We start from the raw sequence: 45,965 nt of genomic DNA, 5'->3' as shown, positions 1-45,965 counted from the left end.
CACCAACTAAATTTAAAGTGGTATTAAGAACTTGCAATGCCGCCCGTTTTTGATCCTCGTTACCACGCGGGGTATTATGGTAAGTGGTCAAAGCCGCCAAGGCAGCATCATCCATGGCATCCATGGCATCAATAGTACCTTTTATGTCATGAGCATTCTGAAGTGAAGTACGCTTTTCTTCTACCGCCCTATCGATTAAATTAGCCTCTGCATCATGAAGATTCGCTTGTTGGCCGAAATCAACTCCACCAACTAAATTTAAAGTGGTATTAAGAACTTGCAATGCCGCCCGTTTTTGATCCTCGTTACCACGCGGGGCATTATAGTAAGTGGTCAAAGCCGCTAAGGCAGCATCATCCATGGCATCCATGGCATCAATAGTACCTTTTATGTCATGAGCATTGTTCAAAGAAGCAATTTTGTCTCTTGCACGCTGTTGAAGCGCAATGGCCTCGCGATCATCAATCCAACTTGTATCCCCGTATCCTAGACCGACTCGAACTTTGGCATATAGTTCTAAATCCTGTCTTTGTTTTTTTATTGCAAGTTTTGATAATTTATCACGAATATTGTTATATACACTAACCACAGTAACACTAGCCACAGTAGATGCTTTTGCATTAGCAATTTCCTTAAGATAACTTATATCACTGTAGTCTGCTCCATCAATTAGAGCTTCAAATTGACCCACATATGGACCTGGCATATTTATTCTCCCGTATACGAAGGGTTTCTGTGCTTATATTATAATAATAGCCCATGGCATTATTCATTAAACTTCACATCGTTATAAAATTTGTTCCCATTGCACCTATTTATCTCATTGCTATTTTTTAATGGAATTACCACCTTGTGACAACACTGGTCCTTCGATTTTTTTATTTTTATCATTCGGTGTTTTTATACCACTTAAGTTCTCTTTATAATCAGAAACGGTCTTCTTGCTTGTAGTATCCAATTCTTCTCTTTTTCTTTTGTCCATGATGCTCTTAAAATCCGCTACTTGCGCTGCAATATGGCTTTTGGCCGTACCTTTAAATACGCTCTCATAAACAGATTCCTTAGTAAAGCCTCTCCAATTTTTTTCGACACTGGGGTTCCATGCGGCGGTATTGCGGACGGAAAATTCTATTTTACTTTGAGAAAAATTAGGATGGTGTTCACCAAGTACAACTAATGCAGTCCATAAATATTGCAATTCCTCTTCTTTTCCTTTAACCCCTTTCAATGTAATTGGGGTTTTACCATCCCAACGTTCCAGCAAATTCATTGCTGCCTCGATTGCATCTTTGGCTTTGTAGTTTGGGTCTTCAGATAAATAAAATATCTTCACTTCTTGGGGATGACGTTTATAAACCTCTGATCCCTGCAGAAGCCCGGGAACAATTTTCCCCTCAGGATGAAAATCGACAGTAAAACGGCCTTTATCGGCTTCAATTTTGTTACCCGGATTATTTTCGTCGGGCTGGTAATGAACCATATCAGCGCATAGAACTTTGCCCTTTTCAGGGATTTCTTCTATTGAATAATTTGGATCTCGATTGGTACTTAAAGTAGTTCCTAACGTTGAGGTTGCCGCAGGATTTAATTGCCTAGCTAAAGTTGCCACTTGATCTTTTTCTATGGCTTTATACATAACATTTGATGACTTATGCTGTAATCTAACTTTACCACTGGAAAACTCATCAATTGTTGATAACAAACCTTTTTCGCCCGAAATTTTAGCTTTCGTCGTTTTATAAAAAGCTAACTGCTCAGCAACTGCAGTTTTCTCGGCTTCTAACTTTTCACGCATCTCGGTAAATTGTCGTCTAACTTCCAGACTCTTGATGTCATTGGGTGGTTGTGGCTCTTTTGTACTCTCAAGACATGCATCCAAATCGCGTAAATTAGTCTCTAAGTGCTCTATAATCTCATCACATTGCTCAGACAATTCTTTATATGTCTTTTTCATTGCCTGAGTTCTTTCTGATGTGTTCCCTTCGAGTGCCAAGTTGTATAAGCTTGCCTGCAATATCTTATTGTCAGGAATTTTCTCAAGCTTTGCTTTATGCTCTTCAATGGATGGCTTGCTTTTTTGTAGTTCAGTTAATTCCTGAGTTACTTCATTGATAATCTTTTGTTTATTTTCGTCGTTATCTTTGTCAAATAGATTCTTTCGTTTTTCAGCTTTTATTTCACGAAATACCGTTGGAGTAAGCGCTCTGCTTAATGATTCTTTCAGTGCTTTTGATTGCTCATCGTTTGGCTCTGGAATCAACTTATCAAGAAACTCATGGACATCTTTACTCGCAACAAAAAGGGCTTCCGCCTTCTTTACATCGTCCGCTGATGCCCAAGAACCAGGTCTGCCAACTTTTAAAAATAGTTCATCAAACCTTTTCCCAGCCGGTAATATTCTAGGTTCTTGTAGTCGTTCATAGACAATAACATTGTTCTTATGATGTGCTTGAATTTTATTGGCTACTTCATGAGGAGGAGCCAAAACATTTGAATCAGCAGCTGTTAAATTAAACGCTTGATAAAATTCATTCTTATTGGCAGGACTCCCACTTGCGACCCAAAGTGCTTCAACCAATGTTTTATAATGATCAGGATCCGAGAAATTAAGTGCTCTATGATCAAATAAAGCTTGATTTACTGCTGCAATTTTATCGGTAGGAATATCGAGGTTGACCAGTAACTTGGCTATAACAGGATTATGAACATTCTTAAAAGCGGCATTTCTTTCATTTTCCAGTACCAGAGCGCTAACATTGAGAGGTTGACCATGAGAATTAACAGTTCCCCAAAAAAACTTAATCTGTTCCGGAGTTCGCGCATTAATTACAAGATTTAAGTCATTACGCTTTTCCACTGAAAGGATTTCGACCTGCTTTTCCTCAGGCAATTGGCGAAACAAATCAATTAATGCTTTATGGGCTTCACGGCCATAACTGCTTTGGGTTTTATCGACCAAATCCTTAAAATCTTCGATACGCTGATCACGAGCAAATGATTTAAGCTGCTCTCGAATGACGCCCTTTATATCATTTAGGTGTTCTGGCTTAAGAAAATCTAATGAAAAGGAATCATTTCCATTATCTATAAACCCAGCCAATCGTTTTGGTAAATCTTTGATTTTAGCTTGATCAAGCCCTTTTAAATAACCTATGTTATGAGCGTTGGAAGGAATTTTTGACAACAACCCCTTGATCATAGACACTTTAAACAAAGTGAGATTATCTGTTCCTACCGCTTTATCGATAATCGCATCATGTCCTGGAATACCATTTTTTAATGCAGCTTTTAAATCGGCTTCATTATTGGCATTACAAATTGGAGCTCCTTTGGTGGTGCGGTCGCCTAGATTTAGGCCATCCTTTAATAATTTATCTTGCAAATATCGTGCACACAATTGTTGTTGTACTTTTGCGCCTAATACGGCTTTATCTTCTTTAAGTGTGTCATTTACCGCAAGGAATTCTGGCTGATTTAACAAGGTATTAAGGAACCCTTCCGGGCTGGCAATTCCTAACATTGGGGTTTTGCTTGATAGCCAGGTATAATCCAGTGTGCTAAGAATTCGGTTAAATTCTTCCAGGGCAGCAACTTTTTTTAAGGCATCACTACGTTCTTGAGCTTTATCAAACAGTTCATCGGGAAATTCTTGCTCCAAAGAAGTCAGCCCTTCTTCTGGAAAACCCAGTGCCTGTGCCGCCACTTTAAGGTCATTCCTGGCGCTGATTAAATCATCGAGTAATTTTGGATTCTGGAGGTCTGGTTTAGCGATTAATTGAAATAATAACTGTTTCGCTGCCTGTTGTTGAATTCGAATCACCGCTTCATCAGTCAAGATATCCCTGGAATCATTGGTACCTGGATGTCCTGGTGTAGCATGAGGTGCCGTTGCATGCCATCCTTGAGGCACAGGCATCTCAGGGACTACCTTTTTCGTCAAATAAGCCCTACACTCATCAGAATTATATTTTAAAATATTAATTAAAACTTCTTGATCGGTAACTGCACTCAGACCAAAGTGAATGCGTTGTTCTGTAGCCGCTTGTTTGATTTTTGCAAAACTATCAACCCGATCCGTTGAGTCTAAAAAAGTTTCATCATTTAGATAATCATCAGCATCGGCTCCCGCCAAAAACCTTGGATTTGTAGATTCCCAAGTATCAATTCCATCCGGCCTTATGCCAAACTCTCTTCCCCATAAAACCCGATGTTTTGTAACTGCTTTACGTAAATTTACCGGATCACTCAAATCAACTGAGATTAATTCATCTAGTGCATGGCGTGCTAAATCCCCTTTTGATAACAACGCAGGATTATTTATTGCAGCTAAAAGAGAGTCGTTCTTAGGCATAATCAAACCATTCAAACCATTATCTATATATTTTATGCTAAATTAATTAAATTATCCTTAAGTATCACATTAAATAATCACATCTTGCTTGAAGAAAGACTGTAAGATGGACTAACGTATAACATTAGTATAGCAAGATAAAGGGATTGAAATGATGAAAATTATACTTTGGGGACTATTATTTGCATTCATAAATTTTGCTTATGCTCAAGGTTGTGTGATTGGCGAAATTCCTTCACAACCCCGTTATGTCTGTTTTGATGGCAAAACATTACAGCTAGCAGAAGATGGCCATTATCGCTGGAATGCCAAAAGAGGTTGTTTTGTGAGCGCCGTTCCCTGCTGTGCCTACAAAGCCACTCATTACGCATTTTATCCCGACCCCACCAAAATTGGCGCCGCATATGCCCGTTGCCGCCACGATTACCCATTTCATCTGGGGGAAATGCAAACGCATTAATAATTCATTTTGTTCAAAATTCATGTCATTCCCGCGCAGGCGGGAATCTATTCTTCAACTAACACTGTACCTCATTAGAAATAGATTCCCGCCTACGCGGGAACGACATTGCGCACAAACAATTTGTCCATCTCACAAACCAAGCAAAAAATTAATTTGATCGATAGATTCCCGCCTACGCGGGAATGACATTGCGCACATACAATTTGTCCATCTCACAAACCAAGCAAAAAATTAATTTGATCGATAGATTCCCGCCTACGCGGGAATGACATTGCACACAAACAATTTGATCGATAGATTCCCGCCTGCGCGGAAATGACATTGCACATACAAAATTTGTCCTCTTATGAACTCAATCGACACAAAAAAAGATGATGATGCTTCAGTTATTATAAACCGGGATTACATCCCGAGATGGGGTTCTTGTAACTCGTATGTCGAGGAGGCTTCTGGTTGTGTCCCACAAGAAAAGAAGCAAAAAGAATTGGATTTTTTGGTTTCATGCTGCTCTAAAGCCCGGTTGATCAGAGTATTGATTTCCCATTGAGTAGAACTCCATCCATATAATCCCCTTAGCTGGCGAATAATCCATAATTTGCTGCGTAACTGGCGTATGTATTTCACCCCCGCCGATTCTTCTTCAGATGAGTAACCATTTATATCGTATCTTAATTGATGCAGTCTGTTCTCAAATTTAGGGTGTTCTTTATTCACTTTAATAAAGTGTTTAATGCACTCTAGAGCTAAATTCTTTTGAAATTTGAGACAAAACCGATGATCCTCACCTATATCTCTTAAAATTTGTTTAAAAGATCGATAACTCATATTGGGTCTTATTCCTTCCAAATAAGGATTTTTAAAAGCATATGCTTTAACTATAGATGGAAGGCCAGAATCCCTATATATCTTGGTTATTTGCGCCCCATTTTGTATTAAATGCTTGCTGATTAACATCCCATTGTTTTGTGCGTCAGATTCATCAATCGTTCCAGCTCGAACTCGTTCTGCCGCAATATCTAAAGGAGTTTTACCCGCTTTGTTTTTGACATTAATGAACTCACCAAACATGCTCAAAGTTTCTTCATAGCGATACTCACCCAGCTTAATTGCTGTATGTAAAGGGGTATCCCCTTCCTCAAATCCCCCCCCAGCTTTACATAGATTCTCATATTGATGAAACGATTCACGAACTTTGTGTACAAGCACCTCAGTTAGCAAATGTGGCGGAATGATTTCTTTCAATAAAGCCTCTGTTTGCCCCTTATCTAATTTGCATACATAATTTCGAAATTCTTTTATCGAAAACAATGCGGCACGCAAACGGGCAATCCTTGCTATGGTCGTTTGAGTCATTAAAGCGACTTCGGCGCGATCAGAAGCGCTTTCCATCTCCGCACAATCTTGTAATGTCTGCTTAATAAGCTCATTCGGAATTAATATATGTTTATAAAAAGATTTCCATTTGGCGTTGATAAACAGGGGATTATGACTTAGCAGAGAAAATGCATTGATATCAGCATAATTATGGTATTCCTTATTGTCAAAAGGATTAGCAATATAACCAAATTTTGTTGGCCAATAGGAATTAGAAGAATGGGTTAAACACGTTAGAGACTTAAGATCCTCAATTGTGATGTCAAACGCATGGGCACCGTGTATTAAGTGGAAAGGCCGGCGAGTATGAAACCCCATGATGCTATCTACGAACATCAAATCATGATCAATTTTAAAGAATACCACCTGAGGCTTACCATTGCGCTCTACCAGATAAAAACCATAATTTCCTTTATGCAAATCATCCTCTTCCAAAGTATAAGAAGTTGCGAGGATGCTGGCTAAAGATTCATAATCAATGGTTAAATTTCCATCTATCTCCGCTTCAACTAGGCGCGCAAAAAAACCCTGCGGCAATTTATCCAGAAAATAAATGGGTATTTGGATGGGATCATTGGGGCGAAAAGGAGAAGTGGTGCAACCTGTATTAGGATCATTTAATGTATAAAAGTCATGCTCTGAACGCTCCTTGTTTGCTATAACATAGCAAAGATGCTGAACGGCTAAACCAAGAATATTTTTTTCCTCATCTACCACCAGGTTGTTGGATGGCGTTAGATCAGATAATAAAAACAAGCGAGCCAACTGGCTAAACATCACTTCCAAACGAGAGAATTCCGCTCGATCGTATTTATTCTTTTTATAAATGATTTTATAGGGTGGTTTTTCCCGATTGGGAGGAGTATATACCGCTTTAAGATACGCCTCATGTCCCGATGCATGTGAAGCAGGCCCTAACGTAATGTCTCTAATCTGAAAAAATGCAGCCATGAACCATAGATCGGAATCAAATTGCTCTAAATTTTAACACGAAGAACAAAAAAATCAATTCTCATCGATTGTCAAATTATCATCTTGTGAATCAAAGTCTGCGCTGCTATTTAAACGAATTTGCAAACCAACATTATTTTTTGAGTCAGCATACTTAATTGCATTTTCCTTGGAAATCACCCCATTTCGATATAATTTTAATAAAGCCTGATCAAAAGTCTGCATGCCCTGTTCGGTGCTGCGCTCCATAGCCTCTTTAATGTCATCAATTTTTCCTTTCTCGATCAAATCAGAAACATAAGGTGTATTTAATAATAATTCTACAGCGGCCATACGTTGATTGTTCACACCGGGAATAAGACGCATTGAAATAATAGCTCGCAAATTAAGCGACAAGTCCATCAATACCTGTTTTCTTGCATCTTCAGGGAAAAAATTGATAATGCGATCCATTGCCTGATTTGCATTATTGGCATGGAGCGTCGAAATACATAAATGCCCTGTTTCTGCATAGGCAATAGCATGCTTCATCGCATTGCGCTCACGAATCTCGCCGATTAAAATCACATCAGGAGCTTCACGCATTGCATTGATTAAGGCATTATCATAGCTCATTGTATCGATACCCACTTCACGTTGATCCACTATGGATTTTTTATGCTGATGAATAAATTCGATGGGGTCTTCAATCGTTAAAATATGCCCACTTTGATTTTCATTGCGATAATCAATCATCGCCGCCAAAGTTGTTGATTTCCCCGATCCTGTAGCACCTACGACCAAAACCAGGCCACGTAACTCCATAACAATCGATTTTAAAATCAGCGGTAAATTTAATTGTTCAATTGAAGGAATCTTATTCTTGATATAACGCACCACCATAGAGATGTCTCCACGCTGGCGAAACAAATTAATTCTGAAACGCCCAACGGCGGCAATGGAGAGCGCCATATTCAGCTCCCAATTAGCCTCGAATTCTTTACGCTGATCATCATTCATCAGCGATAAAACAATTTCAGCCATTTGTTGGGATTTAAGTGGTACCTGGCCTACAGGAGAAATGACTCCTTCAATTTTAATATGGGGTGGCGCTCCTACACTAAAAAATAAGTCTGAAGCACCGCGGTCAACCATTAATTTAAAAAAAGGAGTTATGTCCATATATCATCCCACCATCGTCTGAATATAGCCTGGTTGAAAAAGGGTCCAGGCTACGACAAGACAAGTTTAAGAAATCACCAAATCACGTATCCTTCGAATTTCCAATTCATTCTGGCACGTCTTTAAAAAAATCGCCTTGGCATTTTTTGCTGCCTCACTCTCTAGGGGCATTAACTCAACCACTTCATAGAGACGCATCAAAAAATTCACACATTCTTCTTTAGTATATTCTATGGATTTCATTTTGGGAGAAAGACGTTTCTTTTTTATACTCTTATCCTCCAATTCACTTTTCAAATCAGGCTACATTTTTTCCAAAACTTCATGCAAATATTTAACAGGTTCGATTATCATTGAAGAGTTATTCTGTTTCGGCGCATTGGCAAACGGGACAATTGCTCGTTTAAAACCATGTTTTGCTGCTTCTTTCAAGCGCTCTTGCCCACTTTGGACCGGTCTAATTTCACCTGCTAGGCCTACTTCACCAAAGATAATGGTTTCCCTATCAAAAATTCGATTACGTAAACTGGATACTACTGCTGCTAATAAGGCCAAGTCGGACCCGGTTTCCGTCACCTTCACGCCACCCACTACATTAATGAAAATATCTTGATCGTACGTAGCAATTCCTCCATGTCGATGTAAAACAGCCAGTAAAATAGCCAAACGATTGGATTCAAGCCCAACCGTCACACGCTTGGATTGCTGCCCATGTGCTTCATCAACCAGAGCTTGTACTTCAACCAACATAGGGCGCGACCCTTCCCACGTAACCATCACGGCACTACCTGCAGTAGGCTCTGGCTGACGCGATAAAAAAATCGCTGAGGGATTAGCCACTTCTTTTAAACCTTTGTCCGTCATCGCAAACACACCGAGCTCATTGACTGCACCAAAACGGTTTTTAATGGCACGAATGACCCTAAACCGACTGTCACTTTGGCCTTCAAAATATAAAACACTGTCTACCATATGCTCTAAAACTCGTGGACCGGCTAAAGCACCCTCTTTCGTTACATGTCCAACCAGAAACACCGCGGTTTGCGTTAGCTTGGCAAAACGAACCAATTGTGCTGCCGATTCACGCACCTGGCTTACCCCTCCAGGAGCAGAACTAATCGTTTCTGTGAAAATAGTTTGAATGGAATCGATAACGATGACTTTAGGATTTTCTTTTTGTGCTTGCGCAATAATTGACTCAACCTGGGTCTCGGCTAAAAGTCGTAATCCCGCCAAAGGCAATCCCAGTCGTTTGGCACGCATAGCTACTTGTTGTAAGGATTCTTCACCAGTCACATACAAAACAGTTTCTTGCATGGAGAGATTGGCCAAGGTTTGCAATAACAAAGTCGATTTACCGATGCCCGGATCGCCGCCAATTAGGACTACAGAGCCATAAACCAATCCCCCACCAAGTACTCTGTTAAGTTCGGATAAACCACAATCCATACGCACTTCTTTATCCATAACCACATCTTCTACAGCTGTGATTACTGAGCGTTGATTCACCCAAGAACCGCTGCGCGAATTCCGACTCACCGGCATACCTTCTTCTGCGATCGAATTCCATGCCCCACACTGCGTGCACTGTCCAGCCCATTGCTTAAAAATTGCGGCACATTGACTGCATACAAATTGGGTTTTCGTTTTCATACTTATTCCATCAGATTCAGTTGCCGTTAATATACACGATTTAGTTTATCGAATCTTCATTAGGCATCTCCTGGAGGCAGCCGAGAGAAACCAGGGAATACAATTCAAATAAAATTAATTTACTTACATTGAATCCTGAGTACAACTTAGTATAATCAGTACATTTTGCACAATCAGGACAAAATCTATGAGCCAAGGTATGCATTTTGAGCAATCGATCACGGAACTAGAGGAAATTGTCAGGCAACTGGAAAAAGGCGAACTTTCTTTAGAAGACTCACTGAAACAATTTGAAAAAGGAATTAGCCTGGCCAGACGTTGTCAGGATGTGCTACAAAAGGCCGAACAGAAAATAGAAACATTAACCTCTGCAGAACCCAGCTCGGATGAACAATTAAGTGATAAGTAATTACATAAAACGGCACGAAGAATTTCTACAGCAAATAATCAATGACGCTTCTATACCTGCAACAATGATACGTTCTGCAATTAATTATTCTCTATTCCCTGGTGGAAAGAGAATCAGACCTGTTTTGGTTTATTTAACCGGGGACTTGCTCGATCTTGATTTAAAAATTCTCGATGTTATTGCTGCAGCGATTGAATTAACGCATTGCTATTCGTTAATTCATGATGATCTCCCTGCCATGGACAATGATGATCTGCGTCGTGGCAAACCGAGTTGTCATAAAGCTTTTGATGAGGCAACAGCGATTTTAGCCGGTGACGGCATGCAACCTTTGGCTATTGAAGTCTTATTAACTCATCTTTCTCCACTGATTCAACCCCAACAAGTCATTGCGGTTACTCTTGAGCTTGTTAAAGCCAGTGGCATTAGTGGGATGGTAAGTGGACAAAGCCTGGATTTGTCTGAATTAGCGAAATCGTCTACGAGCGAAAAACAACTCAGAGAAATTCACTATCTTAAAACCGGGCGACTTATTTTAGCGTGCATTGAAATGGTTCTGAATGCTCGTGCAACATCGGAAGCACATCAAGTCGCCTTACGGACTTATGCCAGTCATTTAGGCCTGGTTTTTCAAATGCAAGACGACTACCTGGATCATTATGCTCCTGCAGACTTGGGTAAAGGGCGCTCCTCTGACTTGGCAAACCAAAAAACTACGTTTGCAACTCTGTATTCCAAAAATAAATTGGAGGAGGAAATCAACTCGCATTATCAAATTGCCGTTGATGCACTAAAAATATTTGATCGCAAAGCACTTGCATTGATTGACTTAACCAGGAAATTACAAGAACGTAGTAAATTAGACAGATAACCTGGGTTGCTCTACGCCCCACCCAGGCTATAATTACAATCCAAAATCAATCCGTGGCCTAAATTGAAAGGAGACAGGTATGTCAACCGCAATCGTATGGTTTCGTCAGGACTTGCGCTGTCATGATAATCCAGCATTGTATGCAGCCTGTAAAAATCATCGCGAGATCATTCCTCTTTATATTTTAGAAGATCCCTGCGAATCAATCGGTAGATCGCAAGGTTGGTGGCTACATCATAGTCTCTCCAGTTTGCAAAAAGAATTAAAAAAACATGGCCTGGAGCTATGCCTAAGGAAAGGAAATGCTTTACTGATTTTAAAAAAACTCATGGAACATCATGCAATTACTGAAATTTATTGGAATCGATGTTATGAGCCAGCCAGTATTGCGCGTGACAAACACATTAAGAAAGAATTGACCACTCTGGGGATAAAAGTAAACTCATTTAACGGAAGTCTGCTAAATGAGCCTTGGACCATCAAGAATAAAAATGGCGAGTACTTTAAAGTATTTACCCCATTTTGGAAACAATGCTTAAAGCAAATTGAAATACCAAATACTCTTATTGTTGATAAATGGCCTGATAGTCCTGAGATTAATTCAGACAACATATTCAATTGGAACCTTTTACCTAAAAACCCTGATTGGGCAAAAGAATTCCATGCGTTTTGGGAGCCTGGTGAGCTCGGCGCCCTGAAAAAGCTGGATCTTTTTATTCAACATCATCTGCAAAATTATAAAAAATATCGTGACGAACCGAGTAAAACGGGCACATCGCGTCTGTCACCACATTTACATTTCGGCGAAATTAGTCCCTGGCAAGTATGGAGGGCAATTGATCAAGCCCAGTTTCAACAAGATTTTGACCTTGGCTCAGTCGAACGTTTTCTCGCAGAATTAGGATGGAGAGAATTCTCCTACCATTTACTTTATCACGCCCCTAGTTTGCCTCATGACAATTTTCGTCCAGAGTTCGATGCTTTTTTATGGCAAAATGATAATGAACAATTGAAACTCTGGCAAAAAGGGTTAACCGGTTTCCCCATTATTGATGCTGGAATGCGTGAATTGTGGCGAACTGGCTACATGCATAACCGAGTACGAATGATTGTTGCCTCATTCCTGGTCAAAGATTTATTAATCGATTGGCGAGAAGGAGCGAAATGGTTTTGGTATACACTCCTTGATGCCGACTTGGCAAATAATTCTGCCAGTTGGCAATGGGTAGCTGGCTCAGGAGCAGACGCCGCACCTTACTTTCGCATTTTTAATCCCATACTCCAAGGAGAAAAATTTGACCCCCAAGGTCAATACGTTAAAACATGGGTACCAGAATTAGCACAAGTTTCTAGTAAATGGGTTCACAAACCTTGGGAAGCGCCTCAAAATGAGTTACTCATTACCCTGGGTAAAGATTATCCTTTTCCCATAGTAGATCATAATCTAGCAAGGAAAAGAGCATTACAACTGTATCAAGAAATTAAGCGAAGATAAGTATTCAATAAAATACTAACTCTTGCGCCTCATGATCTGCGAAACAGGGATCATGGTTTCTATCCCAAGTTCTGTTTTTCTTTGCTCGCCTTTCCAGGCATGTCCATAAACTACTTCATAGGTCAACGGATATTTCCCGTTATCAGTTTGCAGGGTAGAATAATTTTGCTCAAATTGTCGCCAAGCCGTTTTCCCGGTTAAACCCTGGTTTCTTTGAGGATTAATATTTTTTACCCCTTGAGCTTTTAAAGCCTGTAATAACTTGGGCAGACTTTCATAATGCACCGCCAATAATTCCATATCGACTACTGGCTCCAAGAAATGCTCTGCCATCAGATAATCACCTACATCATGCATGTCAGCAAACTCATTAACATGAGCATGTTGATTTGCTCCGGACCAGGCGTATTTTAATTCTTTAAAGGTATCAGGACCCAAGGTAGTGAACATCAAGCATCCATTAGCTTTCATCACTCGATTCAATTCGCGAAAAACTTGCTGTAAAGGGCTACCCCAGTGAATCACTTGATTGGCAAAAATCAAGTCAAATGCGCCTGTAGCAAATGGCATATGCAACATATCTGCAGCCACTAAAGACCACTTGCGCCGCCAACCTTGTTTTTTTTGCGCCTGAATTAACATCAACGCTGCCAAATCCAAACCAACAACCTGGGCCTTTGGATATATTTTGGTCAATTCATAGGAAAAAAAACCTGGTCCACATCCAAGGTCAAGAATACGCTGTGGCTTCATATTCAAATACTGCAATCGCTCTAATAAGCGTACTCCAATTTCTTGTTGTACCTTAGCAGCACGTTCATATTCAGCGGCATGTTGATTAAATGCCTTGCTAATTTCGTAGATAACAGCCATTATAAAACCAGGAAAAATTAATGGATTCCAACGCTCGTGCGCCAGAAAATATGGAGTTTAACACAAAGTTTGCGCTTGTACTCAATATGCGCCTTATGCAATCAATTTCATCATTGCAAAATGGCAGTATGCAGCGCATGTATTGAGCTCATGACTCGCTTAGGCCCTGCTTGCCGCTACTGCGCTTATCCTTTACCCGATACGCATCTGCTAGTCTGTGGGCGCTGTATTAAAAAAACACCTCATTTCGATCGTGCAATCATTCATTACATCTTTGAAGAACCACTGCGCAGCCTTTTGCATCAATTTAAATACCATAATGGTCTTTATCTCGGTTCTTTTCTAAGTCACTTAATTCTAAATTCACTCAGTCATGAAACCAAACCTCAATGTTTAATCCCTGTTCCTATGCACCCGCAACGCATCAAGGCACGCGGATTTAACCATGCAGCAGCTTTAGTTCGTTTACTCGCCCGAAAACTACAGTTACCTTATGATTTAACCAGTTGTCAAAAGATCATTAATACAGAGCCCCAGGCAAGCCTTGATGGAGAACAAAGACAAAAAAATTTACGCCATGCGTTTAAAACTAAAAAACTTCCCTGGCATCATGTAGCAATTATTGATGATCTCTTAACTACTGGCAGCACGGCCAATGAGCTGGCACTCACTCTAAAAAAATCGGGAGTAAAACAGGTAGACGTATGGTGCTGTGCACGAACCGTGGGTAAATCATCACATTGAACATCAAAATTTAGATTCGCTGCAGATCATTCATCAATAAATGAACCAATAACACACAAAATATAATAAATACCAGTCGATGTAATAAAAGCTCCATTGGCACTGAGACCGCTTTGCCGCGGACTTTTTCAATTAGCGCATACAGTATAGAACCTCCATCCAAGCCAGGGATAGGAACTAGGTTAATCACTGCAACGGCCAGACTTAAAGTGGCTATAAAAAATAGAAAAACAGCCACTCCCTGGGTGAATGAGGCTACTGACGCGGCAAAAATACCCAGAGGTCCTAACAATACTGAAAAAGGGATTACTCCAGTAAGTAATTGTTTCAATATCATTAGAAAAAAATAAACCATATTGCCCATGTACTCATTCGTTTTATGTATTGCATCCATAAGAGATGAAGCGCGCAATGTATTTTTTGGCGCCGATAAATCAGGTTTAATACCCAATTGCGTCAATAAAGATGTTTTTACTCCACGAAACTGCTGATGGCTTAAGTCAAGCATTGTTTTTGACTCTTTACCATCAGCCCGAATAAGCGTAACCGGAATATTGTTTTTTCCCCATAGAATCACTAAACGCATCCCCACATCACTCCAGGTCGGAGTAGCAGAACCGTCAATCGATTTGAATTTATCGCCAGCAAGCATTCCTGATTGCGCGGCAGTACTGTTGGGGAGTACTTCTTTGATTTCTGGCAAAGTATATGTAAGACCTATGCTATACACTAAAACAAAAGCAAACCATGCTGTAATCAGATTTGCCGCAGCCCCAGCCAATAAAATAAGAATACGCTGCCAAATCGGTTTTTTATCAAAACATACGGCGTGCTGTTTCGGATGCACCGGACTGATTCGTGTATTTTCTAATTGGACGTAGCCCCCTAACGGAAAAAAAGCCCATACCCATTCACAACCACTTCGACTTTGCCAACGCAATAACGGCTTGCCAAAACCTATAGAAATTTTTTTGATTCGCACTGAAAAAATGCGTGCTACTAATGCATGCCCGCCCTCATGTATTCCAACAACCAAAATTAATGTAAGAATAATGGCGATAATTGCCAAAAGCATAAGCTACTCCTTCACCGAGGGCGTGTGTTATCAACGATTAATTCCAATACAGGCGTTCCTTTTCTACCATTGAGTTCATAACCTTGCCGATAAACTTCAAAAATACGATACGCCTGATTCGATTCGCTATCAACTAACTCAACATCATCTCCCTGTTCATCAATTAACGTGACTGTTAAATGAATTTCACGAAATCCAGCGATATGATATCGTTCTTTAAATAATTCTAATACACGTGCCAAACTTTTTGCTGCTTCTTCGCCACTGTGTTCGCCTTGCAGGATAATATCCATGATGCTCTCCCCATAACTTGGGATTTTTGTATAAAACCCTCTACTCTTGTTAGCGGCAAAATAAAAATGTACTTTAATTTTACAGCTGTTTTTTTTTAATTGGGCTGTAGACAAGGCCTCTGCAGGGCTTCATTATCATTGTTTTGGAATCAAAATAAAGAAATAAGGCAGTATGCCCCTACAAATTTACCGCCTAATCGTTTACAATTCCACGATTAACTCAATAAATCATATTCAAATAATTTATATTCTATGGTGTTTGTTGCTTGCGGACTAAATCATAAAACTGCTCCAATAAACGTGCGTGAAAAAGTCGCCTTATCTCCGGCTACCCAGGATTCCTTGCTCCATAGCTTGTTAAATCTACCAGAAGTAAATGAAGCGGCTATTTTATCAACCTGTAATCGCACAGAAATATACTGCGACACCCAAGATCCTCAAATCATTGCACGTTGGCTTAGCAAAGAACATCAATTACCATTAGATGCATTATCCCCATTCTTTTATGTGCATAAAGGCCATCAGGGAATCAAACATCTTTTACGTGTTGCCAGTGGTCTAGACTCCATGATGATTGGTGAACCCCAGATTCTTGGGCAAATGAAACAAGCCTACCAGCATGCTTGCAACCTCAGTGCAATAAAAACAGAATTACGTCCAATTTTTGAATATGTTTTTTGTGCTTCAAAGCGCGTACGAACGCAAAGTGGAGTGGGTACAAATCCCGTTTCAATTGCGTATGCTGCAGTCCAATTGATAGGACAGCTTTTTACAGACTACAAATCGCTGAATGTTTTTTTAATTGGTTCAGGCGAAACCGCTTCTTTAGTTGCTAAATACTTGCGTCAGCAGGGCGTTGAACGTTTTATGGTTGCAAGTAGAACGCTTGAAAATGCGGAAAAACTTGCCAACTCATTTAATGGAAAAACCATTCCAATTACTGATATTGCTGAATATTTACCTCAAGCAGACGTCATTGTCTCCGCGACAAATTGTCCAATCCATTTTATTAATAGGAGTTTGGTCGAAGAGGCATTAAATCAAAGAAATCATGCACCCATGTTTTTCTTGGATTTATCAGTTCCCCGAGACGTAGAAGATAACATCAAGGAATTGGGACAAATACAACTTTATAACATCGATGATTTGCAATTCATGATCGATAAAGGCATGGAAGAAAGACGCCATGCCGCATTACATGCAGAACAATTAATCGATGAAGAATTGAATAAATACATCCGCAAGCATCGCTCACTTAAAGCCAAAAAAGTCATTTGTGATTACCGCAGTCAAATGCAAGACTTGGCACAAAAAGAGTTGCAGCGCGCTTTGAAAAAACTTTCTGCCGGACAATGTCAGCAGGTCGTTTTAAATGAATTTAGTGAACGCTTGGTTAATAAACTCACACATAGCCCTACTGCAGGTTTAAGGCAAATCGCTAAAGATGGCCGGGAAGATTTATTTACTTTGGCACAATATCTTTTTAATACAACAACACATCAATCATCCTATGAAGAAATCTCTTGAAGTTAAACTGCAACAAATGCTCGAGCGATATCAAGAAGTAGGTCGCTTGTTATCAGAAGCGTCAGTTATTGCAGATCAGAATCAGTTTAAAACTCTTTCCAAAGAATACGCTCAGTTAGAGCCAGTAGCGACATGTTATGAAACCTACGTTGAGGCTAACAATAATTTATCTTCACTGAACGAAATGCTCGAGGGAGATGATAAAGAGCTGGCATCAATGGCCGAAGAAGAGTTGGCAGACGCTCAAAAGCAAATAGATGAGCTTGACGAACAGTTACAGTGGCATTTGATTCCCAAAGATCCAGATGATGAACGTAACATTTATCTCGAGGTCAGAGCAGGAACTGGCGGTGATGAGGCCGCAATTTTTGCCGGGGATCTTTATCGTATGTACAGTCGATATGCAGAAAACCAAGGCTGGCAACAAGAGTTAATCAGTGCCAGCCACGGTGAGCATGGTGGATATAAAGAAATTATCGTGCGTATTAGTGGTAACGCAGTTTACTCGCAACTTAAATTTGAATCCGGGGCTCATCGTGTACAACGTGTGCCTGAAACCGAATCGCAAGGTCGGGTACATACCTCTGCATGTACTGTAGCCATCATGCCTGAGGTGGATGAAATTGATGACATCCAAATTAATCCTGATGATTTACGAATTGATACATATCGTTCTTCAGGCGCTGGAGGCCAGCACGTCAATAAAACCGATTCTGCGATACGAATCACGCATATCCCAACGGGTGTAGTAGTAGAATGCCAAGATGAACGCTCCCAGCATAAAAATCGTGCCAAAGCCATGTCTTTACTTAAAACCCGCTTGCTGGATGCCGAACAAAGCAAACAAAAGAAAGAACAAGCACAAACTCGTAAATCACTAGTAGGTACAGGCGATCGTTCTGAGCGCATTCGTACTTATAACTATCCCCAAGGTCGACTGACTGATCATCGGATTAATTTGACGATCTATCAACTTGGTGACGTGATGGAAGGAAATTTGGCATTAGTTATCGAACCATTAAAACGCGAGTACCATGCAGAATTACTCGCAGAGCTGGGGCGAAATGATTAATATTCGCACCGCTCTGGGAAAAACTCCAGATCTGGAAACAGAGATTTTACTCTGTCATGCTTTAAAAAGAACCAGAACATACCTCTTTGCACATCCTGAAGAATTACTTACTTCAGAACAATGGGAACACTTCCAAAGTTTAATGGCTCAAAGAGCGCAAGGAATTCCCATTGCCTATATCATAGGTGAACGCGAGTTCTGGTCACTGAATTTAAAAGTCAGTAAGCATACCTTAATTCCACGACATGAAACGGAGCGATTAGTAGAATTAGCCTTGGAGCTTATCCCCAATCGCCCAGATACCTATGTTCTAGACTTGGGTACTGGCAGCGGAGCCATCGCCTTGGCCCTTGCTAAAGAGCGACCTCACTGGCATATTATTGCTGCAGATATTAGTCAAGAAGCGTTAAATATTGCAAAAGAAAATGCACAAAGCCATAAGATAATGAATGTAAGTTTTTATCTGTCCAATTGGTTTAGTAACATTCCTCGACGCCAATATCACGCTTTGGTTGCTAATCCACCTTATATTTCAGAGCTTGATCCTCATTTACAACAAGGCGATTTACGTTTTGAACCGCAAAATGCTTTAGTGAGTAGTCAAGAAGGCTTAGCTGATCTACAATGTATTATTAAACAAGGTTATGACTACCTTTTACCTGACGGCCTGATTTTGCTAGAACATGGGTATGATCAAAAATTAAAAGTACAGACTATACTTAATGAATTACAATATAAGAACGTACAATGTTGGCAAGATATTCAGGGAAATGACAGAGTAAGTGGGGGTTGGCGATAATTTTATTGATGATACAATCGTTTTTTGGTATACCTAACCGCTTTCTGTAACCCCAGGTTGTACATGAATAGGGAACGGAGGCTAAAATGACCGAACAATTAATTGATAAAACCAATGAGAGACGACACAACGTGAAAAACGACGCGATAGGTAGCATGGGAATCACCCCCTATACGGAAGCCCCTGGTGAAGAATATATGAATGAAAACCAGTTAGCACATATTGAAAAAATATTGCTAGCTTGGCGTCAATCGTTGATGGAAGAAGTCGACCGTACAGTGACGCACATGAAAGATGAAGCGGCTAATTTTCCTGATCCTTCAGATAGGGCCAGCCAGGAAGAAGAATTCAGCATCGAATTACGTACTCGTGATCGTGAACGTAAATTGATTAAGAAGATTGAGGATGCCTTAGAGCGTTTGAGAAATGAGGATTTCGGCTATTGCGAAGCATGTGGTATCGAAATCGGCCTCAAACGTTTAGAAGCAAGACCTACAGCGACTTTATGTATTGATTGTAAGACCCTGTCCGAGATTAAAGAAAAACAAAATCAGGGTGCCTAACTAAATCCAGCTCTTGCAAAGCCGAGATTCATTCAAAATCAACACTTTGTTAAGGGCAGTCTTAAGCAGAAATAAACCCCACTGCCTTTAATTTAAAAATTATGTCATTCCCGCGAAGGCGGGAATGTTATCTCTGAATGAAATGCTGAGTCACTTTAATAATTAGTTTCTATTTTCACGAAAACAAAGGTGAAGTCGAAAATCGTTTAGCTAATTGTTTATAAACGCTGCCGAACTCAGAAAACTCTAGCTAGATGGATTTATCTAAACCGTTGTGACCTTTTAAGGCAAGCAGGTCAGGAAAAAGGATATAGAACCTGTTTGATCCGATTCATTAAATTATTTACATTCAAAATCCTCAAAGAGGTGGAGCGTGTTGGAGCATCTTTACTGGTTCCAAAAGTTCAGGAGCAATAATTAATTTCGATGAATCTTTTCCCTCGATGTCTTCAGCATAATTCGTTAGACGCTTGGACTGGCAAATTGTATCTTCTTTAACTCGAAACAGCGCAAACCCACACTGTCTTTTACGCATCACCTCTCGAACCTGATTCATTCGTTCATTAGAGTAAATGATATTAGGGGTGTACGCTGAAACCAGGGGATCATGATAAGGATGTTTGGTGTAACTCATTACTTTATCTCCTTTTTCAAGAAACATAAACCCGAACCGACTGTTTAAAATTTTTTTGATTTCCTTTTTTAATACTGCCTCCACAGGTTTGGTTGTATTTTTTTTTAAGAAAAATGAGTGCATATTTTTTGCTCCTTTTTAGTATTCCTTATCATTATTACTGAAAACATATTTAACGAAATACCGTAGAAATACGGTAGTAAACATCTCTAGTTTTAATTCTGGTTTCATGTTTATTTTTTATTCTATATGCAGGAATAAAGAAGTTGTTGCCTTGGAAGCAACATGAACTGGAGCAAAATGATGAGATTTTTTCAACCCCACGAAAACCCTAGACGGAGAGTAAATCCGCGCAACTCTTGCCCAATAAAAGAAATACGAGAATATATTATCAAAGACAGTCAAAAAAATGTAACTGTTGAACAGGCGATATCGATGCAGACTGGAGGAGGCTATAAAGCAGATGAATGGCAACAACTTCGCTTAGGAGAAGTTGCCACCAACTCTCTCATTCAATCCCTTATTGGCAAAAAGAGCATTATCGAAGCACCTGCTAATTACAATACAATGGAGTTTAACGATTTTCTGCACTGGTTGGAACAACCGGTTCCCAAAGGAACCAGCAGATACTTTGCGCTGCCTGATGCATTTGGATCAGGAAGAATCCATGGGTATCATTGCGAAAAAGATGAGCATTATCATCAGAAAGTTCAGGTTGGTGAACCCAAATGTCCGGAGACTAAAAAAACGCTACTGCCATTAAGACAGTCACTAGGAATATTTACTGTCCTTGATTGGATGCTGGATGTCCCCGTTGTTGCCGCCAGCACCTCTTCCAATACCGAACATGGAAAAGGTGGAGCCATTCAACTGATAGTTTCCCAGGGGCTATTACTGTATCTCCATGCGAATGTAAATAGGTATGTAGAGCAATATGATGACCGCTACTCGGTACAAAAAGCAGTTAGATACCGCTCACCATGGGGAGATGAAATGGAGTGGGAAATAAGTTCTAAAGTAGAAACAACAAATACTGTCTATCATTGCTCCCCGGACAGCAATGCAGTAAAAGGGACTCCTCCAAGACTTGGTTAAAAGGAATGGGCCAGGGAGGGCCTAATATCGACTGAAGATAATTGGTATCTGAGTGGAAAGCAGGAATTATTTATACTAGCATAAAAATAAGAAAATATTGGTTTTAAAGTATGTATGAACTCAATGATTCACCGTATTTTATTTACAGTAATTTGATTAAAGAATACTGTTTGCCGCTATTTAATTTAACTCCTGTCAAAGGCTTTACTTTTTGCCGTACTTATGAGGATAAAACTGCATTTCTCCTAACTACCGAATATCAGTTTAACCTGGAATGCATTCAACATGAAAAAAGAATTTCCAAGCTTGAAATGCTTCGTACGCCAATGCATACCCTGGAGGGCTATTTTCTAAACTCCCCCGCCCTTGATGGAAAATCCTCTGCTTTTTATGAAACTACTGCGCAAAAATTTGGCTATGGATATAGTTTTACTATTGTCAGAAAGCATGAGAATTACAGTGATTACTTTCATTTTATCGGGGACAAATATCAAATTGATATGAATAATTATTATGTACATAACAAGGCTTCACTGAATAAATTTTGTGATTACTTCATCGAACGAGCAGCAAAAATATTAACTTATAGTGAAAAACAAAATAAATTCATTTTACCTAATACAGCCGTAGAACCCTTTCCAATAAAATCTTATGCAGGTACTTTGGATGAATTTTTCAAAGACTACTCTCTTGAGCGTTCAGGAATCAAATCAGTTAGTTTATCTCAGCGCCAAATTGAATGTGCCCGATTATTAATTATCGGTAAAACAGCCGAGGAAATAGCTATTATTCTTGGCTTATCAAAACGTACTATTGAGCATTATATTGATATTCTAAAAAGAAAATTAAATGCTCATAATAAGGGATTTCTGATTACAAAGTTGCTTCAGCTCTTTCCCGATGAATTCACCTCAATTTCCTAAGAGCATTTGAGTAATGGACGATGTGAGACCATCATTCGATGAATTCTCAGAACCAATACTGTATTTATACGGTATCACCAATTTCAAGTGTTCATCTTATCTTAATGAGCCTCCTGTAACTTATTAATTAAAGCTATAGGAGATGTCATGAAAGTTAAAAACGGTAAATTTGTTGATTCGTACAACGGAAAATACAAACGTCGAAAACGTCAAGTTGAGGTAATTAATGCTTATCTGGACAAGAATGGACTGGTTGTGCATGACTCGATAGATAATGGGGATTGTTTCTTTGATGCAGTGTCGCAACAGCTTGGCCAGATGCCTGGATTAATCTCTTACTCCATCGAGGATCTAAGGGATATTTGCTCAAGCTACGCTGAAAGTCATGCGGAAAGTGAACTGTTTGCTCTTTTAAAAAAAAGAGAGGATTTTAAAGATTTTAAAAATATTAAGGACTATGTCAGAAAAATTAAAAGTGATGATCCGCCTTTATGGGGAAATCAGGATTGTGAAGGAGTCATTCTTGCCAGATATTTCAAAGAAAATCTGGGTATTGAGCTTGTTTTCGAAGTCATAAATTATGAATTGCATTTTGATGAAATAAGCGGAGAGGAAATTTCAGCTGAGGATGTATTTTATATTCGGGCTGAAGGCAAAACCTCCACCAATCCAGATCCGGACAATACTACTCCTTGCATCCGATTATTTAATGCTTTAAATCATTATGTTGCATGCAGTCGCACTGCTCCGATGCAAATGGAACATGGCAATTCATCTGCCCACTCTACACATCAAACTGATACAACAGAGTCCGATCCAATGAACCACAGCAGCCTGGAAAGAATAATACACATCTTACGCGATGAGGGAATATTGGCTGAAGAGCCAACCAACGAAACAGGATCAGCGGCAGGTGATGCTATTGAGAATAAGGAGCTTAGGATCTTTAATAAAAACTTCCTGACAGCTTGTGTACTACGGCTTGTGCAGCTGGAAGAAAATCTCGGCAATAGAGGCAATAGAAATGAGGTAGTTGCTATTGGCAGACTGTTAAAAAGCTATTTTGATTTACTGAAAAAACCTGAAAGCAAAGAAAGTCTGGTGCAATTCAATTCTGATTTAAACCTTGCCCAACAAGCAAGTCAACCATCCCAAATTATCGCTATTCTATATTGGGGGCTAAAAATCATTGGCTTATTAGGAGGGGCTACCTTGGGAGCTGGCCTAAGTGTGCTGAATATGAATCAAACCCATTTTTTATCCTTGTCCGGCTCTGGATATAGCCTTGGGGATATTGCCGCCAAAAAAGGTTTTTTTGGCAATAGAAAACAATTCTCTCTTGCCCTGGATGAAATAAAAGAAGACTTACAGTCGAACTGGAACAAGTCATTATCTTAGCACTCTGCAAACGGGATTAGACAGTTGGTTATTTTAAAATGGGGCTGTCACATCACGTTTGCTTTCCGCGATATTATTTTCAACAACCGTAACAAGAGCAAGCGACTTACTCCCCGATAAAAAAAATGCCCAGCCTCATGTTAAATTGCCGCTTCAATTTGCTGTAAATGCCGTATCACTGCGCCCTTGTTTTTTTCAAAAACTGCCGCGGCATTCTTAATCATCTGTTGACGAAATGTTGGATTAGTATGCAATTGAATGATTCCATCAATGACTTCATTGGCCTGTTGCACTAACAAGATCCCATGGGCCTCTTTAAGTGCATTGCAAATGGCTTTAAAGTTATGGACCTGGTTGCCGCTCAACACGGGTACGTTCATGCCAATGGGTTCCAGTACATTGTGCCCTCCCACCGGGACTAGACTGCCTCCCACAAAAGCATAATCACTGATTTGATAGAAACCTAAAAGTTCTCCCAAACTGTCAAGCACCACAATTTCATTTTCAGGACTCAAGGTGTTTAAATCAGAGCGTAGGCCGGTCTTAAAACCTGCTTGCTGACATAATTGATACACCGTTTGAAAACGTTCCGGATGACGTGGGGCTATTAATAAAATTATCCGGGGAATTGCCTGTTGCAGCCGTTTTAAATGGGATAAAATCTGCGCTTCTTCATTTTCATGAGTACTTGCAGCAATCACAGTAACTCGCTCTGCTCCCCAATGATTTTTTAAATCGCTAAAGCGTTTACTGTCTATCTTATTGGTTTGCAAATCAAATTTCATATTCCCCAAGACGTGAACTATTTCTTTTCTGGCTCCCAGAGTGATATAACGTTGTGCATCTTCTTCCCCTTGTGCCAAAATCGCAGAAAATTGATTCAAAATGGGTCTAATTAAAAATTTTATCTTTTTATATCCATGCAAAGAGTCATCAGAGATTCGTGCATTAGCGAGTAATAATGGAACGTGTGCTGCTCGAGCTTGGTAAATTAAATTCGGCCATAACTCAGTCTCCATAATTAAACCTACGCGCGGCTGAATTTGCTTAAAAAAGCGTTTGAGTACACAGGGAAGATCATAGGGGACGTATTGATGAGTCACCTTATTTCCAAAGCGTGCTTGCACTCGCTCCGAACCAGTTGGAGTCATGGTAGTGACAAATATGGACCAGTTTTTTTCCAATATGGCATCAATCAAAGGAATAGCAGCAATTACCTCGCCCAAAGATACAGCATGAATCCAGACATCAAAAGGTTTATAATCATGCTTACCAAGAAAAAAACGTTCGGATATACGCTCCCTATATGAAGGTAAGCTTCTCCCTTTCCACCATAACCGAATGAGTAGAAAAGGACTCAGCAAATACATCAAAAAAGAGTAAAAAAATAGCATATAAAAGCAAACCCAAAAACCGACAGTATATACTTAAAGTGTGGTATAAAGCGATAAAATCAATTTTAATGAACTAATTTAAGGAATCCTTTGCAATGTCTCTTCGGGAGTTCTTTATCGTCTCAACATGGTGGGGGAAGATTATAGGCGCATTTTTTGGCTATTTAATCGACGGTCCTACAGGGGCAATCTTTGGCCTTTTAGTGGGCAATTTCTTTGATCGGGGTTTATACAGTTATTTTTCCAATCCTAATTGGTTGTATTACACTGAAAAACGTAAAGCAATTCAAAAAGCTTTTTTTGAAGCCACCTTTTCCATTATGGGGCATTTGGCCAAAGCAGATGGTCGTGTGTCGGAACAAGAACTGGAGATGGCGCGTCTATTTATGGATGAACTGCGTTTGAGTAATGAACAAAAAACTCTGGCAAAGCATTTATTTAATGATGGAAAAAAAGCCCAGTTCAACTTAGATGCAGCACTCGAACACTTAAAAAAAACCTGTAAGGATAATCGCGACTTATTACGATTGTTTATCGATATTCAATATCGCGCAGCTCAGGTTGATGGACTTGGGACAAAAAAAATCCAAATATTGGATAAAATTTTTTCCAAACTCGATTTTGCACCACTTCACAAGCAATATCGCTTTTATGAAGATTTTGGTAGTTATTCACCAGAATCACCGAAGGATAGTAAGCAACAATCACAACGATCCTATTCTTCGTCCCACTCGTATTCATCCTACAGTAGATACAATTACCAACCCAGCAAAACAAATATGGATTATGCCTATGCCCTTTTGGAGGTTTCGCCAAATGCCAGCAAGCAAGAAGTAAAAAAGGCCTATAGACGTTTGTTAAGCCGTAATCACCCAGACAAATTAATTGCTCAAGGCTTACCCCAGGAAATGATCAAAATCGCGAATGAAAAAACTCAGAAAATAGTGAAAGCTTATGAGTTAATTTGCACCAGTAAAGGCTGGTAACCTAAACATGTATTATGCGTAGCGAAACCCTTGAATTCATTTAATCAATCACGAGTGGCTGCTCGAAAGCAGACGCCTTACTTTGTGCAGCATAATGTTCAGGACTTACGAAAAAAGGACCAATCGGTCCTAAATAAGAGTACATCACTGGAGGGGGTTTAGGATGAAACTCTGGCAGCTTTACCATCCAGCCATGGATAAATGAAAAAAGAAGTTGTTTACTGTATTCATAATAATGATGAGCACCCGGTATCTCTAGAGCTAAATAATTATTTTTATTTGGCCCAAATTCCTTTTTTCTTGCTGCCATTTCTTGCTTTGTCAGCTCATAATCAAACTGAGCAACAATATCAAAGACTGGCATATTTAATTTAGGTTTCTTATTTTTAGATGGAGGAAGATCATAGGCGGATAACAAGATCAAACCCTCAATTTCAGGTACAGGTGGTTTTTCCAGATAATTAAATGTTTCTTTCAATTGCTCCCCATAATGTACGACCACAATACGCATATTTTTTTGATTCCGTAGCGTCGTGATCACTTCAGGAAATTGTTTGATCCAGGGAACAGCATTGTTACTTTCATTATTGAGTAATACAACCTGCCATCCATTTTGAGCCAATTCATTTGCCAGGTTATCTAACAATGGTGTGGATTGTGCCTGTGCCCCCCCATTGACTAAGAGCACTGCACCATATTTTTCTTTTTTTGCAGGCCAATAAGGTAAATCAATACTCTTACCATCAACATTGATTGCTAGTTTTTCTGCACAAGCAGATGAACATACGAAAAAAAATACGAGAACTATCCTTGTAATATATTTCATATCATCCTAATAAATAATCCTGGAGCGATGAATAGCCTGGTATAATGTAGCGAAACCCAGGCTATTTAACCATCCTTTATCCTGGGCTCCTCAATGAGGCACCCCAGGCTCAATTGAAGGATAGTTTTTCATCTAATCTGTTAATTGTATGCCCGCTTGATCCAACATTACTCTGGCTTTTTCCCCCAGAATTTGATGCGCCAATGCAGTTGGATGTACTAAATCAAAAAACAAATAGCCGTTACATGCATCCGGTGATATTTTAGGTTTGACTGATGCCACCATTTTTAAGACCGATTTTTTAGTTATATCGTCAACTACAGAATTAACACATGTACCAGTTATATTGGTGAATCCATAATCTTGCGGATGCATCATAACTTCTTCAAAAGCTTGATGCAGATCATAATACAACCATTCTACATCTGGGTATTTTTGTTTGAATTCCTCAACTGACTTATTTAATAAATTATTATGCTCTTGAGCATAATAAGTCATTTCGTTAATTGAACCAAATTCAATTGCAGCGGGAGTTCGCCCTAAATCTGGCAAATTAACCACTAAAATATGTTTTGCACCTTTTTCTACCAATCGATGGATACTGCGTACAATGCCTGCATGCACATCATGCAGTGTTTGTTCCGTTTCTGATGGAAAGGCGAGGTAGTTATTTGAGCCTATCCATATAACAAACAGACTGTCTTCACTCGCTTTATCATTGTGTTCCAGCAAATAGTTGTTCACTTCTCTTCTCAAAGTAAACAAGACATCATCAGCTCCTTCTTCCTCTGACACACCAGCACCACCATAAGCATAATCTAATAAATGTCCAGCAGGATTTTCAGGAAAATAAGAGGCGATTACATGTTCGATCCAGACAGGACCGTTAGAAAAACGACCTTCGTAATAAGGAGGAGATGGTGGTAATTGATACTTCATAAATTTATATAAATTACCGTTATCAGATAAGCTATCACCAAATACAACTATATTATGAAGAGGTGTAGCCCAAATAATCCCGGAAAATAAAAAAGCCCCTATAGTTGCTAACAGTTTCATGAATACCCTTAAGTCTAATCCTAAAAAAAGCAGTGACATCTTATTACAAATGGCTACTGCACTGAATTTTGAAGAGTGTATCTGGTTATTTTAAAAACAAAAAGCCACCCGCATTATAGTATGAAAGATCGTTTTTAAGCAATTTTTTTGCATAAACCCACTTTTCTTCAATTTAATATATTTATCAATAAGTTAAATATATTCAGACTCCATAAAATCTACGATTCAAATCATAAATATGCTTATTTCATGGACAATAAGGCCCTTAAGAAGGTTTTCGATTGCTCCTCAATCAAAAGGTATTTATATTAGTATTTTTGCCAGGGAGGCTAAATTAATGACTTTTGAACAAAATTTCATCCTTGAATGTCTTGAGCATATGGAACGAATTCTTTCTAATGACAGAGAATTGGAAGAAGCAATTCATGATTACATCGAAAATAAAGCACCTACCTCTCGTTACCAACTGGATAGCAAAATAACTGACTCGTCACAATGGAATGAACAAGATAAACTGCACTTCAGTGCCGCTGTTTTTGAAGCAATTGCTCGCAGCTCCTTATCGTTTTACTCAGAAAACGATAAGCGAGCTCAAGAAATGAGTGCTGCCAATACAGTATTTCTGAATCAATATCTACCCATCTTAACTGAAAATACCAACTCTAATGACAGGATTGATCCAGTAAAAAATAATATTATACGAGTTAAAACAGATCTAAAAAATAAAATAAAAAACAGCACTGAAAATCCCTATAGCTTTTTCACTCCAGTTACAACAGGATTAGTTGTGATGGCTGCAGCCGCCACAACTATAGCCTTGTTGTCTTCTAAAGGATAGAGATTCGACTGTTTATTGAGCGCTACCAATCAAGGTTATTTTCAACTGACGTCCACAAACCCATGCCTTGTTTAAATCACTCATGACTTCTTTGGGCATACCTTTAGGCAAGCGTACTGTTGAATGATCTTCATGAATTTTCAGACCAGTAATATGTTTACTTTGTAAACCTGCTTCGTTGGCAATAGCACCAACGATATTGCCCGGTTTTACTCCATGAACTTTACCCACATCAATTCTGAATAAATCCTGTTCTACAAATTCATCATTAAATTTTTTACGACTTTCGCGACCGTCTCGGAAACCTTTCTTGTCACTGCCCCCTCCTCTGCGCTCATCAGCTCGAGAACGTTCAAATTTACCACCACGTTCCACACGTCCTTCTTTAGCAGGTCGTGCTGCTTTAGGTAAAGCTTGTTCTTTATGCCAGGGAAGATCTTTGTTTAGCAATAAGGCAAGAGTTGCAGCAACATCTACTGCAGAAACATCATTTTGTTTAATGTACTCTTCAATTATTCGTTTGTATGAAGGTAGGTTTTCATGTTCTAAACGTGCAGTGATGTTTGCCATAAAACGTTCTTGCCGCGCAACTTGGATCATATGATCATTGGGTACAGCTACTTTGGTAATACGTTGACGTGTATGTCGCTCAATGCTCGTAATTAAACGCGATTCTTTAGGTGTTACGAATAAAACAGCGACTCCAGAGCGTCCGGCTCTACCTGTTCTACCGATACGATGCACATACGTTTCGTTATCATGGGGTAAATCATAGTTAATTACATGAGTTACACGGTCTACATCCAGACCACGTGCAGCCACATCTGTAGCTACCAGGATATCAATTGCTCCTTGTTTGAATTGCGCAATAATGCGTTCGCGTAGTGCCTGGGTAATGTCGCCATGAATGGCCATAGCGCGCAATCCTTGCTGTTGTAACAGCTCGGCAACTTCTTCAGTGCTGCTTTTAGTACGCACAAATACGATAACACCCTGATATTCTTCTACAGCCAGCACACGCAATAGTGCATCAGGTTTTTGATGTCCTGAAGCAAATAAAAAGCGTTGCTCAATACTTTTCACCGTAGCAGTTTCAGCACGTATTTCGATGGAAACGGGATCATGCAAATAAGTATTGGCAATTTGACGTATACGATAAGGCATCGTTGCTGAAAACAGGCCTATTTGTTTTTCTTCTGGCAGTTTTGCCATGATGGTTTCAATATCTTCAATAAAGCCCATACGCAACATCTCGTCTGCTTCATCAAGAATAAACGTACGCAAATTATCTAATTGCAAAGTACGTCTATCAATATGATCCAAAATACGGCCTGGAGTTCCAACCACTACTTGAGCCCCTGCTTTCAATTGTTTTAATTGGCGACCGTAATCTTGTCCGCCACATAAAACAGCAACAGTAATACCGCGCTGGTTAGCACTTAATACTTCAAACTGTTCAGCAACCTGAATTGCTAATTCACGCGTGGGAGCTAAAATCAACGCTTGAGTACCTTGCACATTTGGAGATATATTTTGCAATATAGGCAAGGCAAAGGCTGCCGTTTTTCCTGTTCCTGTTTGCGCCAGAGCAATCGCATCACGACCTTCGAGCAGTAAAGGAATTGTTTGTGCTTGAATTGGAGATGGGGTAGTAAACTTCATATCCTCTAGTGCTTTGTTTAAAGCATCTGAAAAGTTAAAGGACGCGAAGCTTTTGATTTCTTGAGACATAAAAATCCTGTTCGATTAAAACATAACCTATAAAAGGCTTGGTGATATAAAATTTGAACAGTATAATAACAAAATAAACAAAATAATGCACTATATTTATGAATTGATTAGGGTAAACTCTATATCAATTGAGGTAGACAACAACTGTAGCCTGGGTGCAGCGCAGCGAAACCTGGGATGTGAGTTTATCTGAATCCGGATTATAGCAGCGCCTTCACCAAGGCTACAAGCAAAAATTAAATCAATGCTGCTAAACGACAAGCCTGATCTATTGCATGACGCGCATCTAACTCGAGTGCTTTGTATGCTCCCCCCACTAAATGCACGAGTTTTCCTGCCTCTTTCAAAGGTGCATACAATTCAGAAAATTCGATTTGCCCGGCACATATAACCACGGTGTCCACGGGTAGAACCTGAGATTTTTCATTGATGCTCACATGCAAGCCTTCATCATCAATCGCTTCGTATTGTACACCAGAAATCATTTTGACCTGCTTATGTTTCAGGCTTAAACGATGAATCCAACCTGTTGTTTTACCCAAGCGTTTACCCATTTTTTCCTTTTTACGTTGTAACAAATAAACTTCACGAGGACTTGGGGTCACTTCGGGTGGTTTAATGCCGCCTCGATATGCTCCATAGATATCGATACCCCACTCATTATAAAACTGATCCTTCGGAACTGGATGCTCATGGGTTAAAAATTCAGCCACATCAAATCCAATTCCACCTGCACCAATAATAGCCACCCGTTTACCTACTTCTATTTTTCCAGTAATCACGTCGATGTAACTCGCCACTTTAGGATGATCAATACCATTGATTTCAGGAACACGCGGCTTAATTCCGCTGGCTAAAACAATTTCATCAAACTCTTGCAAGAGCTCGGCTGTTGCTTCGGTATTTAGCAGAATAGTTACCTTAAATTTTTGCAACTGATAATTAAAATAATCCAAAGTTTGTTGAAATATTTCCTTACCTGGAATTTTTTTTGCCAGATTAAATTGCCCACCTATTTGATCGCTCTTTTCAAATAAGGTTACTTTATGACCACGTTCCGCAGCCACTGTGGCAAACGCAAGCCCGGCCGGTCCAGATCCCACTACTGCAATGGATTTGGGTTGTGCAGTGACCTCATAAATCAGTTCTGTTTCGTTACATGCTCGAGGATTCACCAAACAAGAAGCTGTTTTGTTTACAAAAACCCGATCAAGACATGCCTGATTACATGCAATACAAATATTAATCGCTTCACTTTCTCCTTTTTTTGCTTTTTCAGCAAATAATGGATCTGCTAAAAAAGGCCTGGCCATAGAAATCATATCAGCAACCCCAGACTCGATTAATTGATTGGCTAATTCGGGTGTATTGATGCGATTTGAGGTAATCACTGGAATTTTTACTTCAGGTTTCAAATGCTGTGTCAGGTGTGTAAATGCGGCAGCAGGTACCATAGTAGCAATCGTTGGAATGCGTGCTTCATGCCAACCAATACCTGTATTAATCAATGTAGCACCAGCCTCTTCAATCGCCTTAGCAAGGATCACTACTTCTTCCCAACTGCTGCCATCAGCAATCAAGTCAAGCATCGACAAGCGAAAAATGATAATAAATTGTTCGCCTACTGCTTCTCGTACACTCCGCACTACTTCAATAGGAAAGCGTATGCGATTCGTATAACTTCCCCCCCATTCGTCCTGACGTTGGTTGGTATGCGTGACAATAAATTGGTTAATTAAATATCCTTCACTGCCCATAATCTCAATTCCATCATAACCGGCCAATTGAGCAAGACGCGCACAGCGGGCAAAATGTTTGATGGTTTTTTTTATGCGATATTGACTCATTACCCAGGGTTTAAAAGGACTAATAGGTGATTTGATGCCGCTAGGTGCAACAACAAATGGATGAAAGCCATAACGACCTGCATGCAAAGCTTGCAGAATAATTTTACTGCCTGCTTCATGTACCGTATGAGTGATTAATTCATGTCGATGCTGCTCTTTGCTGTTGGTTAATTTGGCAGCAATGGGTGCTAAACGCCCTGCACGATCCGGGGCAAACCCACCTGTTGTGATTAGTCCAACTCCTCCAAGCGCTCTTTCTCGATAAAATTGTGCCAAACGATTTAAACTCTCTTTATCTTCTTCAAGGCCTGTATGCATAGACCCCATCAGCAATCTATTTTTTAATTGAGTAAAACCTAAATCCAAAGGCTGAAATAAGGCTTTAAAGGGGGTATTATCAACTCTCAATTCCATGAGGACTCTCACAAATAGCATCAAAATCAAAAGTATAAACCGTGTTTGTCTCTTTTCACAGAGAATAAATGAGAAACTTATAGATAGCATCTGGTGATGCGTAATTGGGATATGGAATTGTCAGAACCCGGGTAAGGCCTACGCCTCACCCAGGCTTATTAATTGGACAGTTGTCTTTCTTGAGCAAAGGAAAGACGCATTTGAAAGCGATTGGCAATAAAAGCACCTAGTAAAGTGACGCTGCATCCAACAAGAGAAAGCAATGAAGGTTGTTCATTTAACAAAAGAAATCCCATTAATGTGGATACGATGGGAAGAGCATATAAAGTGATGGACGCATTAGAAGCCGATAAATATTTCAACACATAGCCCCATGCTAAATAAGCAAGTGTGGCAGGGAAAATACCCATATAAACAACGGCCGCCGTAGTTTGTATTTCAGCTACTCTAATTTGCTGGAGCATGTCAGGAAGAAATATAGATAACAATAACGTCCCCCCCCACATCACCCAGGCAATAATCGCAACAGGATGATAAACGCTTACGAATCGCTTTTGGATAATCGTTAAAATTGCGCCCATCAATGCAGAAACCAAAATCGCCATGATTCCCTGATGTATTCCGGGTTCTGTATTCTCACCTATCGTTAATAAAGCCAAACCCAAAATGCTGATTATAATCCCGAACCAAACACCACGCGCCAGTTTCTCTCGTAAAAAAACCAGTGATAAAAGAATGGTCATAGCCGGCATTAAACCCATAACAAAACTGGCTATGCCAGCAGAAACACTCTGCTCACCATAATTCAAACAAATATTATAAATACCTATGCCAGCCATTCCAGCAAGCAGTAATTGAAGGCGATCTTTCCATATCACTCTTTTTTTAATGCCTAGACTGTAGTAGATGATCATCATACACAGTGAAGCGACCGTAAAACGTAAAAGAGCTAGTGCTCCTGGGGAGTAGCCAGTTAATCCGATGCGTATTCCAACGTATGCTGAAGCCCATAAAACAATGGCAATAATCATGATACAGTTTATTTTTAAAGACTGCATGTCTTAGCAACCCAAGAGAAAATATAGGACTTATTGTATCAGAATTACTCTAAACAATCACGTCCTATGACGCGTGTAACGCGCGTATTTGGAGTGTCAAATTAAAGCACAAAACATGTTGCAACGCACCTAAAACATTTGATTTAATGGGCTTTTTTTGAAATTTTGACCTTTATTAATATCAATATGTAAAAAAGCTTGGCATTTTCTTTTTTTATAAACTACCTTTAAAGAAGGGCCTGCTCCTGCTGAGGATAAATCAATGGATGACCCTTTTTCAGCTTTAATAGAAGCTATTAAGTCCGTCTTTCATTTAATACCGATGAGAAACGGGAAATATACTTATCCTGAAATCCAGCGGCTTAAAGAAGCGATTGAACATTATCAGCCTGATGAGAAAAAAACGTTTGTTGAGCTGGTAAAAGCATTAGGTGCAACGTTACACCATTTGGATAAATGGCGTATTAATTTCGAACCGATACAAAGTTCAATTGACTCTCTAGCTGCACAACACAAAATGCCAGCAATAAACTGGGATAGGTATCTTGCTCATCCTAAAATCTCACATCGATTCCAATTTACCGACGCGCAACAAGATGTTGAGTTCGTGCCGTGGTTAAACACCATGTACGAGAAAATTTACGCCCAGCAAGAATCCAGCTTGCATACCAAATTAATTGCTCACCGAGATCAACTTGGGTTTAGTCAACGACTCATTTCTCATCTGCAAAAAGATCCCGAATTTTTATCGCGTTTGATTATGGATTCCAAAGAAAAGTTCATTCAAATTTCCGGTACACGCTTAATTTTTTACTTAACCGATGAACAAATAGCTAAAGCAATAATTAAATACTTACCTGATTTGCTGCAGGACCATCCAAATCCCTTAGTCCAGGTAGAACAGCTCGTGGATAGATTGAATGGAATATTATCGAATGGGCGCTCTATTTCTACACTGTTACGTAATTCCGAAGCCAAAACCATTTTAGATGGTTCAGAATTTTTCCAAATATACCAAAGTGAAGAATATAAAAATCGTCAAGAGCATCCTGCATTTGAAGAAACCGAGCAATTTAAACCTCGAATCATTTGAAACAGGGAATCTTGCCTGATTAGAGGTGTATTCATAAATCCGATTTAATTAATTGACTCATCTCCGAAAGAGTTCTTTATGCGATCCGATTCGTCATACCTACAGCTCCTCCTTCCCTTAGAGAGATTTTGTTAAAAAAATTTTATGTCATTCCCGCGCAGGCGGGAATCCATCCATAAAATTAGGCACAATATCAAGTTTGTAAATAGATTCCCGCCTGCGCGGGAATGACATATATGACATATATGGAATAGCTGAATTTAAAGAAACTAATCTTAATCGAGCAAGCCTAAAGCCTTAACTGTATCATGCTCTTGTTTTAGCTCATCTAAAGTTTTGTTGAACATTTCACGACCGTAGTCATTAAAGCTCAAGCCCTCAACTACTTTTAACTCTCCATTTTCACGACGGCAAGGGAAAGAGAAAATTAACCCTTCATCAACACCATATTCGCCTTGAGAACTACGGCACATAGAGAATGACTCACCAGCAGGAGTATCAGTGACCAAACGGTTCACACCAGTAATCACAGCATTAGCAGCTGAAGCAGCAGAAGAAGAACCACGCGCTTTAATTACTGCAGCACCACGCTGTTGTACAGTAGAAACGAATGTATCTTGCAACCAAGACTCATCAATCACTTTAGCTGCAGAAACTCCATTAATTTTTGCATTATAAAAATCTGGATATTGAGTAGAAGAATGGTTACCCCAAATGGTCATTTCTGTTATCGCTGTAATATCAACCCCAGCTTTTTTAGCCAATTGACTGCGAGCTCTTAATTCATCCAAACTGGTCATGGCATAAAACCGATCATTGGGGATGTCTTTAGCGTTGTTCATTGCAATCAAGCAGTTTGTATTGCAAGGGTTGCCCACAACAAAGACGCGCACATCATCACTTGCATTATCATTAATTGCCTTACCTTGTTTGGTAAATATACCACCATTAATTTGCAATAAGTCAGAACGTTCCATACCTTGTTTGCGAGGTACAGAGCCAACCAACAATGCCCAATTCACTCCATCCATTGCCTTATTCATATCTGAGGTACAAACGACACGCTTTAATAAGGGGAAGGCACAATCATCCAGCTCCATCGCAACCCCTTCCAAAGAGGGCAGTGCTGCTTCAAGCTCGAGTAAATTTAATTCTACTTCAGTGTTTGCTCCAAACATTTGTCCAGAAGCGATCCGAAACAATAGTGCATAACCAATTTGTCCAGCTGCTCCAGTAATAGCAACTCTAACTCGTTTATTTGCCATGTGATTTCCTCTTGTTTTACGGGTAATCATCACAAATTCTCTTTCACTCAACAGGAAAAAAAGCAACGTGTATGATTACAATTTTTGTTAGAAAACTCGCAACATGATACTATTGCATTCCCAAACAAGCCAGTCTTAAAAAGAGTAATGATCCCTTTATCGTTGTACATTCACATTCCATGGTGCATTCGCAAGTGCCCTTACTGCGATTTTAACTCCCATAAAAGTCCTGAGACCTTACCAGAACAAAATTATGTTCAAGCCCTTCTTGCTGACTTAAAAACTGATTTGCAGCACTTTGAAACTCGTGAGATTTGCTCCATTTTCATTGGCGGAGGCACGCCAAGCCTTTTTTCCGCTCAAGCGTATGATATCTTGTTTACCGAATTAAGACAGATTTTGACTTTTGCCCAAAATATTGAAGTTACTATGGAAGCCAATCCAGGTACTGTAGAACAGCAACGCTTTACTGAGTACCGACAAATTGGGATTAATCGACTTTCCCTAGGTATTCAAAGCTTCAATCCGGAACATTTACACACTTTGGGTCGGATTCATGATGCACAACAAGCGCATCGTGCGATTGAGTCCGCACGTAAAGCCGGCTTTAACAATCTAAATTTGGACATCATGCACGGTTTGCCAAGGCAAAGCGTAGCCCAGGGAATCGAAGATTTACGTGCTGCAATTGCCCATCAACCAGAACATTTGTCCTGGTATCAATTAACCATAGAACCAAATACGGTATTTTACAAAGAAAAACCTCCATTACCTTCTGAAGATGAAGCGTGGTGTTTGGAGGAACAAGGATTCACTTTACTTAGAGAGTCCGGTTTTGAACGCTATGAAATTTCTGCCTTTGCTCAGCCTGCACGACAAGCGCGCCATAATTTGAATTACTGGCTATTCGGTGATTACTTAGGCATAGGTGCAGGAGCTCATGGCAAAATCACAACTCCAGAAGGAATCCTAAGAACACGTAAACATCGTCAGCCTAAAGAATATCTCGACTCAGATAAACCTTTTTTGGCAAGTATGGAACGAGTAACAGCTCAAGATCTTCTGTTTGAATTTATGCTCAACACCACACGCCTGGAACAAGCCATTCCGTTAGAACTGTTCACACAAACCACGGGATTGCCATTAAGTGATTTGCTCCCCAAACTCAAAATAGCAGAACATAAAAAGTTAATCACGCTAACTGACACCCATTGGCAAGTGACCGAGTTTGGCAGACGTTATACCAATGACTTGCAAGCGTTATATTTATAAAATCATACAAATTGCCTGGTGGGGGCCGCGCAGAATCTGGGATAAGAGCAGTTTATTCACGTTCAAAAACCAGAGTTAGGTACAGCTACTTGCTAGCAAATAAAGATTATTTAATAATAAGTTACTTTCCGGAAAAGGAGCAATCGGTGATGTTATTCATATTTTTGGTAGTTCTTGCTTATTTAATGGGATCTATCTGTTCTGCAGTCATTGTCTGCAAGGCTTGCTCTTTACCCGATCCACGAACAGAGGGCTCAAAAAATCCTGGTGCTACTAATGTATTGCGCATTGCAGGAAAACAATATGCGGCCTTGGTCATGGTGGCGGATCTACTTAAAGGTACCATTCCAGTACTCATTGCCAAAATCCTGGGTGCTGAGCCAACAACAATAGGGTTTACTGCTCTAGCAGCAGTGATTGGTCATATGTACCCAGTTTTCTTTGACTTCAAGGGAGGAAAAGGAGTTGCAACAGCAATTGGGGCGCTCTTGGGCTTTCAATTTTTAGTTGGTGTTTTAGTTGCAGCAACCTGGTTGATCGTTGCCAAATTTTCACGTTACTCCTCTTTAGCATCCATCTGCGCAGTTGGTTTTGCTCCATTTTATTCACTGCTACTGATTCAACGTCTGGATATTTTTCCCCCCATATTCTTTATGGCGATCTTAATTCTTTACAAGCATAAAGATAATATTATACGCCTTATTGATAAGAAAGAGCCTAAAATCAAATTGAAGGAGAATGTACTTGATGACATTATGGAAGGTACATCCCAACAGCCTGTTACACCTAAAAAGACTGAAGCTACCTCCTCGGAAGCAATAATTGAGGTAGAGGAAGTCATCATCACCGAAGCCGAAGTGACTAAACCTAAAACGACAAAAGCAGCCCAAGGTACGGGCATAAAGAATGAGGAATCTGAGAAGAAAGCCAAAGCGACTGAAAAACCAGCTGCGTCTAAATCGAAAACAAATAAACCGCAAGATGAATAAATTAACTTTAAACATAGAAATCCCTGAAAACCCTTTAATTAAGGATTTCCAGGGATTGAAAACAAATACAAAAATTAAAAAACCAATATCTGTTCCAGATTAAAAGTTTTTATGCGCAATGCTACATATCTATGCATAATTAAAATGTTGGTTGAGATGGGCTCTCTGGAGATGGGGTCTCTGGAGATTGCGACGGGTTCTCGTTAATGGACACAGGTTCTAAAACTTCAACCTTATTATAACCAAAAGCATTTTGGACAAAATCAATAATCCATTGTAACACAGAATGACTATGCAGCTCTTCTTTTAGTCTGTGATGTCCATAACTTATTGCATTGCTCTCGATAGATATTTTAGGTTTTTTAGCGTTTGACAAGTCGACTGAAATTTCTCCTTGAGCTTCAATAATATCTGTTCCATCATCACGAAAAATATATGGACTTGCAGCATCTTTAACAATCTCGTTTCCATAACTATAAGTTGTATATGCAATATCATATTCGTCCCAACTATTCTCAGATATCATGATTTTTTTTACTCCAACATGTTCTTTTACTTTAAATCCTTCTTTTGTTGGAATAATATTAACAACTAACTGCATGTCGCTTATTGTTCCCCAGGCAATCCTCCCCTCTCGAGCACCATCTTCACCTGGAAGTGCCTTTCGTTCCATGGATGTAGCAAGAGCAGCTGACACAGGGTTCATGAGTCCACCTTGATGGAAAGTTTTCGTTAAGAATTCGATAATTTCGGCTTTATCTTTTTCTTTAGGTTGAGGGTCCATCTTTTTCAAGATTACTTGTTCAAAAAAATTTTTGACAGCCTCGTCGTCTTGAAGCTGATTATATTGGTCAGCATATTTCGTAATCGGTACTCCATCGATTAATATTTACCTATGTTGAACAGGATCACCGGTATTGGTTATGGCTCTACTCCAATCTTGACCTAATCTAATCCCTTCTCCTTTATTAGCTTTTGTGATTTGCAGTGGGCTGTGTGCGCTATGGAATTTTGCCCATTTACCTTGGCTCATTTCCGCTCCTCTATACAAATAAAGATCATATTGGTTTATTTTACCACAGAACGAATAATTAAGCCAACGGCCATCTTGCCTTAACTTCTACGCCAATACCTAAATCCTTTTCCCCTCTTAAAATCCGCAAACAGCCAGCGTAAGCAATCATGGCGCCATTATCCGTACAATATTCTAAAGCTGGAAAATAAATCATTCCACCAATACTCTGAATCCATTCACGCAAGCCTAAGCGTAAGGCTTTATTTGCGCCCACTCCCCCGGCAACTACCAATTGTTTACACCCCGACTCTTGCACGGCTCGCTTGCACTTAATCATTAAAGTCTCGACTACTGCTTGCTGAAATGCCTTGGCAATTTCAGCTCGCGCGCACTCATCTTTAGCACTTTGATTCCAGGTGTTTAATGCGAATGTTTTTAGGCCACTGAAACTAAAATCAAGTCCCGGTCTGTCCGTCATTGGACGCGGAAATCGATAAGGGGTTGATTCACATTGATCCGCTAAAGCGGCAAGTACGGGTCCCCCTGGATAAGGTATTCCCATTAACTTAGCCGTTTTATCAAACGCTTCGCCCACCGCATCATCCAAGGTATCGCCAAGGATACGATAGTCCCCAAGAGCCTTGACTTCAACTAATTGGCAATGACCGCCGGATACTAAAAGTGCAATAAAAGGAAATTCAAGCGAGGGAGTTTCCATTTTTGCGGCCAAGAGGTGTGCCTCCAAATGATGAATGGCCAAAGCAGGGATTTGTAACGCATAAGCTAAACTTTTGGCAAAACAGGATCCAACCAGTAATGCACCAATCAAACCCGGGCCGGCTGTATAGGCAACTCCATCCAGTGCTTTTTTATCAAGCCCTGCTTGTTGTAATACTTTATCAAGCAAAGGAACCAAATAATTAATATGATCACGCGAAGCAAGCTCAGGAACTACCCCGCCATGGACGCGATGGGTATCTATTTGCGAATGCAAGGCATGCGCTAATAAACCCACATCTGAATCGTAAATCGCTACTCCAGTTTCATCACAAGAGGATTCAATACCTAAAACCAACATAAATTAAAGCCTGATATAAAAATTCAGCAATTGTACCACATATTTGAACACCGTATCGACGAAGCCCCCCTCCTCAGCCGTAACGTTTCGAAAGTGATAGAATGAGTCAAAATAAAATTTCTCTACTTAAAACTTGACGAGTGCTTCAACTAGCACTAGAATTGCCCACCTATTAAGATCAAATAACCAGAGGACCATTTTAATGCCTACAGTTCGCGTCAAAGAAGGCGAAAATCCAGAATATGCATTGCGCCGTTTCAAGCGCTCTTGTGAAAAAGCCGGTATTTTAACCGAATTACGCCGTCGTGAATTTTATGAAAAACCAACTGCTGAGCGTAAACGCAAACAAGCTGCTGCGGTAAAACGTCATCTGAAGAAAATTTCTCGTGATATGACAGCAAGACAACAAGGCGGAAAACGCCGACGTAAATAGGATTTTTTCTGTCCTGTATTTTTTACTAAGGCCACATATACTTCGCATAGTCACAAGTTAATTATGATTATGATGTCGTATCTAGTGGCCTTTAGCTTTTCAAAGTATATAAAAATCTTGAGGAACGGTTCAGTTTGTTCAAGATATGCCTGATAGCCGTTCCTAGCATTAGGAGCCGAGCTGCTCATTAGATTTTAAGGAATAAAAAATGACAATTAAAGAACGTCTCAATAATGATGTCAAAGATGCAATGCGTGCCAAAGATAAAGAGCTTTTGTCCACACTTCGTTTAATTACTGCGGCCGTAAAACAGGTCGAAGTGGATGAGCGCATTGAAGTAGATAATGAGCGCATGTTGGTGATCCTGGACAAAATGAGCAAACAACGCAAAGAATCTATAGCGCAATACGAAAAAGCCAATCGTGATGATTTGGTTGCACAAGAACAATTTGAATTAGATATTATTAAAAAATACTTGCCAGAACCTTTATCCGAAACAGAAATTAAACAAATGGTCCAAGATGCTATTGCTTCAACTGGAGCTGAAAAAATGGCTGACATGGGTAAAGTTATGGCTCTCTTAAAGCCCAGCTTGCAAGGTCGTGCTGATATGGCGCAAGTCAGCGCCATGATTAAGGCCCAATTAAGCTAAGGAGCAACATGTCTGGCTTAATCCCGCAGCCATTCATTGATGATCTCCTCCACCGAACGGATCTGGTTGAACTAATTGACAGCTATGTTCCCTTGAAAAAAAGAGGGAACAGTCATATTGCCTGTTGCCCTTTTCATAACGAAAAAACCCCCTCGTTTAACGTCGTTGCTAAAAAGCAGTTTTACCACTGCTTTGGCTGTGGTGCATCAGGCAATGCCATCAGCTTTGTCATGAATTACCTCAATCAGGGATTTGTTGATGCAGTTGAAACACTAGCTACCCGCGCGGGTTTAACCGTTCCGCGAGACAAACAAAACGAGAAAAATAATCCATCCCTGGATCTTTACAAACTCCTGGGTGAGGTCAGCCTTTATTATCAAAAAAAATTAAAACATGAAGGGAAACCTGCCATAGATTATTTGCGGGGAAGAGGTTTAAGCGGAGAAATTGCCAAGCTGTATCAGTTAGGTTATGCAAGCGAAGGCTGGCATAACCTTGAAAAAGCATTTCCCCGCAATCAACGAGAACTGCTGACAACTGGGATGTTAATTAAAAACGATGATGGAAAAATCTATGATCGGTATCGCAACCGTGTCATGTTCCCCATTCATGACCGTCATGGACGCATTATAGGCTTTGGCGGACGTGTCCTGGACAATGAGCAAAAACCCAAATACCTCAATTCGCCTGAAACCGTAATTTTTCAAAAAAGCAGGGAACTGTATGGCTTGCATCAAATTCTAAGCCAGCAAAAGACCATTGATTACGTTATTGTGGTTGAAGGCTATATGGATGTGATTGCATTAGCCCAACATGGGATCATGAATGCGGTAGCCACATTAGGCACAGCAACCAGTACCTACCATATTCAACTTCTTGCCAAGCATACCAAATCGCTGATTTTTTGCTTTGATGGTGATAATGCAGGAAGACAAGCCGCATGGCGCGCATTAGAAAGTAGCTTGCCGCATTTGAATCTGGGACTCGATGCCAGTTTCATGTTTTTGCCAGATAGCCATGACCCCGATAGCTTGGTTCGCCATGAGGGCAAAGATAATTTTTTAAATCGAATCAAGCAAGCGACGCCATTACACCGCTTCCTTTTTGACAACTTAGCCAAAGACCTCAATCTGCTTCGACCCGCAGGAAAAACTCAGCTCATTAATTTGGCTAAGCCGTTTTTACAAAAAATGGATGAAGGTTCATACAAGCAACTGCTCATTGAAGATTTGGCGCGCTTAACCCATATTGAAACTCATCGCTTAAGTCAGTTGATTACCGAGGAGTCGAAAGCGCCTCAGCACGAACAGACGATGACCATTGCACGTACGCCAATGCGTATTGCGGTAGCTTTGCTGCTCCAACATCCTGAAATTTATGCTCAAATCAAACAGCAAATCAACCCTGAGCTTCTCGATACTAAAGAACATGAAATCCTATTGCACGTGTTACAACAACTGGCAACAAATCCACAGGCCACTACTGCAACACTCATTGAGTCATGGCGTGAGCATCCTTATTTCGCCTCCATGAACAAACTTGCAGCTTGGGATCATCTGGTTCCCGAGCAAGAATTAGTTAAAGAATTTATCGACATTATGCTCTTTTTACAAAAACAAAATCGGGAATTAACCATACGCCAGCTGATTAATAAATCACGTCAGCAAGGATTGAGTGATACAGAGCGAATAAAATTACAAGAGATGTTAAAAGAACGCCATGTTTGATTTGAAATATAGCGTGAGCAATAAAGTTTGTTGTTTTGCAATTGGCATTAACCTTAACTCTTGCAATTGTTCATAATGTGCTAAAATCTTGTAAAGAAGATGTCCAGAAAAAAGCGATGAAAAATTACTGGTATGTTGCAGTCTCAAGGTTTATAATTGCAAGGTTTTTTTAATCCTAAATAAGCAATTTAAATCCAATTAGTGCTATAAATACTGTAGATTCCATTGTTTTTTAGGAAAATGTCCAATTGTCCCTAGAGAAGTGCCTATGACCATGAATGATCAAGAACAGCAGAGCTCACAGATAACCAAAGTCATCAGCTTAGGCAAGGAGCAAGGTTATTTGACGTACAGTCAAATCAATGACTTGCTGCCTAATATCGTCGATACAGAACATTTTGATGTAATTATTAGCATGCTGGAAGGCATGAACATCAAAGTATTTGAGTTGCCGCCCGGTGATGATGAATTGGCACTTCTGCTTAATACAGAAGAAGTACCTGATATCGAAGAAGCCGCAATGGTACTCGCCTCTGTCGACAAAGAAACTGGTCGTACTACCGACCCAGTTCGTATGTACATGCGTGAAATGGGTACAGTCGAGCTGTTGACCCGTGAAGGCGAAATCCGCATCGCGAAACGTATTGAAGAAGGGATCTATCAAGTCCTTAAGTCTTTGGCTCATTATCCAGAAACTATCCAGTTAGTGCTTGACGATTATGACCGTTTCAATGCCCAAGAAATCCGTCTCAATGAAATTATCAGTGGTTTTTCTGATGTTGAAGATGAAATAGCCCCTGCATCAAGCATTGGCTCGATGCTTGATGAAGAACAAGTGAGTAATTTATTGCTGTCTGATGATGAAGAAGATGAAGACGGCGAAGGTGGTGGTTTGGGAGAGGTCGATGATGGTCCAAACCCAGAGCAAGCTAAGATTTATTTTGATGAATTACGTGAAACATATGAAGTTGCAGCTGCTGCTTTAAAAGAGTTTGGCAGAGAACATGCTAAATCGCAAAAAGCATTAGAATCCATGTCTGAGTCATTCTTAAAGCTCAAACTCACCTCTAGACAGGTTGATCGGTTAACACGTCATTTCCGTCAACTGCGTAACCATATTAGAGAATTTGAGCGCAGTATTATGCGTCTTTGCATTGAAAAAGCTCGTATTCCACGAAAACTATTTATTGATACATTCCCAGGTCAGGAAACCGACATGGAATGGCTCAATAGCATTACTAGCAAACACGGCAAAAAACTCGATATGGGCCGTATTCAGGAATATACCGAGGAAATTTTGCGCGTCCAATCTCGATTGGTCGCGTTCGAACTCGAATACGGTTTAACAATTGGTGAAATTAAAGACATCAATCGTAAAATGTCCATTGGTGAAGCCAAAGCACGACGTGCCAAAAAGGAAATGGTTGAAGCAAACTTACGTTTGGTTATTTCGATCGCGAAAAAATACACCAACCGCGGTTTGCAATTCCTTGATTTAATTCAGGAAGGCAACATCGGTCTGATGAAAGCAGTAGATAAATTTGAATACCGTCGCGGTTACAAATTCTCTACTTACGCAACGTGGTGGATTAGACAAGCAATTACTCGTTCGATTGCCGATCAGGCACGTACCATCCGTATTCCGGTACACATGATCGAAACGATTAACAAGCTTAACCGTATTTCCAGACAGATCCTACAGGAAACTGGCCGTGAAGCTACGCCTGAAGAACTGGCTGAAAAAATGGAATTAAGCGAAGACAAGATTCGTAAAGTCTTAAAAATTGCCAAAGAACCTATTTCCATGGAAACCCCAGTGGGTGACGATGACGATTCGCACTTAGGTGACTTTATTGAAGACAATAACATCGAGTCGCCAATCGACATGGCAACCGCGGAAGGTCTTCGCGAAGCAACTTTAGAAATCTTGGAAACCTTAACTCCAAGAGAAGCCAAAGTACTTCGTATGCGTTTTGGTATTGAAATGAATACCGACCATACTCTGGAAGAAGTGGGCAAACAATTTGACGTAACCCGTGAACGAATTCGGCAGATCGAAGCCAAAGCGCTCCGCAAACTACGTCACCCATCTCGTTCAGAAAAGCTGAGAAGCTTCCTTGAGGGCGATGAAGGCTAAAATCCAAATTAAGAGGAAGGATAAAAAGGATTTGTGATACCTCTTTACCCTTTCTTACCCTCTCCCAAATGGGAGAGGTAAACGCTTTTAAAAAAATCACAAAAAAAAACTAGAACATTAAGCAAATTAAGTTTAAAATGACCCCCTCTCCGGGCCCATAGCTCAGTTGGTCAGAGCAGCGGACTCATAATCCGTTGGTCCTAGGTTCAAGTCCTAGTGGGCCCACCAATTAAAGTCAGTAAAATCAATCAGTTACACTTGATACCCTAAATCCCAAGAAACCCACTTCGGGACTTCGGCTCTTCCCGGCTCTTCCCCAAATCAGGGGGCACTAATCAAGAACACAAAACTTTAACCCTTAACCTATAATTTTCAAAATTTCTAAATCCATAAGCACGTCTTTGAATCAGCTTCATCTTCCTATGAA

General features: G+C 39.9%; 42 protein-coding genes and 1 tRNA gene. 22 read left to right on the top strand and 21 right to left on the bottom strand.

Features of this window, described 5'->3' with window-relative positions:
- Both ELY20_RS15220 and ELY20_RS15215 read right to left on the bottom strand, forming a co-directional pair.
- Nucleotides 1-706, bottom strand: a 706-nt coding sequence (locus ELY20_RS15220) for a hypothetical protein (protein ID WP_148112580.1), incomplete at its 3' end; no start/stop codon positions are given.
- A 120-nt stretch (nt 707-826) separates the two neighbouring features.
- Nucleotides 827-4,351 carry a hypothetical protein gene (locus tag ELY20_RS15215; protein WP_110143802.1) on the bottom strand — a complete coding sequence of 1,175 codons (3,525 nt, stop codon included), beginning with the start codon at nt 4,349-4,351 and terminating at the stop codon, nt 827-829.
- Between the two features lie 151 nt (nt 4,352-4,502).
- On the opposite strand from ELY20_RS15215, the gene ELY20_RS15210 reads away from it, so the two are divergent.
- Nucleotides 4,503-4,811, top strand: coding sequence for a hypothetical protein (locus ELY20_RS15210; RefSeq protein ID WP_058468182.1), 309 nt, complete (start codon nt 4,503-4,505; stop codon nt 4,809-4,811).
- Nucleotides 4,812-5,216: 405 nt separating this feature from the next.
- On the opposite strand, the gene ankK is transcribed toward ELY20_RS15210, so the two are convergent.
- The 4 genes from ankK to radA all read right to left on the bottom strand — a co-directional run bounded on the left by ankK (nt 5,217) and on the right by radA (nt 9,953).
- A complete protein-coding gene (ankK, locus tag ELY20_RS15205; protein WP_127059506.1) occupies nt 5,217-7,139 on the bottom strand; it encodes a Dot/Icm T4SS effector AnkK/LegA5 in 1,923 nt (640 codons plus the stop codon).
- A 54-nt stretch (nt 7,140-7,193) separates the two neighbouring features.
- Nucleotides 7,194-8,300 (bottom strand): PilT/PilU family type 4a pilus ATPase, encoded by a 1,107-nt coding sequence (locus ELY20_RS15200; RefSeq protein ID WP_110143901.1) that lies wholly within the window; start codon nt 8,298-8,300, stop codon nt 7,194-7,196.
- A gap of 66 nt (nt 8,301-8,366) precedes the next feature.
- Nucleotides 8,367-8,597 carry a hypothetical protein gene (locus tag ELY20_RS15195; RefSeq protein WP_133249344.1) on the bottom strand — a complete coding sequence of 77 codons (231 nt, stop codon included), beginning with the start codon at nt 8,595-8,597 and terminating at the stop codon, nt 8,367-8,369.
- 6 nt (nt 8,598-8,603) lie between these two features.
- The gene (radA, locus tag ELY20_RS15190) at nt 8,604-9,953 is read right to left on the bottom strand and encodes a DNA repair protein RadA (RefSeq protein ID WP_110143902.1); all 1,350 of its coding nucleotides are present in this window, start codon (nt 9,951-9,953) and stop codon (nt 8,604-8,606) included.
- A 187-nt stretch (nt 9,954-10,140) separates the two neighbouring features.
- On the opposite strand from radA, the gene ELY20_RS15185 reads away from it, so the two are divergent.
- The 3 genes from ELY20_RS15185 to ELY20_RS15175 all read left to right on the top strand — a co-directional run bounded on the left by ELY20_RS15185 (nt 10,141) and on the right by ELY20_RS15175 (nt 12,728).
- Nucleotides 10,141-10,362: an exodeoxyribonuclease VII small subunit gene (locus tag ELY20_RS15185; protein WP_058468177.1), complete on the top strand. Its 222-nt coding sequence runs from the start codon at nt 10,141-10,143 to the stop codon at nt 10,360-10,362.
- Entirely contained in the window at nt 10,352-11,233 is an 882-nt protein-coding gene (locus ELY20_RS15180; RefSeq protein ID WP_110143903.1) for a polyprenyl synthetase family protein, read from the top strand. The genes ELY20_RS15185 and ELY20_RS15180 overlap by 11 nt, the downstream gene beginning before the upstream one ends.
- Before the next feature lie 79 nt (nt 11,234-11,312).
- A complete protein-coding gene (locus ELY20_RS15175; protein ID WP_110143904.1) occupies nt 11,313-12,728 on the top strand; it encodes a cryptochrome/photolyase family protein in 1,416 nt (471 codons plus the stop codon).
- A 15-nt stretch (nt 12,729-12,743) separates the two neighbouring features.
- Here the strand turns inward: ELY20_RS15175 and bioC are convergent, their stop codons facing one another.
- Nucleotides 12,744-13,601 carry a malonyl-ACP O-methyltransferase BioC gene (bioC, locus tag ELY20_RS15170; RefSeq protein WP_110143905.1) on the bottom strand — a complete coding sequence of 286 codons (858 nt, stop codon included), beginning with the start codon at nt 13,599-13,601 and terminating at the stop codon, nt 12,744-12,746.
- Between the two features lie 36 nt (nt 13,602-13,637).
- Here bioC and ELY20_RS15165 point away from each other — a divergent pair, with 36 nt between their 5' ends.
- Nucleotides 13,638-14,345 (top strand): ComF family protein, encoded by a 708-nt coding sequence (locus ELY20_RS15165; RefSeq protein WP_407656347.1) that lies wholly within the window; start codon nt 13,638-13,640, stop codon nt 14,343-14,345.
- Nucleotides 14,346-14,355: 10 nt separating this feature from the next.
- On the opposite strand, the gene ELY20_RS15160 is transcribed toward ELY20_RS15165, so the two are convergent.
- Together ELY20_RS15160 and ELY20_RS15155 are read right to left on the bottom strand one after the other, a co-directional pair.
- Nucleotides 14,356-15,420 (bottom strand): M50 family metallopeptidase, encoded by a 1,065-nt coding sequence (locus tag ELY20_RS15160; RefSeq protein WP_110143907.1) that lies wholly within the window; start codon nt 15,418-15,420, stop codon nt 14,356-14,358.
- 11 nt (nt 15,421-15,431) lie between these two features.
- Nucleotides 15,432-15,713, bottom strand: coding sequence for a hypothetical protein (locus ELY20_RS15155; protein ID WP_110143908.1), 282 nt, complete (start codon nt 15,711-15,713; stop codon nt 15,432-15,434).
- Nucleotides 15,714-15,965: 252 nt separating this feature from the next.
- On the opposite strand from ELY20_RS15155, the gene hemA reads away from it, so the two are divergent.
- The 4 genes from hemA (at nt 15,966) to dksA (ending at nt 19,674) form a co-directional block, all read left to right on the top strand.
- Nucleotides 15,966-17,240, top strand: a complete 1,275-nt coding sequence (gene hemA / locus ELY20_RS15150; protein ID WP_110143909.1) for a glutamyl-tRNA reductase — start codon at nt 15,966-15,968, stop codon at nt 17,238-17,240.
- On the top strand, nt 17,224-18,312 hold the full coding sequence (gene prfA / locus ELY20_RS15145; protein ID WP_110143910.1) for a peptide chain release factor 1: 1,089 nt from the start codon (nt 17,224-17,226) through the stop codon (nt 18,310-18,312). Before hemA ends, prfA begins: the two co-directional genes overlap by 17 nt.
- Nucleotides 18,305-19,111, top strand: a complete 807-nt coding sequence (gene prmC / locus ELY20_RS15140; protein ID WP_110143911.1) for a peptide chain release factor N(5)-glutamine methyltransferase — start codon at nt 18,305-18,307, stop codon at nt 19,109-19,111. The genes prfA and prmC overlap by 8 nt, the downstream gene beginning before the upstream one ends.
- Nucleotides 19,112-19,197: 86 nt before the next feature.
- Nucleotides 19,198-19,674 (top strand): RNA polymerase-binding protein DksA, encoded by a 477-nt coding sequence (gene dksA / locus ELY20_RS15135; protein ID WP_110143912.1) that lies wholly within the window; start codon nt 19,198-19,200, stop codon nt 19,672-19,674.
- A gap of 358 nt (nt 19,675-20,032) precedes the next feature.
- Here dksA and ELY20_RS15130 read toward each other — a convergent pair whose 3' ends face one another.
- A complete protein-coding gene (locus ELY20_RS15130) occupies nt 20,033-20,431 on the bottom strand; it encodes a hypothetical protein (protein ID WP_110143913.1) in 399 nt (132 codons plus the stop codon).
- 177 nt (nt 20,432-20,608) lie between these two features.
- Here ELY20_RS15130 and ELY20_RS15125 point away from each other — a divergent pair, with 177 nt between their 5' ends.
- The 3 genes from ELY20_RS15125 to ELY20_RS15115 all read left to right on the top strand — a co-directional run bounded on the left by ELY20_RS15125 (nt 20,609) and on the right by ELY20_RS15115 (nt 23,724).
- The gene (locus ELY20_RS15125) at nt 20,609-21,403 is read left to right on the top strand and encodes a hypothetical protein (protein WP_233590621.1); all 795 of its coding nucleotides are present in this window, start codon (nt 20,609-20,611) and stop codon (nt 21,401-21,403) included.
- Nucleotides 21,404-21,513: 110 nt separating this feature from the next.
- Nucleotides 21,514-22,326, top strand: coding sequence for a helix-turn-helix transcriptional regulator (locus tag ELY20_RS15120; RefSeq protein ID WP_110143914.1), 813 nt, complete (start codon nt 21,514-21,516; stop codon nt 22,324-22,326).
- A gap of 147 nt (nt 22,327-22,473) precedes the next feature.
- On the top strand, nt 22,474-23,724 hold the full coding sequence (locus ELY20_RS15115; RefSeq protein ID WP_110143915.1) for an OTU domain-containing protein: 1,251 nt from the start codon (nt 22,474-22,476) through the stop codon (nt 23,722-23,724).
- 140 nt (nt 23,725-23,864) lie between these two features.
- Here the strand turns inward: ELY20_RS15115 and waaA are convergent, their stop codons facing one another.
- Nucleotides 23,865-25,118, bottom strand: coding sequence for a lipid IV(A) 3-deoxy-D-manno-octulosonic acid transferase (waaA, locus tag ELY20_RS15110; RefSeq protein ID WP_110143916.1), 1,254 nt, complete (start codon nt 25,116-25,118; stop codon nt 23,865-23,867).
- A 95-nt stretch (nt 25,119-25,213) separates the two neighbouring features.
- Between waaA and djlA the strand changes: the two genes are divergently transcribed.
- On the top strand, nt 25,214-26,104 hold the full coding sequence (gene djlA / locus ELY20_RS15105; RefSeq protein WP_110143917.1) for a co-chaperone DjlA: 891 nt from the start codon (nt 25,214-25,216) through the stop codon (nt 26,102-26,104).
- A gap of 40 nt (nt 26,105-26,144) precedes the next feature.
- Here the strand turns inward: djlA and ELY20_RS15100 are convergent, their stop codons facing one another.
- Both ELY20_RS15100 and plaA read right to left on the bottom strand, forming a co-directional pair.
- Nucleotides 26,145-26,930, bottom strand: coding sequence for an alpha/beta hydrolase (locus ELY20_RS15100; protein WP_110143918.1), 786 nt, complete (start codon nt 26,928-26,930; stop codon nt 26,145-26,147).
- A gap of 132 nt (nt 26,931-27,062) precedes the next feature.
- Nucleotides 27,063-27,989: a GDSL family lysophospholipase PlaA gene (plaA, locus tag ELY20_RS15095; protein WP_110143919.1), complete on the bottom strand. Its 927-nt coding sequence runs from the start codon at nt 27,987-27,989 to the stop codon at nt 27,063-27,065.
- A gap of 337 nt (nt 27,990-28,326) precedes the next feature.
- Here plaA and ELY20_RS15090 point away from each other — a divergent pair, with 337 nt between their 5' ends.
- Entirely contained in the window at nt 28,327-28,827 is a 501-nt protein-coding gene (locus ELY20_RS15090; RefSeq protein ID WP_110143920.1) for a hypothetical protein, read from the top strand.
- 12 nt (nt 28,828-28,839) lie between these two features.
- Here the strand turns inward: ELY20_RS15090 and ELY20_RS15085 are convergent, their stop codons facing one another.
- The 3 genes from ELY20_RS15085 to ELY20_RS15075 all read right to left on the bottom strand — a co-directional run bounded on the left by ELY20_RS15085 (nt 28,840) and on the right by ELY20_RS15075 (nt 33,877).
- Nucleotides 28,840-30,558 (bottom strand): DEAD/DEAH box helicase, encoded by a 1,719-nt coding sequence (locus tag ELY20_RS15085; protein WP_110143921.1) that lies wholly within the window; start codon nt 30,556-30,558, stop codon nt 28,840-28,842.
- 236 nt (nt 30,559-30,794) lie between these two features.
- Nucleotides 30,795-32,819: an NADPH-dependent 2,4-dienoyl-CoA reductase gene (locus ELY20_RS15080; protein ID WP_110143922.1), complete on the bottom strand. Its 2,025-nt coding sequence runs from the start codon at nt 32,817-32,819 to the stop codon at nt 30,795-30,797.
- Between the two features lie 158 nt (nt 32,820-32,977).
- Nucleotides 32,978-33,877 carry a DMT family transporter gene (locus ELY20_RS15075; protein ID WP_110143923.1) on the bottom strand — a complete coding sequence of 300 codons (900 nt, stop codon included), beginning with the start codon at nt 33,875-33,877 and terminating at the stop codon, nt 32,978-32,980.
- Nucleotides 33,878-34,139: 262 nt separating this feature from the next.
- Here ELY20_RS15075 and ELY20_RS15070 point away from each other — a divergent pair, with 262 nt between their 5' ends.
- Nucleotides 34,140-34,970 (top strand): hypothetical protein, encoded by an 831-nt coding sequence (locus ELY20_RS15070; protein ID WP_110143924.1) that lies wholly within the window; start codon nt 34,140-34,142, stop codon nt 34,968-34,970.
- Nucleotides 34,971-35,245: 275 nt separating this feature from the next.
- Here ELY20_RS15070 and ELY20_RS15065 read toward each other — a convergent pair whose 3' ends face one another.
- Nucleotides 35,246-36,235 carry a malate dehydrogenase gene (locus ELY20_RS15065; protein WP_110143925.1) on the bottom strand — a complete coding sequence of 330 codons (990 nt, stop codon included), beginning with the start codon at nt 36,233-36,235 and terminating at the stop codon, nt 35,246-35,248.
- A 147-nt stretch (nt 36,236-36,382) separates the two neighbouring features.
- Here ELY20_RS15065 and hemW point away from each other — a divergent pair, with 147 nt between their 5' ends.
- Together hemW and plsY are read left to right on the top strand one after the other, a co-directional pair.
- Nucleotides 36,383-37,507 carry a radical SAM family heme chaperone HemW gene (hemW, locus tag ELY20_RS15060; RefSeq protein WP_110143934.1) on the top strand — a complete coding sequence of 375 codons (1,125 nt, stop codon included), beginning with the start codon at nt 36,383-36,385 and terminating at the stop codon, nt 37,505-37,507.
- 146 nt (nt 37,508-37,653) lie between these two features.
- On the top strand, nt 37,654-38,496 hold the full coding sequence (gene plsY / locus ELY20_RS15055; RefSeq protein ID WP_110143926.1) for a glycerol-3-phosphate 1-O-acyltransferase PlsY: 843 nt from the start codon (nt 37,654-37,656) through the stop codon (nt 38,494-38,496).
- Between the two features lie 139 nt (nt 38,497-38,635).
- On the opposite strand, the gene ELY20_RS15050 is transcribed toward plsY, so the two are convergent.
- The 3 genes from ELY20_RS15050 to tsaD all read right to left on the bottom strand — a co-directional run bounded on the left by ELY20_RS15050 (nt 38,636) and on the right by tsaD (nt 40,589).
- Nucleotides 38,636-39,289, bottom strand: coding sequence for a hypothetical protein (locus ELY20_RS15050; protein WP_126955713.1), 654 nt, complete (start codon nt 39,287-39,289; stop codon nt 38,636-38,638).
- 96 nt (nt 39,290-39,385) lie between these two features.
- A complete protein-coding gene (locus tag ELY20_RS16815) occupies nt 39,386-39,529 on the bottom strand; it encodes a hypothetical protein (RefSeq protein ID WP_158618894.1) in 144 nt (47 codons plus the stop codon).
- 58 nt (nt 39,530-39,587) lie between these two features.
- On the bottom strand, nt 39,588-40,589 hold the full coding sequence (gene tsaD / locus ELY20_RS15045; RefSeq protein ID WP_110143928.1) for a tRNA (adenosine(37)-N6)-threonylcarbamoyltransferase complex transferase subunit TsaD: 1,002 nt from the start codon (nt 40,587-40,589) through the stop codon (nt 39,588-39,590).
- A 202-nt stretch (nt 40,590-40,791) separates the two neighbouring features.
- Here tsaD and rpsU point away from each other — a divergent pair, with 202 nt between their 5' ends.
- The 5 genes from rpsU to ELY20_RS15015 all read left to right on the top strand — a co-directional run bounded on the left by rpsU (nt 40,792) and on the right by ELY20_RS15015 (nt 45,766).
- On the top strand, nt 40,792-41,022 hold the full coding sequence (rpsU, locus tag ELY20_RS15035; protein WP_058468148.1) for a 30S ribosomal protein S21: 231 nt from the start codon (nt 40,792-40,794) through the stop codon (nt 41,020-41,022).
- Between the two features lie 208 nt (nt 41,023-41,230).
- Nucleotides 41,231-41,674, top strand: coding sequence for a GatB/YqeY domain-containing protein (locus ELY20_RS15030; protein ID WP_110143930.1), 444 nt, complete (start codon nt 41,231-41,233; stop codon nt 41,672-41,674).
- 8 nt (nt 41,675-41,682) lie between these two features.
- Nucleotides 41,683-43,401, top strand: coding sequence for a DNA primase (gene dnaG, locus ELY20_RS15025; RefSeq protein ID WP_110143931.1), 1,719 nt, complete (start codon nt 41,683-41,685; stop codon nt 43,399-43,401).
- A gap of 268 nt (nt 43,402-43,669) precedes the next feature.
- Nucleotides 43,670-45,538, top strand: coding sequence for an RNA polymerase sigma factor RpoD (gene rpoD, locus ELY20_RS15020; protein WP_110143932.1), 1,869 nt, complete (start codon nt 43,670-43,672; stop codon nt 45,536-45,538).
- Nucleotides 45,539-45,689: 151 nt separating this feature from the next.
- Nucleotides 45,690-45,766 (top strand) — tRNA-Ile (locus tag ELY20_RS15015).
- Between the two features lie 107 nt (nt 45,767-45,873).
- Here ELY20_RS15015 and ELY20_RS15010 read toward each other — a convergent pair.
- The coding region (locus ELY20_RS15010) for a transposase (protein ID WP_131775223.1) at nt 45,874-45,965 on the bottom strand (92 nt) is incomplete at its 5' end.

Source organism: Legionella qingyii (assembly GCF_003990155.1).
GTDB classification, from domain to species: domain Bacteria; phylum Pseudomonadota; class Gammaproteobacteria; order Legionellales; family Legionellaceae; genus Legionella; species Legionella qingyii.
This window is presented reverse-complemented; position numbering and strand designations above follow the sequence as displayed.

Coding starts and splice junctions, on each gene's coding strand:
- ELY20_RS15215 (WP_110143802.1), bottom strand. CDS start 4,351: ATGCCTAAGAACGACTCTCTTTTAGCTGCAATAAATAATCCTGCGTTG.
- ELY20_RS15210 (WP_058468182.1), top strand. CDS start 4,503: ATGATGAAAATTATACTTTGGGGACTATTATTTGCATTCATAAATTTT.
- ankK (WP_127059506.1), bottom strand. CDS start 7,139: ATGGCTGCATTTTTTCAGATTAGAGACATTACGTTAGGGCCTGCTTCA.
- ELY20_RS15200 (WP_110143901.1), bottom strand. CDS start 8,300: ATGGACATAACTCCTTTTTTTAAATTAATGGTTGACCGCGGTGCTTCA.
- radA (WP_110143902.1), bottom strand. CDS start 9,953: ATGAAAACGAAAACCCAATTTGTATGCAGTCAATGTGCCGCAATTTTT.
- ELY20_RS15185 (WP_058468177.1), top strand. CDS start 10,141: ATGAGCCAAGGTATGCATTTTGAGCAATCGATCACGGAACTAGAGGAA.
- ELY20_RS15175 (WP_110143904.1), top strand. CDS start 11,313: ATGTCAACCGCAATCGTATGGTTTCGTCAGGACTTGCGCTGTCATGAT.
- bioC (WP_110143905.1), bottom strand. CDS start 13,601: ATGGCTGTTATCTACGAAATTAGCAAGGCATTTAATCAACATGCCGCT.
- ELY20_RS15160 (WP_110143907.1), bottom strand. CDS start 15,420: ATGCTTTTGGCAATTATCGCCATTATTCTTACATTAATTTTGGTTGTT.
- ELY20_RS15155 (WP_110143908.1), bottom strand. CDS start 15,713: ATGGATATTATCCTGCAAGGCGAACACAGTGGCGAAGAAGCAGCAAAA.
- hemA (WP_110143909.1), top strand. CDS start 15,966: ATGGTGTTTGTTGCTTGCGGACTAAATCATAAAACTGCTCCAATAAAC.
- prfA (WP_110143910.1), top strand. CDS start 17,224: ATGAAGAAATCTCTTGAAGTTAAACTGCAACAAATGCTCGAGCGATAT.
- prmC (WP_110143911.1), top strand. CDS start 18,305: ATGATTAATATTCGCACCGCTCTGGGAAAAACTCCAGATCTGGAAACA.
- dksA (WP_110143912.1), top strand. CDS start 19,198: ATGACCGAACAATTAATTGATAAAACCAATGAGAGACGACACAACGTG.
- ELY20_RS15130 (WP_110143913.1), bottom strand. CDS start 20,431: ATGCACTCATTTTTCTTAAAAAAAAATACAACCAAACCTGTGGAGGCA.
- ELY20_RS15125 (WP_233590621.1), top strand. CDS start 20,609: ATGATGAGATTTTTTCAACCCCACGAAAACCCTAGACGGAGAGTAAAT.
- ELY20_RS15120 (WP_110143914.1), top strand. CDS start 21,514: ATGTATGAACTCAATGATTCACCGTATTTTATTTACAGTAATTTGATT.
- ELY20_RS15115 (WP_110143915.1), top strand. CDS start 22,474: ATGAAAGTTAAAAACGGTAAATTTGTTGATTCGTACAACGGAAAATAC.
- waaA (WP_110143916.1), bottom strand. CDS start 25,118: ATGCTATTTTTTTACTCTTTTTTGATGTATTTGCTGAGTCCTTTTCTA.
- djlA (WP_110143917.1), top strand. CDS start 25,214: ATGTCTCTTCGGGAGTTCTTTATCGTCTCAACATGGTGGGGGAAGATT.
- ELY20_RS15100 (WP_110143918.1), bottom strand. CDS start 26,930: ATGAAATATATTACAAGGATAGTTCTCGTATTTTTTTTCGTATGTTCA.
- plaA (WP_110143919.1), bottom strand. CDS start 27,989: ATGAAACTGTTAGCAACTATAGGGGCTTTTTTATTTTCCGGGATTATT.
- ELY20_RS15090 (WP_110143920.1), top strand. CDS start 28,327: ATGACTTTTGAACAAAATTTCATCCTTGAATGTCTTGAGCATATGGAA.
- ELY20_RS15085 (WP_110143921.1), bottom strand. CDS start 30,558: ATGTCTCAAGAAATCAAAAGCTTCGCGTCCTTTAACTTTTCAGATGCT.
- ELY20_RS15080 (WP_110143922.1), bottom strand. CDS start 32,819: ATGGAATTGAGAGTTGATAATACCCCCTTTAAAGCCTTATTTCAGCCT.
- ELY20_RS15075 (WP_110143923.1), bottom strand. CDS start 33,877: ATGCAGTCTTTAAAAATAAACTGTATCATGATTATTGCCATTGTTTTA.
- ELY20_RS15070 (WP_110143924.1), top strand. CDS start 34,140: ATGGATGACCCTTTTTCAGCTTTAATAGAAGCTATTAAGTCCGTCTTT.
- ELY20_RS15065 (WP_110143925.1), bottom strand. CDS start 36,235: ATGGCAAATAAACGAGTTAGAGTTGCTATTACTGGAGCAGCTGGACAA.
- hemW (WP_110143934.1), top strand. CDS start 36,383: ATGATCCCTTTATCGTTGTACATTCACATTCCATGGTGCATTCGCAAG.
- ELY20_RS16815 (WP_158618894.1), bottom strand. CDS start 39,529: ATGAGCCAAGGTAAATGGGCAAAATTCCATAGCGCACACAGCCCACTG.
- tsaD (WP_110143928.1), bottom strand. CDS start 40,589: ATGTTGGTTTTAGGTATTGAATCCTCTTGTGATGAAACTGGAGTAGCG.
- rpsU (WP_058468148.1), top strand. CDS start 40,792: ATGCCTACAGTTCGCGTCAAAGAAGGCGAAAATCCAGAATATGCATTG.
- ELY20_RS15030 (WP_110143930.1), top strand. CDS start 41,231: ATGACAATTAAAGAACGTCTCAATAATGATGTCAAAGATGCAATGCGT.
- dnaG (WP_110143931.1), top strand. CDS start 41,683: ATGTCTGGCTTAATCCCGCAGCCATTCATTGATGATCTCCTCCACCGA.
- rpoD (WP_110143932.1), top strand. CDS start 43,670: ATGACCATGAATGATCAAGAACAGCAGAGCTCACAGATAACCAAAGTC.